The following is a 56,894-nucleotide window of genomic DNA, read 5'->3' as shown; positions in this document are numbered from 1 at the left end:
TGCCGCCGCCGACCAGCAGGACCGGCCGGCGGGCCGCGCGCAGCGCGTCGAGCGCGGCGGAACCGGCGGGCAGGGCGACCTCGTACGGCGTCTCCGCCGCCACCGGCGCGGCCGGGGCCCCGGCCGCGGTGGGCGTGACCTCGGCGAGCAGGTGCTCGGGGAGTTCGACGTAGACCGGTCCGCGCTCGTGGCGGGCGATCAGCAGGGCGCGGTGCAGGGTGGGCACCAGTCGGTCGGGGTGGTCGACGCGTGCCGCGTACTTGACCAGGGGGCCCACGACGGCGAGCTGGTCGAGCTCCTGGAAGGCGCCGCTGCCCCGGTGCTGGGCGCCGGTGCCGCCGCTGAGCAGCAGCAGCGGCACGGCGGAGGCGGAGGCCTCCAGCAGGCCGGTGACGGTGTTGGTGACCGCGGGTCCCTTGCCGACGACGGCGACGCCGACCTCGCCGGACTGCAGGGCCCAGCCGGTCGCCATGAACAGGGCGTTGCGCTGGTCGCGGCAGAGGACGAACCGCAGGCCCGCCTCGTGCGCGGCCTCCAGCGCGTACATGTCGTCGCCGGGCAGGCCGAAGACGGTACGCGTCCCGGAGGCGGCCAGCACCGCGGCGGCCGTCGTCCAGGCAGCGGCGGCGGTGGCCCCGGAGGAGGTGTCGGGTGTGTTGCTCATGACCTTCCCGGCAGGTAGTCGGCGACTGCCTTCGACAGCAGCAGCGGCTCGGTGTGCCGCTTGCGGTCGACGGCGATGTAGTTGGCGCGGATGCCCCGGCCACCGAAGGGCTTGTTGCCGTCCTCGATGTCGATGAGGGTCTCGTCGACGCTCACCATGTGGCGCTCGCGCAGGGCCTCCACGGTCTTCGGCAGGGAGCCGAACACGGAGGCGGCCATGGCGCGTTCCGCGTAGTAGGGGTGACGCAGCACCTCGCTCAGCCACTCCTCGGAGGAGAAGGGCACCACGTTGAAGACGGGCGCGAACATCTCCGGGGGCAGGAAGAGGGTGTCCGTCGGGTGGATCAGCACGGTCGGCCGCACATGGCGGTCCACGAAGTCGATCCGGCCGCCGGCGGCCACGAACTCCCGCTTGCCGCGCAGGTAGTCCAGGGTCGTCTCGAACGCCTCGTCGTAGAACATGGCGCTGTAGTCGGCGGCCGCGTCGTACGGGGCGCCCAGCCGCAGGGCCTCGACCCGGCGGGAGAGCAGGTTGCAGAACTGGGCGCTGACGGAGGTGTGCACGAACACCGCGTCCGGGCCGAAGCAGTCCTGCCCGGAGTTGAGCATGCGCACCCGGATCAGGCCGTCGACCGCGCGGTTCAGGTCGGCGTCGGCGCCCACCACGTACGGGTTGATGCCCTGCCCGAAGAAGCAGAACACCGTCGAGCGGGGCAGCTGTTCGCGGATCGTCTCGGCGTTCTCGTACGACCCGGTGAAGACCAGGACGTCGGACTTCTTGCCGACGTTGTCCAGGAACTCGCGCTGACCGCTGTCGTCGAGCACCAGCGGCAGGTCGTGGACGGTGCCGATCAGCTTGTGCAGGGCGCGGGTCTGGGAGTCGATCATCCGTGACGGCCGGAAGACGATCCGCCGGCTGTACAAGCTGGGGATGACGACGTACAGGATGTAGCCGTACAGCGGGATGTTCGACGGCATCAGCACGCCGATCTGGCCCGCGGCCGGCGGCCGGTAGCGGGAGACCTCGGCGACCGCGCCCTCCAGCGCCTCGATGGAGGCGTCGATCTCGTCGGCCGCGGTGCGGTGGTTGGAGACCTCGGTGAGGATGCGCAGCACCTCGGAGCGGCGCTCGGAGAGCAGCCGGGCGACGTCCTGGAGGACGGTGATCCGGTCGGTGAAGGGGATCGCCGGACCGGCGGGCTTCGCGGCCCGCTCGGCCTCCTTGGCCTCTTCCGCGCGGCCGCTGCGCAGCGCCGCCTGCGCCATGTAGCCCAGCGCGGTCAGGTTGGCCTTGCCGTTGGTGTGCTCCGGGAACTCGGACACCACGAGCACCTTGTTGGGCTGCTCGTACTCGGCGACCAGGTCGGCGAAGACGCGTCGCCAGTGGGCGGCCGGGCGCTCTTCGGGGTCGGCGACCACGAAGACCAGGTCGGTGCCGAAGCGGCCGTTCTCCACCGGGACGACCCGCACCGGGCGGCCGCACTCGCTGGCCTTGGCCGTGATGGCGTCGGGGTAGAGGGTGTTGCCGAACCGGTGGACGGCGGCCTTGCGGCCCAGGATCCGCAGGTTGCCGTGCTCGTCGAGGAAGCCGAGGTCCTGGGTGCGGTGCACGGTGCGCTGGTTCTCCCGGACGCGGCCGCCCGGCTCCAGCATGCCCACCATCAGGTCGGGCGTGTGCACGATGACCTCGCCGACCTGGCCGGCCGGCAGCGGGCGGTCCTCCTCGTCGACGACGGTCACCGCGATCCCGTCGAGGGGGCGCCCGCAGTGGTGGGGGTTGTCGGGCGCGGCCAGCGCGATGTTGCCGGCCTCGGAGCTGCCGTAGCCGTCCAGCAGGGGCTTGCCGAGGCGCTCGGTGAAGCGGCGCTGCAGGTCGTCCTGGAGCGGCTCGCCGCCGACGCACCACATGCGCACCGACTCCAGCAGCGCGGTGGACGCGCGGCCGCGGTCGAGCAGGCGCAGGATGCCCTCGTACACGGCCGGGACGGAGTCGACGACCGTGACGCCGAGGTCGACGACCGCCTCCAGGGCGAGGTCGGTGCGCCGGCTGGGCAGCAGCACCAGGCCGGCCTTCGCCTGCCACCACAGCAGCAGGATCGACAGGCCGTACTGGTGTGTGAACGGCAGCAGGGGCAGCAGCACGTCGGACTCGGTGTACTTCATCCGGTCCTGGGTGCGCGAGACGTTGGCCAGCACCGAACTGCCGGAGCGGACCACGCCCTTGGGGCGGCCGAGGCTGCCGGAGGTCCACACGATCAGGGCGTCGGGGCGGCGGGCCCAGCGGTCGAAGGACAGCTCGGCCTGCTCGCCGTCCTCGGCGGCCGCCGTGCCGAGTTCGTGCAGCGGGATCCACGGGGAATCCAACTTGGCGAAGGCGGGCGCCTGTTCCTCGTGGTCGGAGATGAAGAAGTCGGCGTTCGCCTCCTCCACCAGACGGGCGAACTGGTTCGGGGTCACCCCGCGGTCCACCAGGCCGACCGAGACGCCCATGTCCATCAGGGCGAGCGTGGTGAGCACCGAGGCCGTGGAGTTCGCGGCCGAGAGCAGGACGCGATGGTCGCCGTCGACCCCGCGGGACCGCAGCGCGCGTGTCACGCTCGCGCAGGAGGCCCTGACCTCGCGCCATGAGCGATTGCCTTCATTGCGGCTGATCAGCACCAGAACAACACATCCAATCTTCGAACCGGGTCGCCTCGACGCTAAAAGGGGCTGCTCAAGCGGGAATCAAGCGGAAATCCGCTCGGGTTCCGCGGGTTCCATGGGCTCCGTGACGTAGCAGCCGGTGGACTCCAGCGCGCGGATCGCCGCGAGGTCGCGGTCGAGTTCCGCCTCGGTGTCCGCGACGAGCGAGACGTAGCCGGGGGAGGTCGCCATGTCGACGGTCCGGCGCACGGGCCGGCCCTCGCGGACGCCGGTGACCAGCCGGTCGAAGGCGGGCAGGGCGGTGAAGCGGTCGTGCCAGGCCGTGGCGGTGCCGGCCCGGCCGTTGATCAGCCAGACGTTGCGGACGGTCCTGCTCCAGCGCACCTCGGTGTCCCGGAAGGCGTGGAAGCCTTCCGGGTCGGTGAGGGCGAGGGCGAGCAGCTCCACGTGCGAGGTGCCCGAGTGCCGCTCCAGGACGTCGGGCAGCATGGCCCCCATCAGCCGGGCCCCGGTCTCGATGAGCACGGGCCCGTCGGCGGTGAGCATCACCTCGCTGTGCGCGGCCCCGTCGGTGATACCGAGGGCGGTGACGGCCGCCACGACGTACTCGACCAGTTCGGCGACGTGCGGGGCGGTGAGCGGCAGCGGCTGCTGGTAGTCGTACAGCGGCGCGCCCTCGGGGCCCTGTGTCTTCGCCGACAGCCACACGTCCGACACCTTCTGCACGCCGTCCACGGCGACCGTGTTGACGATGTACTCGGTGCCGACCAGGTACTTCTGGACCACGGCCGAGGGGTTGGGGTTGCCGAAGTAGTCGGTGCCGGCCATGACGGCCGCGGCGGCCGAGCGGACCTCGTCCTCGGCGGTGCAGATGTGCACGTTGTCGGTGCCGGCGCTGGCGGCCGGCTTGACCACGACCGTGCCGCCCGCCGCCCGGAACCAGTCGACGGCGGCCTCGGGGTCGGTCGTGCTGAAGCCGACCGGTGCGGCCAGGCCCGCCGCGGCCAGGCGCCGGGCCATGGCGTACTTGTTCCGCCGGGCCTCCACGCCCTCGAACCGGTTGCCGGGCAGGCCCAGTTCGTGGGCGAGGGTGTCGGCGAGGACCACCCCGCACTCGGTGCCGGCGACCACCCGGTCGACGCCGGCCTCCTTCAGAGCGCGGACGGCGTCGGCCGGGTCGGGGAAGTGTCCGAGGTCGTGGCTGTAGAGGGCGGGCCGGAAGGAGGGCAGCAGCCGGGGCGGGGGGATCTCCTGGCTGCGCAGGTGGACCACCTCCATGCCCCGCTGTCCGAGCTTGTGGGCCAGCAGGCTGCCGGTCGAGTAGCCGTCGACGATCGCGATCTTCACTGGGACACCCCCGCGTTCTCCGGAGCCACGGCGGTGTGCACGGTGCTCTCCCGACGGGCACGCAGCCGCGCGTCGCAGACGTAGGCGAGGGCGGCGACGGCGGCGGCGCTCGCGCCGAACACGGCGAACGCGGTCGCGGGGCCGCCGTGGTCCAGGCCGGCGCCGGCCAGCGGGGAGCCGATCACGTTGCCGACCAGGATCGCGCTGGCGTAGGTGCCCATCGCCACGCCCTTGGTGCCCTCCGGTGCGATCCCGCTGACCGCGCCGGCGCTCGCGGACAGGGCCGGGGCGACGAACAGGTTGGCCGGGACGGCCAGCAGGCACAGCCAGTACCACTGGGTGGCCAGGCCGATCGGCATGCACAGCAGGCCGAGCACCGCGGTCAGCGCGAACACCGACGGCGGACGCTTCATGGCGCCGTAGAGGAAGCCGCCGGCCACCGAGGAGACGCCCGCGAGGACCAGCAGCAGCCAGCTCCAGGCGAGCTGGTCGTGGCGCTGGAGCGTGCCGATGGCCGCGACCTCGAAGCCGACGACCGCGATGGAGGTGGCCACGGTGACGCCGAGCGCGCACACCATGCGGGCCGTCAGCCAGCTGCGCAGGCCGGGCGTGGCGCCGCCGGTGGGGCGGGCCTGCTGCAGCGGCGGGTTGAGCACCAGGTAGGCCACGCCCACCAGGAACTGCAGCCCGCCCATCACGAGGAACGCCACCGTCGGGGAGGCGGTCGAGGCGAGCAGGATGCCGATGGTCGGGCCGGCCATGTAGGCGATGTCGGTCGTCATCGCGTCGACCGCGTAGGCGGTGTGCCGGTTCTCCTCGGTGACCATGCCGGCCAGGGCCAGCCGGATCACCGTGAAGGCGGGCAGCGTGGTCAGGCCGCCGAGGAACGCGGCGGCCAGCAGGGCCTGGTAGGGCAGGTAGTGGGCCAGGCTCCAGAACAGGGCCTGGGCGGTCACCAGCAGGCCGAAGACCCTGCGCAGTCCGTAGCGGTCCAGGCCGCGCCCCTGGAGCGGGGCGCCGAGGCCTGCGCCCGCGGTCCAGCAGGCGGCGACCAGGCTGCCGGCGGCGAAGCCCCGGTGCAGGTGGCCCACGATGTGCAGGATGAGCACCGAGGAGATGCCGAGGCCGGGCATCTTCGCCAGCAGTCCGATCACCATCAGGGACCGCAGGCCGGGTTCGGCGAACAGCCGTCGGTAGGTCGAGAACATGTCGTCTCCTAGGCCTTGGCGGCCGGTTCGTCCCAGGGCCAGTCCACCTGTCCCAGGAGGTCCATCTCCGAGAGCAGGCCGCGCAGCCCGCTGAAGTCGCGCACCAGGTTCCGGCGGCCCGCGTCCTGTCGCACCTCGGCGATCATCCGGTCGGCGCCGGTGACCCCGTGCAGAGTCAGGATGTGCCGCCAGGTCCGGTAGTCGTTGGCGACGAACGCCTCCAGGCCGGTGAGCATGGTGTCCACGAAGAACCGGCGCTGGTCCTTGGAGAGGAAGTCGTAGACGGTCTTGGCGAGTTCGCCGGTGATGGAGGAGTGGCAGATCTCGTCGCGGTTGTGCAGCTTCACCGTGGTGGAGTTGATCTCCTGGATGTCCGGGTCGTCGGACAGCAGGTGCAGATAGGCGCTGATCGACGTCTCGGAGACGGTGGCGAAGGCCAGCGTGGTGAGCTTGCGCTGCCACTCCTCGGTGCAGGCGGCCCGCAGTTCCTCGTGCCGGTGCACGATGTGCGGGGCGGGCAGCACCGTGTCCGGCAGCGTGATGCCCCGCTTCTGACGCGTGATCGTGCTGGCGTTGAGGTGCATCAGCGTGTGGTACTGCTCGTCGACCATGGCCTGGGCCAGCGAGGTCTCCAGCGCGGGCCCGCCCAGGGAGGGGAACTCGCCCTCGATGACGTAGGCGAACGCCGGGTTGGCGATGCGCTGTTCGGCCATGATGGTGTGCCGGTTGTAGGCGAGCCAGGACCAGCTCAGCATCGACCTGCGCACCTCGGCGGGCAGCCCCTCCCAGACGGGGTGGCCGACGAACGGGACGATCCGCTCCGGGTAGTCCGGGCGCGCCGCGTCGAACAGGTCCTCCAGCTCGGGTTCCTTGCGCTTGACCGCGGCGCGCCGGTGCCAGTTCCCGGCCAGGCGGGTGATGACGGCGTTCTCCACCGGGTCGGTGGGGTCGTACGGCGGGAAGCCGGGGATCTCGATCAGGCCGCCGGTGTGCGGGGCGTCGTTCAGGACGGTGGTGTTCATCGGGACTCCTCGCCCCGTTCGATGTCGTAGAACCCGGGGCCGTCCAGGTAGGAGAGGGCGTTGACGTCGCGTTCCACGACCTCGGCCGACGGGTGGACGAAGCCGATGGCGAGGGTCTTGGTGGAGTCGTCGACGGTGCGTACGACCCGGTCGCCGGGCCGGACGAACATCTCCACGTTGTTGAAGCTCTCCATGCCCCGGACGACGTCCAGCAGCGGGTAGGAGCGCAGGGTGCCCGCGACCGGCGCCGTCGGCCAGCACACCGACACATGGCGCTCGAGCCGGTAGGGACGCTCGTGGGTGGCCAGGAACCGCTCGGGGTGCAGGTAGGCCTCCACGGTCCAGCCGATCTGCGACTCCCCGGCACCGAGTTCGGCGTAGTAGGGGGTGTTCGCGCCGGCCATGCGGGCCCCGACCTCGACCAGGCACGGCCCGTCGGCGGTGACGATGACCTCCAGGTGGGCGGGGCCGTGCCGGATGCCGAGGGCGTCGAGGACCTGCTGCGCGTACTCGGTCAGCTGCCGGCGGACCGGGGCGTCGTGGGCGATCAGGTGGCCGCCGGCGATGCGGTCGCGGATCCCGGGCACCGACATCTTGCTGTACTTCCAGATGTCGGTGACCCGGTGGCGGCCGTCCCGGCTGACGGTGTCGACCACGTACTCGGCGCCGACCAGGTACTCCTGGGCCACGGCCGCGGTGTTGGGCTCGGAGAAGACGGTGGTGCCCGCCAGGATCGCCTTCAGCGCGACCGCCGAGTCCTCGGGGGTGTCGCAGACGGCCACGCCGTCGTTGGCGGCGCTGCGCAGCGGCTTGACCACGACCCGGCCGCCGACCTCGCGGTGGAAGTCCATCAGCTCCCGCGGGTCGCTGACCAGCTTCTGCCGGGCGCCGCGCACGCCCGCCGCCTTGATCGTCTCGATCATGACGAACTTGTCGCGGCGGGCGGCCGAGAGCCGGGTGCCGTTGGTGGGGACGCCCAGCGCCTCGCTGAGCGCGTCGGCCAGCTCGACGCCGTACTCGCCGGCCGCGACGACCGCGACGGGCGCGTGCCGGGCTACCGCCCGGACGGTGTCGGCCGGTACGCCCCGGTGGACGATGTCGGCGCTGAGGGCACTGGTGTCGAAGGCGCCCCGGTAGCACTGGGGCACCTCCTCGGTGCTCTGGACGCGCACGACGTCGCAGCCGCTGTCCAGGAACGCCTGGGCGAGCGCGTAACTGGACGGGTAAAGGTCGACCAGGACGACGCTGGGTTTGCTCATGTTCGTCTCTCTCTGTCTGCTCACGCTCTGGGTGCTCACGCCGCCGCCTCGACGGCCTTCGCGAGGCCCGCGACGGTCGGGTTGCGGAAGACCAGGACCGGGGAGACGCGGTGGCCGAGCCGCTCGCTCAGCCGGGCCGCGACCGCGGTGATGGCCAGCGAGTTGCCGCCGACGTCGAAGAAGTTGTCGTCCGGCCCGAAGTCCCCGTCGAAGCCCAGGCATTCCTGCCAGACCTCGGCCACCAGCGTCTGCTCCTCGGTGGCGTGCTCCCGGGCGGCCGCGGGCGGGCCGGCCGGCCGCGGGTCGGGCAGCGCGTCCCGGTCGACCTTGCCGTTCGGGGTGAGGGGGATCTCCTCGATGACCGTGAAGCTCTGCGGCAGCATGTACGGCGGCAGCCGGTCCGCCAGGTGCGCCCGCAGTCCGGCCGCGTCCGCCTCCCGCCCCGGCGGCTCGGGGATCACGTAGGCGGCGAGCTGCTCCACGCCCGTGCTGGTCCGGCGCACCGCGACCGCGCAGTCCGCGACCGCCGGGTGGTCGCGCAGCGCCGACTCGATCTCGCCGAGTTCGATGCGGTAGCCGCGCACCTTGACCTGGTGGTCGTTGCGGCCGAGGAAGACCAGGTTGCCGTCGGGCAGCAGCCGTACGACGTCACCGGTGGCGTACATCCGGGCGCCGGGCTCCTCGGCGAACGGGTCGGGCAGGTACGCCTGCGCGGTGCGCGCCGGCTGGCCCAGGTAGCCGCGGCCGACCGCGCTGCCGCCGACGTACAGCTCGCCCCGGCAGCCGGGGACCACCGGGCGCAGCCGGTCGTCCAGGACGTACAGGCGGGCGTTGTCGGTGGCCTGGCCGAACGGGACGCTCGGCCGGTGGGCGTGCCGGTCGACCAGGTCCTCGGTGATCGGGCAGAACGCGGAGGTGACGGTCGCCTCGGTGGGGCCGTACTCGTTGAAGACCCGGCAGTCGGGTCGGGTGACCTCCAGGATGCGCCGGGCCACGTCGTGCGGGACGGCCTCGGCGCCGGTGAACACCAGCCGTACGGAGGCCAGGTGGGCCGCGCAGTCCGCGCCGGACTCCAGCAGGATGCGCATCTGCGAGGGCGTCGCGTTCAGCGTGGTGATGCCGCGCTCGGCCACCTCCCGCAGGAACGCCTCCGGGTCGTAGGCGGCGGTGGGGCCCGCCAGGTGCAGCTGGGCGCCGGAGACCAGGCACTGGAAGATCTCCCACACCGAGTTGTCGAACGCCACCGAGTGGTTCAGCAGCGCCCGGTCGTCGCCGGTCAGGCGGCACAGCCGCTGGTTCCAGGCGAGGAAGCCGGTGATGTTGGCGTGGGTGATGGCCACACCCTTGGGCCGGCCGGTGGAACCGGAGGTGTAGATCACGTAGGCCAGGTGGTGGGGCTCTGCCTCGTCCGCCGGCCCGGGCCCGGGCAGGTCGCCGGGCTCCTGGGTCACGGGGACCACCCGGACCGAGCCGTCGAACAGGCCCGCCGAGGGGTGTCCGGGGTCGGCCACCACCAGGCGTACGCCGGAGTCCTCCAGCAGGTACTGCAGGCGGTCCGCCGGGTAGCCGGGGTCGAGCGGCACATAGGCGCCGCCGGCCTTCAGGACGCCCAGCAGGGCGACCACCAGCTCCACCGAGCGCTCCAGGCACACGCCGACCAGCTGCTCGGGCCCGACGCCCTGCGCGCGCAGCACACGGGCCAGCGCGGCGGCCCGGCGGTCGGTCTCGGCGAAGGTCAGCGAGGTGCCGTCGCCCGCCACGCACACCGCGTCCGGGGTGGCGCGCACCTGCCGCTCCCACATCCGCACCAGGGTGCTCGGCTCGGGCAGCGGCTCGGCGAGGTCACCGGCGGCCAGGGCGCGCAGTTCCGCGGCGGAGAGGATCTCCAGCTCCGACAGCCGGGCGCCGCGGTCCGCGACCATCTGCTCGATCACCCGCAGGAGGTGCCGGCCGAGACCTTCGACGAAGTCCTCGTCGAACAGGTCGGTCGCGTACTCGACGGAGACGCTGAGGTCGCCGTCGCCCACCGCGTGGTCGGTCACGTCGAACGCCAGGTCGAAGCGGGCGGTGCCGAGGTGGCCCTCCAGCTCCTTGCGGTCGTACACCTCCGGCAGGGCGCCCGCCGGGGGCTCCTCGTGCAGGGCGAAGAGCACCTGGAAGAGCGGGTTGCGGCTCAGGTCGCGCTCCGGACACAGCTGAGCCACCAGCTTCTCGAACGGCAGCTCCTGGTGCGCGTGGGCGTCCCGGGCCACCTCCCGCACCCGGCCGAGCAGTTCGGACCAGGTGGGGTCGCCGCTCAGGTCGGTGCGCAGCACGGCCGTGTTGACGAAGTAGCCGCACACCTCGGCGGTCTCCGGGCGCGGCCGGCCGCCCATCAGGGTGCCGACGGCCACGTCGGTCTCGTCGGCGTACCGGCCGAGCAGCACCTGCAGCGGGGCCAGCAGACCCATGAACAGCGTGACGCCCTCGGCGCGGCACACCGCCCGCAGCCGCCCGGCCAGCTCGGCCGGGACGCGCAGGAACGCACGCCGGCCGCGGTGGCTCGCGACGGCCGGGCGGGGCCGGCTGGTGGGCAGTTCCAGCGCGGGCACCCCGGACAGCCGCTCCCGCCAGTGGGCGAGCAGCCGCTCCAGTTCGGCGCCGCCGATCCGCTCGCGCTCCCACTGGGCGAAGTCGGCGTAGGTCACCGGCAGCGGCGCCGGGGACGGCCGGCGACCGGCGCGCAGGTCGGTGTAGAGGTCGCCGAGTTCGCGCACCAGCAGGTCCACCGAGGTGCCGTCGCAGGCGATGTGGTGGATCGTCAGCAGCAGCACGTCCCGCTCGGGGGTACGCAGCACGTCCGCGCGCAGCAGGGGCGCCCGGTCGAGGGCGAAGGGGGCGCGGATCCGCTCGGTCAGCAGCGCCTGAAGCGCCTCCTCGGTCACCTCCGTGCACGGCACCGGGACGGGCGCGGCCTCGCGGAGTCCGGGGCGGAGCCTGCCGTCGGAGGGGACCAGCGCGGTGCGCAGCGCCTGGTGGCGGTGGACCAGCGCGGTCAGCGCCTCCTCCAGCACGGGCAGCTCGGCCCGGCCGTCCGGGAAGGCCAGCGCGACGGGCAGGTGGTAGGCCGGGACGCCTTCGTTGACCTGCTCGAAGAACCAGATGCGCTCCTGCCCGAAGGACAGCTCGGCCCGCGTCGCCGGACGGATCGGCTCCTCGTCGGCCGCCTCCAGCTCCTCGAGCGCGGCCGCCAGGGCGGCGGGTGCCGGATGCGCGAAGACCGACTGGACGCCGACCGACACCCCGAGCACCTCGCGCAGCCGCGCCACCGCGCGCACCGCCGCGAGCGACTGGCCGCCCAGCCGGAAGAAGTCGTCGTACGGCCCCACCTCCGCGAGCCCCAGGATCTCCGCCCACACCGCGCGCACCGCGTCCGTGTGCTCCGGCAGCGGACCACCGGCGGCCGGTCGGCCCGGCTCGCGGACGCGGTCGTAGCCGAGGGCGAGCACGGCGGCCCGGTCGGCCTTGCCCGCGGGCGTGCGCGGGAGCGCGTCGAGGACGGCGTAGCCCTGGGCGACCATGTGGGCCGGCAGGTGCACGGCGAGGTGGTCGCGGACCCGGCCGGGCAGCTCGGCCGCCGCGTCGCGGGCGTCCGGCGCGGCGACCAGGAAGGCCACCAGCTGGTCGCCGCCGGCCGCCTCGCGGTCGACGACCACCACCGCGTCCGCCACCTCGGGGTGGCTGCGCACGCAGGCCTCGATCTCGCCGAGTTCGATGCGGTAGCCGCGCACCTTGACCTGGTGGTCGTTGCGGCCCAGCAGCTCCAGGTCGCCGTCGGCGCCCCAGCGGGCCAGGTCACCGGTGCGGTACAGGCGCCCGGAGCCGTCACCGAAGGGGTCCGGGACGAAGCGCTCGGCGGTCAGCGCGGGCCGGCCCAGGTAGCCGCGGGCCACACCCTCGCCGCCGATCCACAGCTCGCCGGTGACGCCCGGCCCGGCCTCGCGGCCGTGCTCGTCGACCACGTACAGGCGGGTGTTGGACAGGGCGGTGCCGACCGTGACCCGGTCGCCCGCCTCGTCGACGCGGGCCGCGGTGGCCCACACGGTGGCCTCGGTCGGCCCGTACAGGTTCCACAGGGTGCCGCCGGTGGCCAGCAGATCGCGGGCCAGCTGCGGGTCCAGGGGCTCGCCGCCGGACAGCAGGACCCTGCCGTGGCCGGCCCGCCAGCCGGAGGCCACCAGCATCCGCCAGGTCGTCGGCGTCGCCTGGACGACCGTCACCCGGCCGTCCTCGATGGCGGCGGCCAGCGCCTCCGGGTCGGTGTTGGCGGCCTGCGGGGCCATGACGACGGTCGCGCCGAGGGTCAGCGGCAGGAACAGCTCCAGCGTGGAGATGTCGAACGACAGCGGGGTCAGCGCCAGCACCCGGTCGTCGGGGGCGAGCCCGGGGCGCTCGGCGACGCTGCGCAGGAAGGAGGCGATCGCCGCGTGGCCGACGGCCACCCCCTTGGGCAGGCCGGTGGAGCCGGAGGTGTAGATGACGTACGCGAGGTGGTGAGGCCGCGCCGGAGAGGTGAACGGCGCGGCCGGTTCGGCGGGTACGTCCTCCACGAGCAGCAGGTCGACCGCCTCGGGCACCGCGCCGCGGATCCGCTCGCGGTGCGCGCGGTCGCACAGGACGAGACCGGCACCGGAGTCCTCGGTCATGTGCCGCAGCCGGTCTGCGGGGTAGCTCGGGTCCAGCGGCAGGTACGCGGCGCCCGACTTCAGGATGCCGAGCAGGGCCACGGCCATGTCGACCGAGCGGCCGAGGCAGACACCGACCAGGGACTCCGGGCCGATGCCGCGGGCCCGCAGTGCGGCGGCGAGCGCCGTGGCCCGGCGGTCCACTTCGGCGTAGGTGGCCTGTCGCGGGCCCGCGACGACGGCGACCGAGTCGGGAGCCGAGGCGACCCGCTGCTCCCACAGGGCGACCAGGGTGGTCGACATGAACTGATCCTTTCTCAGCCCCACGCGGGGACGGTGCGCGTGATCGTTTCCGCCAGTTGCTGTTCCGCGCCGCGTACGTAGAGGTGTCCGCCCGGAAAGCGGCGCAGCTCGAAGCCGGCCGTGGTGTGCTCGCGCCAGCCGGCCAGCTCCACCGCGTCGACGGTGTCGTCGTCGGCGCCGGCGAGGACCGTGAGCGGACAGGGCAGCGGTGCCTCGGCCCGGTGCGCGTACGTCTCGCACACGGTCAGGTCGGCGCGCATCAGCGGCAGCAGCAGTTCCTGCAACTCCGGGTCGAGACCGGCGAGTTCGACGGCCGCGAGGCGGGCGAGCAGGTCGGCGTCCGGCAGCTGGTGCAGCGGGTCCCGGTCCGGCAGGCCGGGGGCCCGCAGCGCGGACAGGAACAGCCGGGCGGGCAGGGCCGCGCCCAGGGCCCGCAGCCTGCGCGTCACCTCGAACGCCACCAGCGCGCCCATGCTGTGCCCGAAGAAGGCGTACGGCAGCCCGGTGTGGCCGGCGATCAGCGGCGCCAGCCGGGTCACGACCGCGTCCAGGGACGTCAGCGGCTCCTCACCGAACCGGTTCTCCCGCCCGGGCAGCTGTACGGTGCACACCTCGACGGTGTCCGGGACGTGCCGGGCCAGCTGGTAGGCGGAGGCGCCGGCACCGGCGTGCGGGAAGACGAACAGGCGCCGGCGCGCGGTGTCCTGCCGGCTGCCGAGGCCGCGCAGCCACAGCCGGTCGAGGGCGGGGGTGGTCTCGACGGTCATCGCCGCGCCGCCCGTTCCCGGCGCACGGACAGCGGAGTCAGGTCGGTCCACACCGCTTCGATGTGCTCCAGGCACTCCTGCCTGGTGCCCTGCTTGCCGGCCGGGGTCCAGCCGGCGGGCAGCTCACGGCCGGCGAACCAGATCGAGTACTGCTCCTCGTGGTTGAGGACGACGAGGTAGCGGTCCTGGGTGTCGCTCGCGGTCATGATCACACCCCCACACCGTCGAAGAAGCCGGCCTGCGGGTGCCCGCCGCCCGCGGCGACGACCCGGTCGTGCACCCACTTGCCGACGGCGAGGTCCAGCACGCCGAGGCCGAACGGGGAGAAGACCGCCGGGCGGCCGGGCTGCCGGCGCAGCCGCTGCCGGAGCAGGTCGCCGAGGGTGCCGTCGACGAAGTCCCGGTTGCCGGTGCGCTGTTCGGTCAGGTGCAGCGAGGTGCGCTCGCGTACGGCGTGGTCGACGTCGTCGGTGAAGTTCTGCGCGGCGAGGATCAGCTCGGGGGCGAGGTCGCGCAGCGACAGGTGCAGCACCACCGGGTTGTGGGCGAGCAGCCGCGCATCGTGCAGGTGGGGCTCGCCGGCCACGGTGGTGAGGACCACCAGGTCGCAGTCGGTGAACGCGTCCTCGACGCGGTCGGCGATCACGACCTCGGCGTCGGTGTGCTCCGCGACGACGGCGCCGTAGCGCTTCGCGGCGTCCTGGTCGAGGTCGAACAGCCGGAAGCCGCCGATCTCCCAGTCGAGGTCGCGCAGGAACTTCCAGACGTGCTGGGCGATCAGGCCGGTGCCGACGATGCCGACCCGGCGGGCGCGGCGCTCGCCGATGAGCGTCTCGGCGCCCAGGACGGCGGAGGCGGCGGTCCGGGTCGCCGAGATGACCGACGACTCCATGCACGCGAACGGGAAGCCGGTCGCGCAGTCGTTGAGGATCAGCGTCGCGGAGGCGCGCGGGATGCCGTGCCGGGTGTTCTCCGGGAAGCTCGCGATCCACTTGTTGCCGGCCACCTCGAACTCGCCGCCCAGGTAGGCGGGCAGGGAGATGATGCGGGCCCGGCTGTTGTGCGGGAAGCGCAGGAAGGAGCTGTGCGGGTTGGCGCTCTGCCCGGCGTCGTGGGCCAGGTAGGCGGCACGCACGACCTCGACGAGCTCCGGGCGGTTGTGCTCGACCTGGGCGGTGATGTCACCCGCGTCGATCACCGTCATGGGCGGTGGGGTCAGGGTGGGCACGGGAGAGTCCTCCTTCAGTTGGCGGCCAGCGCGGCGACGGGCGAGGTCAGGGCCTCTTCCGTGAGGAGCTGCTGGAACCAGCCGGGGTTGTAGATGGTCTTGGCGTAGGCATGGCCCCGGTCCGCGGCGATGAAGGCGACCTTGGGGCGGCGCGCGCCGGGAGGGTTGCGGGCGAAGTAGCTCTGGACGGCGGCGTAGCAGCTCCCGGTCGAACCACCCGCGTACAGGCCGTACTTGGCGGTCAGGGTGCGGCAGCCCTCGACCGCGCGCACCTCGGAGACGATCTCGACCTCGTCGATCAGCGCCTGCTCGCACAGCGGCGGCACGATGCTGGAGCCGATGCCGGGGATGCGCCGTTTCTTCGGCGGGCCGCCGAAGATCACCGAGCCCTCGGTGTCCACGGCCACCACCACGCAGCGCGGGAAGGCCTCCTTGACCCGGTGGGAGACGCCGGCGATGGTGCCGCCCGTCCCCACCCCGACGAACAGGTAGTCGATCGGGCCGGCTTCCGCGATCAGCTCGGCCGCCGTGAAGCGGTAGTGCGCGTCACGGGCGTCCGGGTTGGCGTACTGGTTGGGCCAATAGGCCTGGCCGAGTTGTACCAGGAGTTCCTGTACCCGGGCCAGACGGGTGCGCAGATATCCGCCCGCCGCGTCCCGGACGGAGACTTTCTCCACTCTCCGGCACAGCAGGCGCAGGTGTGCTTCGGTGGCCTCATTGCAATTGGGGTCGATCACCGGCACGAAGGCAATTCCCAGCATGCGGCAGTAAAAGGCCAGCGCCAGGGCGAAGTTGCCCGACGAGGACTCGACCACCGTGGTGTTCCGCGTGATCTCCCCACGGGCGATGGCCCGTTCCAGGATCCACAGTGCCGAGCGGTCCTTGGTGCTGCCGGTCGGATTGCAGAACTCCAGCTTGGCGACAATGTCGCATTCGTCGTCCGCCAACGGAATCAGCGGGGTCCCCGCGAGACCGGAACGGAGCCGTCCTATCCGGTCGATCAGGGTTTGGTCAGCACGCCTTTGAAGCATGCGGCGACTTTGGCACGCGGTTTCCAACCCCGGCTCAACCGCGACTCAAGCGAGGCGCGAGGGAGGGGGATCGGCGAAGTACGAGTCCGGAAAGGGGGCTCGGGAGGCGGCGTGCGGGCCCGTCCGACCGCACTCCGTGGACAGTTGGACGGGCCGGCGGGCGGCGCTCTCGTCAGTCGTCCGCGGCGGGCAGATAGCCGCGGCGCACCGCCTGCACGCCCGCCTGGAAGCGGCTGCGCGCGTCCAGCAGCGTCAGCAGCGCCGACATGGTGCGGCGCACCGTCCGGTCCGAGACACCGAGCTGGTGTGCAATCGCTTCGTCGGTGAGCCCTTGCGCCATAAGACGAAGCACTTCAGCCTGATGCGTGGTGAGTGTCTTGCGGCTGCGCTCGGGACGCGTTCCGATGGGTCGCGCGGACTGCCACACGGTCTCGAACAGCGCGTGCACCAGAGCGATCGTGCCCGGGTTGTCCACCAGGACCGCACCGGCTCCGGTGTTCTTGCTGTCGGTCGCGATGAGCGCCGTACGCCGGTCGATGAGAATGAGGCGATTGGGAAGTGTGGGGGTGGTGCGGACCTGGGCGCCCTGGGCGGCCAGCCATTCGGCATGGGCGACCGTGGGCGGATCGCGCCGGATGCTGTCCAGATAGACCGTGCGCATCCGGACTCCCCGATTGAGCAGCCGCAGATTGAGCGGGCGCGAGGCGTCCATGTTCTCCGGGGTCTGCGGACCTCCGGGAGCGAATGTCAGGAATTCCTGCTGAACCTCCTTGGTGAGGATTTCCAGACGCTCCCGGATGGCCTCGACACCCGACAGGAAATGGAATCCCGTGCCGGCGCCGGGGGTGTACCGGTCCGCGAACTGGGCGATGGTCTCCGCGACCACCGCGCGGCTCGCCTCCACTCGCTGCTGGTGCGCGGCCAACTCCGCCTGCTGCTGGGCCAACAGCGCCTCCAGGGCGAGCATCGGGTTCACCGGGCGCACCCGGGACTCGTTCTCCGCCGAGGTTCTGACCAGCGCCAGCTCGCTCAGCCGGTCCAGCGACTCCCGTACCTCGCGCTCGGTCAGACCGAGATCGTCGGCCCACTCGCGGACATCGCCGTCCGGGCGCGCGAGCATCGTCCGATACACGGCCTCCGAGGCCGTGTCTATCCCGAGTCCAGAAAGCAATGGGATCTCCTCCTCGGACACCCTGGTCCCCCCTGCTAGGGCTCTCTGTGCGGAGACAGAAATGCATGTGGAGATTACACGAATGGAGGGACCGCAGCCGTGACGGAGATCGCTTCCGCCTATGCCGCCCTGGAAAGCGTCGTCCCGGGTGGCAAAGCCACCGTCTTACCCTGGAGTTGTAATTGATGTACCTCGTCCACCTTCACCTGGGGCCGCATCCGGTCGGCCTGGAGCTGCCCGAGGACACCGCACGGGCCGTCGCCGACGCCGCCCCGCCTGCCTCGGCGCTCCGCCATGTCACCGTGCACGCCGCGGACGAGCCCGCCGTCGGTCTCTACCTCGCCGCCGACGGACCGGAACAGGCCGAGGTGACGGCCCGCCTGCTGTGGTGGAGCACGGTCGCCGCGCGGCCGCGGCTCGGCGGCTGGCCGCTGCTCGGCATCCGGGTCACCGTCTCCCTGCCCTCGGCCCGCTGACCCGCCCACCGGCCGGCGCACCAGCCGGCGCACCAGCCGCGACCCGAGCCGGTCCCCGGACTTGTCCGCCAGCGGACATGTCCGCTCTGCCCGCCCGGAAACCCCTTCTCCTGGCCTGCGACCCCGGGTGAAATGCAGTTGTCGGACCGATCACTGACCGGATCGGCCGCGACACGAACGATCACGCAACAGTTGAAGGGGAGACGACGATGCGTCGAATTGCTGTTCTCGGGGCTGCGATCGCGGCGGCTCTGGCGATCGTGACGGGGGCGACGCACCAGCAGGAGCACACGGCGCAGCAGGCGGGGGACGCCGGCTGGCAGCGGGCGGGCTCCTCCGCGTTTCTCGCCGACGCGCAGGCCGTCCCGGGCGACGCGGGCTGGCAGTAGGAAGCCCGGACGACGAGGGCGCCCGCGAAACCCGCTTGGAGGCTGTCATGGCCGTAACGGCCTGCCGGAACGACGCCGAGTACCTGCTCGCACTCCGCGGTGAGCTGCTCGACCTGCCGGTGCACGACGTCCCCGTCGACGCGCTGCGGGTGACGGACTCACCCCGCAGCAGGGTGGAGGACCCGGGTCACTCCCGGGTCCTGGCCCAGGCCGGGGACGCGCTGCCCCCGGTGGTCGTGCATCGCGCGACCATGACGGTCGTCGACGGCGTCCACCGGCTGCGGGCGGCACAGCTAAGGGGCCGCACCACCATCCCGGTCCGCTTCTTCGACGGCGGCGCGGAGGACGCCCGCCTGCTGGCGGTCGCCCTCAACGTCACCCACGGCCTGCCGTTGACCCTCGCGGAACGCACCGCGGCCGCGGAGCGCATCCTCACCGCCCGGCCGGACTGGTCCGACCGGGCGGTGGCCTCCCTCGCGGGACTGTCCGCCGGCAAGACGGCCGAGATACGCCGCCGGGTGCTCGACCCGGCGGCACCCGGCGCGAAGCGGATCGGCCGCGACGGGCGCGCCCGCCCACTGGACGCCTCCCACGGCCGCGCCCTGGCCGCCGCCCTGCTGACGGAGGACCCGACGGCCTCACTGCGCAAGGTCGCCCGGGAGGCCGGGATCTCACCGGCCACCGTCGCCGACGTCCGCGCCCGGCTCGCCCGCGGCGACGACCCGGTCGACCTCCGCGGCTCCGCCCGCCGGGCACCCACGCCCGCGGCACCGAGGCCCGCACCGGACGTGAGCGAGATGCACCGCCGGCTGCGCCGTGACCCGGCGTTGCGCTTCAACGAGGCCGGACGGTCCTTCCTGCGGCTGCTGGAGGCGGGCGCCGCACTCGCCCGGCACCGGGAAGGGATCGCCGCCGGCCTGCCCCCGCACTGCAGGGCCACCGCGGCCCACCTGGCCCAGGCCTACGCGCAGAGCTGGGAACTGTTCGCCAACGAGCTGCAGTGACCCACTGCGGCACCGCGCCGGCCGTACGCACTGCGGCCCACACCGGCAGATCCGGACACCGGGCCACCGCCCGGCCGAGGTCCGCCGGACAACGGGGAGAACCAATGCGAGTCAATCTTCTGGGACCACTGGAGATCTACGCCGGCGAACCCGGCGTCAACGCCGTCCCGGCCGCGCAGAAAGTACGCCAGACCCTGGCCGTACTGGCGCTGAACGCCAACCGGGTGGTGCGCTTCGAGCAGCTCATGGAGGAGCTGTGGGAGGACAACCCGCCCGCCAGCGCCCACACCGCCCTGCAGACCTACGTGTACGAGATCAGGAAACGCTTCGCCCTCGGCAACCCGAGAAGCGGCGGCCGCCACCGCGGCACCGACCGGCCCGTGCTCGGCACCGCGGGCGGCGGCTACCAGCTCAGCCTGCCCGAGGACCGGGTCGACGCCTTCCGGTTCGAGCCGCTCGTCGCCCGGGCCCGCAAGGAGTTCCGCGCCGGGGACCACCGGCGCGCCCGCGACTCGGTCGCCGCGGCCATGGCGCTGTGGCGGGACGCGGCCCTCGTGGACGTCCGCAAGGGACCCCTGCTGCAGGCCGAGGCGCTGCGCCTGAACGAACTCCACACCAGCGCCACCACCCTGCGCATCGAGGCCGACCTCCAGCTCGGCCGGCACCACGAGCTGATCGGCGAACTGACCTCCCTGGCCGCCCTCGAACCCACCAACGAGACCGTCCAGCGCAACCTCATGACGGCCCTGTACCGCACCGACCGCCGCGCCGACGCCCTCCGGGTCTACCAGCGCGCCCGCTCCCAGATCGCGGACGAGTTCGGGCTCGACCCCTCGCCCGAACTCCAGGCCCTGCACACCGCCATCCTCCAGTCCGACGCCAGCCTGCTGCGGCCGGCCGAACCGTCCCCCGCGCCGGTCACACCCGCCCCCGCCCCCCGCGTGCCCTGCCACCTGCCCGCGCCACAGGAACGGCTGACCGGCCGCGGCGGCCAGCTGGCCCGCGCCACCGGCGCGCTCACCGCCCGGGCGGCGCCCGGACCGGCGCTCGTCGTCGTGGGCGGCGCCCCCGGCACCGGCAAGAGCGAACTGTGCCTGCACGCGGCCCGCCGGGCCAGCGGCCACTACCCGGACGGCCAGCTCTACGGCCGCCTCCTCGACGACACCGGACAGCCCGTCGGGCACGCCGAGATCCTGCGCTCCTTCCTGCGCGGACTCGGCGCGACGGAGGACCTGCTGCACCTGGGCGCGACCGACCTGAGCCTGATGTACCGCACCTGGACCGCCGGCCGGCGCGTCCTGGTGGTCCTGGACGACGTGACCGGCCCGGACGACCTCGACCTGCTGCTGCCGTCCGGCTACGGCTGCGGCGCGGTGATCAGCAGCCGACGGCGGCTGTTCGTCTCCTCCAGCACCGAACACATCGAGCTGGACCGGCTGCCGCTGGACGACTGCCTGCACCTGCTGGTCTCCCTGGTGCCCGAACACCGCATCACCATGGACCCGGACGGCGCCCGCCGGCTGGCCGAGCTGTGCCACGGCCTGCCCACCGCCCTGTTCGCCGTCGCCGCCCGGCTCCGCCTGCGCCCGCACTGGACGGCCCGTCAGGCGATCACCTGGGCGACGACCGCCGCGCAGGCCGGTGAGGACCCGCTGGGACTGCGGGCCGCACTGGAACGCACCCTCGCCACGCTCCCCGCCCACCTCCGCCGCGCCGCACACACCCTGCTCTCCCCGACCAGCCCCGACCGGCCCGTCCCCACCTCGGCGGCCGCCCTCCTCGGCACCGGCGAGCAGCAGGCCGCGACCCTGCTCGAAGAGCTGGTGGACGCCTACCTGCTGAGCGCGACGACCCCGTCGTCCACGGACGGCTGCTACAGCTGGGAGCCGGTGGCCCAGGTGCTACGGGACTCCGCACGCCGCGTGCTCGACCCGGCGGCACCCGCCACGACCGCCGTCCGGCACCCCATGGCGGCCTGACGGCGTCACCGCTTGTTCAGGCGCAGCGCGCTGCGGATGACGAGGTCGGTGACGGCCGCGGGCGCGAGGCGGAACAGGGGCGCCGGTACGGCCCCGGGACCGACCCGGTAGCGGCGGCGCGGCTTCTGCGCGAGAAGGGCACGGCGCACGGTGCGGGCGACGGTCTCCGGACCGGGCGGCGACCACGAGGCGATGAGCCGGCGGGCGGCCATGTAGCCGGGCACGTACCGCGAGTCGGCCGGAAACCCCGCCAGGCCCCTGGAGAGCATGGGTGTGTCGATGAAGCCGGGCTCGATCAGGCAGGCGCGGACGCCGCTGCCGGCGATCTCCATGCGCAGGCTGTCGGTCAGGGCCTCCAGCGCGTGTGCGCTCGCGCAGTACCAGCCGTTGAACGGGACGGAGACCAGAGCGCCGAGCGAACTCATCTGGACGATCCGTCCCTCGCCCCGGCGCCGCATGCCCGGCAGCACCAGACGGGTCATCCGGGCCGCGCCCAGCAGGTTGACCTCCAGGACGTCCCGGGCGTCCGCCTCGGGCACGTCCTCGAAGGCGCCGACCGGTGCGATTCCGGCGTTGTTGACCAGGGCCCAGGGCCCCCCGTCCGACAGCTCGTCGATCTCCGCGACGGCGTCCTGACAGGAGAGCAGGTCCGTCACGTCGAGGAGGACGGTGTGCACGGTGAGGCCGAGTTCGGCCGCGGCGGCCGTGAGCTTCTCGGCCTTGTCGGAGGTACGGGCGGTACCGATGACGCGGAAGCGGCGGGCGGCCAGGTCGAGCGCGGTGGCCTTGCCGATACCGCTGGTGGCTCCGGTGACGACGACGGTCTTCAAGGGGCGGTCCTTGCGAGGAGGGTGGGGCGGGCCGGGCCGCCTCTCCGGGTTCTTGATCACCTTCCCGAACAACTATGTCGTATATAGCAGCCGATATCCGCTCAAAACGCGTATGCGGGGCGGACGGAACGAGCCGTGGGGCGGACGACCCGCACGTCGTCCGCCCCACGGCCCGGCCGGCACCCGGACGGTGCCGGCCCGCTTCAGTCCTTGTCGTCGCCGTCGACGGCGTCCTCCTCGGCCTGCTTCGCCCGGACCTCCGGGTCCAGCACCGAGGGGCCGGTGCCGTCCACCGAACTCAGCCGGCCGGACTCGGGCACCTCCGTCGCCGCGGGCGGCTCCACCAGCCAGTCGGGGTTGGCCTGCTTGTCCCACCACTTCCAGGCGCAGAACGCACCGCCCGCCACCAGTCCGAGCAGCGCCAGCACCTTCACGGCACGGCCCCTCCGGGAACGCCGCTCGTTCCTGCGGGCCAGCTTCTGGATCTTCTGCGCGGAGACCTGGCCGCGCAGCGCGACCAGTGCGGCGGCACCCCGCGCGGCGGCCTCGTCCGCCACCGGAGTGGCGGCGGCCATCGCGTGCTCGATCTTCGGACGGGAGTACTCGGCCGCCTGCCGAGCGGCCTTCCGGGTCAGGTCGGCGGCCTCATGCGCGGCCAGGTCCACCTTCGGCGGCACATGCGCGAGAGCCTGCTCCAGCCGCGGGGCGAGCCGGGCGTCGTACTGCACACGGGCCTGTTCGGCGGCCTGGGACACCACGGGCGCCAGCCGTACGCGTGCCTCCTGCGCGTAGTGCGCGGCACGCTCCTTGGCCGTGTCGGCGTAGGGCGCCACCACTTCCGCGGCGTGCAGCACGCTGTCCTTCGCCGAGCCGGTCGCGGCGCGCACGCTGTCGATGCGGGTCACGGGTTTCCTCCTCCTCGGTGGCGTACGGTAATTCGCCTTTCCACCCTTTTGAGGATCATGCCTGCCAACAGCTCGCGCGTCATGCGAGGGCGGGCATATGGGTGCAACAAGGGCTTCCTGTCGACCCTGCCACGAATCGCCGCCAGGCGCTCCCTTCGCGGCGGAACTCACGGGGCCGGGCATCGGCGGCCCCACGCCGTGCGAGGATCGGGGAGTCACACGAGGACAACGGAAGGCAGATCGTGGCCGAGCAGCTCTACGCGACCCTGAAGACCAACCACGGCGACATCGCGCTCCGGCTGTTCCCGAACCACGCACCCGCGACGGTCAGAAACTTCGTCGAGCTCGCTCAGGGCGAGCGGGAGTGGACGCACCCCGGCACCGGCGCGGTGAGCCACGACAAGCTCTACGACGGCACGGTCTTCCACCGGGTCATCGGCGGCTTCATGATCCAGGGCGGCGACCCGCTGGGCAGCGGCATCGGCGGCCCCGGCTACGAGTTCGCGGACGAGTTCCACCCGGACCTGCGCTTCGACCGGCCCTATCTGCTCGCCATGGCCAACGCGGGCCCGGGCACCAACGGCTCCCAGTTCTTCATCACGGTCAGCCCCACCACGCACCTGAACCGCAAGCACACGATCTTCGGCGAGGTCGCCGACGCGGCCAGCCAGAAGGTCGTGGACGCGATCGCCGCCGTGCCGACCACCCTCCCGAACAACCGGCCGGTCAACGACGTCGTCATCGAGACGGTCGTCGTGGACAAGCGCGAGGGCTGAGCCCGGGCGCACCCCGGCAACCGACCCAGGGAACCCCAGGGAACCAAACGTCCCGCTCGTCCGTAGGGAAGAGCGGGGCGGGGTATGGGCCGGGGGAAGGCCACGACCAGCAAGGGGATCTCATGGAACAGGCCGAAGGCAGTACGCAGGACGCCCGGAGCCTGCCCGGGTGCTACCGGCACCCGGACCGCGAGACCGGCGTGCGCTGCACCCGCTGCGAGCGCCCCATCTGCCCCGAATGCATGGTCAGCGCCTCGGTCGGCTTCCAGTGCCCCGAATGTGTCCGCGGCGGCTCCGGCACGGGGCACGCCCCGGCCGCGTCCCGGCCGCGCACGGTGGCGGGCGGGACGGTCACCGCCGACCCGCGGCTGGTCACCAAGATCCTCATCGGGATCAACATCGCCGTGTTCATCGCGGTGCAGGCCAAGAGCTCGCTGCTGAACGACCTGGTCCTGATCGGCGAGTGGCCCCCGAAGCCCTACCAGCCGACCATGGGCGTCGTCGAGGGCGAGTGGTACCGCTTCGTGACGTCGATGTTCACGCACGAGGCGCCCTGGCACATCGGCTTCAACATGCTCAGCCTGTGGTGGATCGGCGGCCCGCTGGAAGCGGCCCTCGGCCGGGCCCGCTATCTGGCGCTGTACTTCGTCTCCGGGCTGGCCGGCGGTGCGCTGACGTATCTGCTCGCAGGCCCGTCCGAGGCCTCGCTCGGCGCCTCCGGAGCGATCTTCGGCCTGTTCGGCGCGACCGCGGTCCTGATGCGTCGGCTGAACTACGACATGCGGCCGATCATCGCCCTGCTGGTGATCAACCTGATCTTCACCTTCGGCTTCCACAACATCGCCTGGCAGGCCCACATCGGCGGCCTCGTCGCCGGCGTCGTCACCGGCTACGCGATGGTCCACGCCCCGCGCGAGAAGCGGGCGCTGGTGCAGTACGGCACCTGTGCGCTCGTCCTGGCCGTGGTGGTGGGCATGGCGCTGCTCAGGACCGCTCAGCTCACCTGATACCGAACCGTTGTCCACAGCGTGTGCCGGATCTTGTGCACGCTGTGCGGGAACAGCTGTGCCCCCTGTCGCTCGGATGCGTTTCCGCAGGTCGGACAGGGGGCGAACGGGTGTATGGGGGCCAGTAGGGCAGTCACACCGGCGTCAACACCCGATGGGTTATCCACAGATCGTAGTGTTTTCCCCAGGAGGGTGTGGACGACGCACCCAAGCTGTGGATAACTCAGTGAACAGCCCTGGGCAGAGCTGGCGCGGACCCCGCTACTTCCACTGCGTGGAGACGCCGAACCCGGCGGCGATGAAGCCGAAGCCGACCACGATGTTCCAGTTGTCCAGGCTGTCGATCGGCAGCGAGCCGTCCGTCACATAGAAGACGACGATCCAGGCCAGGCCGATGAGGAACATGGCCAGCATGACCGGAGCGACCCAGGCGCGGTTGGTGAGCTTGATGGCCTGCGCCTGCTTCGCGGGCGGCGGCGTGTAGTCGGCCTTCTTGCGGATACGTGACTTCGGCACGAGGGTCTCTCCTGTCGATGCGCTGCGTGGCCGCGCAGGTAACTGGGTCGGTCCGGGGCAGCGTACAAGGGGACACTTAGCGCTCCCCCGGGCGTCCGTTAGCGTAGTGCTTCCGCGGCGCCGAAGGAGATAAGGGTACGTTGAGCAATTCTGCCGACTCCCCAGGGACGGGATCAACGGGTTCCGGCCCGTCTCGTGGACTCCGTGTCCGCCCGGTGCGGCTCCTCACGATCGCCGTCTTCGCGCTGGCCGGGCTCATCTTCTTCACCAGCTTCAACACGGCCAAGGGCACCGACATCCGCCAGGACGGCTCCCTGCTGAAGCTGTCCGACCTGATCCAGGAGCGCAGCCGCAAGAACAAGGGGCTGGACGAGTCCAACGCGATGCTGCGTGACAGCGTGGACGGGCTCGCCGAGAGCGACGACGGGCGCACCAAGGCCCAGGACGAGAAGCTCAAGGGGCTGGAGGGCAGCGCGGGCACCCAGAAGCTCACCGGCAAGGCGATCACCGTCACCCTCAACGACGCCCCGCCGAACGCGACCGCCAAGCTCCCCGGCTACCCCGAGCCGCAGCCCGACTACCTGGTCATCCACCAGCAGGACCTGCAAGCCGTGGTCAACGCCCTGTGGCAGGGCGGGGCCAAGGGCATCAAGGTCATGGACCAGCGGCTGATCTCCACCAGCGCGGTGCGCTGTGTCGGCAACACCCTGATCCTCCAGGGCCGCGTCTACTCGCCGCCGTACAAGATCACCGCGATCGGGGATCCCGGAAAGCTGCAGCAGGCGCTCGCCGCGAGCAAGGCGATCCAGACCTACATGGTGTACGTCAACGTCTACGGTCTCGGCTGGAAAGTCACCGAGGACGGGACGGTGACTCTGCCGGGCTACTCGGGCACAGTGGATCTGCACTACGCGAAGCCAGTGGAGTAGGTCCCCCGTCAGGAGCCGCCGGTGCGCGTGATCGTCCGGACCGTCAGCGAACTGTGCATCACCGTCGGCACCCTGATCGTGCTCTTCGTCGTCTACGTGCTGTTCTGGACCGGCGTCCAGGCCGACGGCGTCATGAACGACCAGATCGACCAGCTGCACCAGCAGTGGTCCAAGGGGAGCGTCCAGCCCGCCGGGGGGCGCGCCGGGGCCTTTGCGAGAGCGGCGAGGCCGGCGGCGTACCACTACGGCAAGCCCTTCGCGATCATGTACATCCCGCGGCTCGGTTCCACGTGGAACAAGCCGGTGCTGGAGGGCACGGGCACCGACGTGCTGAAGAAGGGTCTCGCCCACTACGCGGGGACCGCCCGGCTCGGTCAGGAGGGCAACTTCGCGGTGGCGGGTCACCGGCGCACCTACGGCGACCCCTTCAAGGACTTCCCCCGGCTACGGGCGGGTGACGCGGTGGTGCTCACGGACGGAATCACCTGGTTCACGTATCGGATCGACAAAGGGCCCTACAAAACCGTGCCGAGCGACGTTGAGGTGATCGACCCTGTGCCACGTAAGTCGGGGTACACCCGTCCGGGCCGGTATCTGACGCTGACCACGTGCGATCCGGAATGGGGGCACAGCCACCGGCTGATCGTCTGGGCGCACCTGGACTCCACCCGGCCCGTGGAGTCAGGCGAACCGAGGGCGCTGCGCCGTTAGTCTGGTGCAGTACGGCGTGAGTCAGGTGCCGTGGTGGAACGGAAGGGACGGCATGTACGGCTGGATCTGGCGGCATCTGCCGGGGAACGCGTGGGTGAGGGCGCTGATCTCACTCGTACTGGTCCTGGCCGTGATCTACGTCCTCTTCCAGTACGTCTTCCCTTGGGCCGAGCCACTGCTGCCCTTCAACGATGTGACGGTGGACAACCAGTGAGTGCGCGGATTCTCGTCGTCGACAACTACGACAGCTTCGTCTTCAACCTCGTCCAGTACCTGTACCAGCTGGGTGCCGAGTGCGAGGTGCTGCGCAACGACGAGGTGTCGACGGCACACGCCCAGGACGGCTTCGACGGCGTGCTGCTCTCGCCCGGGCCCGGGACGCCGGAGGAGGCCGGGGTGTGTGTGGACATGGTCCGCCACTGCGCGGCGACGGGTGTCCCCGTCTTCGGTGTCTGCCTCGGCATGCAGTCGATGCAGGTGGCGTACGGCGGTGTGGTGGACCGGGCGCCCGAGCTGCTGCACGGCAAGACCTCCCTGGTGGAGCACGAGGGCAAGGGCGTCTTCGCCGGGCTGCCCTCGCCCTTCACGGCGACCCGCTACCACTCGCTGGCCGCCGAGCCGGCGACGGTTCCGGCCGAGCTGGAGGTGACCGCGCGTACCCACGACGGGATCATCATGGGGCTGCGGCACCGTGAACTCCCGGTCGAGGGTGTGCAGTTCCACCCCGAGTCGGTGCTGACCGAGCACGGGCACCGGATGCTGGCCAACTGGCTGGTGGAGTGCGGCGACCAGGGTGCCGTGGCGAGGTCTGCGGGGCTCGCCCCGGTGGTGGGCAGGGCCACGGCGTGACCGCGCTGCGCCCGGAGCGCGAGGACTTGTACGGGGAGACACCGTACGAGTCCTACGGCTCTGCGCCGTACGCGGCCGCGGGCGACCCTCCTACGGCGCCGATGCCCCCGATGGCTTCGGCGCCTCAGGCACATCAGGCGCACCACGCACATCAGGCGCACCAGGCGCCTCCGATGCCTCCTACGGCCTCGGTGGACGAGCAGGCGACCACGCTGCTGCCGCCGGTCGACGACGAGACGGTGGCGCTGCGGATCCCCGGTCCGCCGCCGGGCCCGGAGAGCGAGTCTCTACGCGCCTCTGCAGCCTCCTCGGCCTCATCCGCCACCGGAACCACACCGGGCGGCCGTGCGGCCCGCAGAAAGGCCGCCAAGCGGCGCGGTGGCCGCCATGGCGGGGCCCGGGGGCCGGCGGGCGGGCCGGGTGCCTCCTCGGAGTCCGCGTCGCAGCGGCCGCTCTCCCGTGTCGAGGCCCGGCGCCAGGCGCGGCTGCGCAAGCCGAGCCCGGCCGTGGTCGCGAGCCGGGCGATCGGCGAGGTGTTCATCACCACCGGCATGCTGATGCTGCTGTTCGTCACCTACCAGCTGTGGTGGACGAACGTCCGCGCCCATGCGCAGGCGGGCAGCGAGACGCATCAGCTGCAGGACGACTGGGCCAGCGGCAAACGGGCCCCCGGGGTGTTCGAACCGGGGCAGGGCTTCGCCATACTTCACATCCCCGAACTGGACGTGGTGGCGCCGATCGCGGAGGGCGTCAGCAACAAGAAAGTGCTCGACAAGGGCATGGTCGGGCACTACGGCGAGGGCGCGCTGAAGACGGCGATGCCGGACGCGAAGACCGGCAACTTCGGACTGGCCGCGCACCGCAACACCCACGGTGAACCCTTCCGGTACATCAACAGGCTCAAGGCCGGCGACGCGGTCGTGGTCGAGACGCAGGACACGTACTTCGTGTACAAGGTGACCTCGATGCTGCCGGTGACCCCGCCGTCCAACACCAGCGTGCTGAACCCGATCCCTAGGGGCTCCGGATTCACCGAGCCGGGCCGGTACATCACCCTCACCACCTGTACGCCGGAGTTCACCAGCAAGTACCGGTTGATCGTCTGGGGCAAGATGGTCGAGGAACGCCCGCGCAGCAAGGGCAAGCCGGACGCGCTCATCGAGTAAGGCAGAGGGAACAAGTGGCAGCGACCGCCGACGAGACCGAAGAGCACACCGACGCGTCCGACGGGGCCCGGGCCCCGCGCCGCCGCCCCGGCCGGATCGCGCTGGCGGTCAGCGTCTTCGGTGAACTCCTCATCACGGCGGGCGTGTTGCTGGGCCTGTTCGTCGTCTACTCGCTCTGGTGGACGAACGTGATAGCGGACCGCAAGGCGGACCGGCAGGCCGACAGGGTCCGTGACCACTGGGCCCACGCCACCGACTCGGGCCCCGGCGCGCTGGACACCAAGGACGGCATCGGCTTCCTGCACGTGCCGGCGATGCGCAACGGCGAGGTCCTGGTCGAGAAGGGTACGGGCACTGACGTCCTCAACGACGGCGTGGCCGGCTACTACACGGATCCGGACAAGGCCACGCTCCCCATGACCGGCAAGAAGGGCAACTTCACCCTCGCCGCCCACCGGGACGGCCACGGCGCGAAGTTCCACAACATCGACAAGGTGAAGATGGGCGACGCGGTCGTCTTCGAGACGAAGGACGACTGGTACGTCTACAAGGTGTACTCGATCCTCCCCGAGACCTCGAAGTACAACGTCAAGGTCATCTCCCAGATCCCCAAGGAGTCCGGCAGGAAGAAGCCGGGCCACTACATCACCCTGACGACGTGCACCCCGGTGTACACGTCCGAGTACCGCTACGTGGTGTGGGGCGAGCTGGTCCGGGTGGAGAAGGTGGACAGCAAACGGACGCTGCCGAGGGAGCTGCGCGGTTGACAGAGGTTCTTTGAGTACCTCTGTCGTCTAGCTCATGGCGGTCATGACTCCGACGGCGGCCCGGTCGTCTCGCGTCCCTTCGAGCCTCCGCAGCCGTGCGTGGTGCTGGTGGAGCCGCCGCTCGATGCGCTGGACTCCCGAGCGAAGAGCGACCAGCTCCTTGCGGTGCTCGCCCGATGTTTCGATCAGGGCGTTGAACATCGGCACGACGGTCTTGCCGAGGACGTGGGTGATGCGGTCGTCGAGGGAGGTGGGGTCTGTGCGGACGGGGTTGTCCACAGGCTGCGTACGTGCCAGGTACTCCATGTCGAGAAGGTAGGTGCGTACCTGACGGGCGACGTCGCTGTCGCGGAGGAGCATGGCGATGTTGAGTACAGCGCGCCGGGCGTAGATGGTGAGACTCCGGCGGGCCTGTGGATATCTGCCCAGCGAGAGTGACACGTTGTCACTCTCGAAATTTCACAGGTCAGCGCCTCGCAGCGATCGACGGGCGCACTGCAGTCCAGGCCGCAGACATGAAGTGGGCCCCTGCCGGGAAGTCCCGGCAGGGGCCCATCCGCTGGTGCGGGGCGTCAGCCGCTGGTGCCGCCGAAGATGTTCGGCCCGCCGGTGTTGCCGTTGCCGCCCTGGTCCACCGTGCCCAGGGTGACCGTGTCGCCCTGGTTGACGGTGGAGCCCGGCTGCGGGTTGGAGGCGACGACGATGGCGTTGTCGTCCTGGGAGCCCTGGACGTTGACCTGAAGACCTGCCTGCTCGAGCATCTTCCGGGCGTCCTTGAGCCTCTGGTTCAGGACCTGCGGGACCTGCGTCTGCTGCGGGCCCTGCACCTTGCCGACGTTGAGCGCCACGTTGGTGTTCTTGACGACCTGCTCGCCCGCCTGCGGGTTGGTCGAGAGGACCTTGCCGTCGTCGTCGGGGTTGTTGGTGGGGGTGTCGTTGCAGGTGGGCACCAGGCCCAGGTTCTGCAGCTCGGCCTTGGCGTCGTCGCAGGACTTGCCGACGAGGTCGCTGGGGATGGTGATCTTCTCCTGGGCCTTGGCGACCGTGAGCGTGATCGTGGAGCCCTTCTCCTTCTTCGTGCCGCCCGGCGGGTTCTCGTCGGTGACGACGCCCGGGGTCTGCGTGGAGACCTCGACCTTCTTCTCGACCTCGAAGCCCTTGGCCTTCAGCTGGGACTCGGCCTCGTCGAACTGGATGCCACGGACGTCCGGCACGTCGACCTTGGGTGCGCCGGTCGACACCACCAAGGTGATCGTGTCGCCCTTCTTGACGTCCGTACCCGGCTTGGGGTCCTGGTCGCAGACGTTGCCCTTGGGCTGGTCCGCGCAGGGCTTGCGGGTGGGCGCCGCCAGTTTCAGGTCCCGGTTGACGGCCATCTTCTGGGCGGTGGCGTAGCTGTTGCCGACGAAGTTCGGGGCCCCGAACGTCTCGTTCGTGTTCTTCTGGCTGAAGACCCACTTCCCGATCAGGATCGCGCCGACCAGGACCAGGACGGCCGCGACCACGAGGAGGATCGTGGAGGTGTTGTTCTTCTTCTGCTGGCGGCGCCGGTCGGGGCGGTCGTCGTAGCCGAAGCCGCCCTCGTCCGGGTTCATCGGCGGGAGCATGGTCGTCGCTCCCGCGTCGGCGCCCGGACGCAGTGCCGTCGTCGGCTGGTCGTCGGGGTAGCCGCCGTAGCCGACCGCGCCCATCGCGGCCGTCGCCGCGACCGGCTGGCCGTCGAGGCAGGCCTCGATGTCGGCGCGCATCTCGTCGGCCGACTGGTAGCGATAGTTCGGGTCCTTGACCAGCGCCTTCAGGACGATGGCGTCCATCTCGGGGGTGATCTCGGGGTCGAAGACGCTCGGCGCCTGCGGTTCCTCGCGGACGTGCTGGTAGGCCACGGCCACGGGGGAGTCGCCGACGAAGGGCGGGCGTACCGTCAGCAGCTCGTAGAGGAGACAGCCGGTCGAGTAGAGGTCCGAGCGGGCGTCGACCTGCTCGCCCTTGGCCTGCTCCGGGGAGAGGTACTGGGCCGTGCCGATGACCGCCGCGGTCTGGGTCATGGTCATGCCGGAGTCGCCCATGGCCCGGGCGATGCCGAAGTCCATCACCTTGACCTGGCCGTTGCGCGTCAGCATGACGTTCGCCGGCTTGATGTCACGGTGGACGATGCCGTTGCGGTGGGCGTACTCCAGGCCCTGGAGGATGCCGATGGTCATCTCCATCGCGCGCTCGGGCAGGAGCTTGCGGCCGGAGTGAAGCAGCTCACGGAGCGTGGAGCCGTCGACGTACTCCATCACGATGTACGGGATCGAGACCCCGTCGATGTAGTCCTCGCCCGTGTCGTAGACCGCGACGATCGCGGGATGGTTGAGCGAGGCGGCCGACTGGGCCTCCCGGCGGAAGCGGGCCTGGAAGGAAGGGTCGCGTGCCAGGTCGGCGCGCAGGGTCTTCACTGCCACGGTGCGGCCGAGCCGGGTGTCATGCGCGAGGTAGACCTCAGCCATGCCACCACGGCCGAGCACCTGGCCCAGCTCGTACCGGCCGCCGAGGCGACGCGGCTCTTCCATAGCTACCTACCAGCCCTCTCCGTCGGTCTCGGCCGCGCACGTCCGTGTGCGGCCGAAGGCTGCCGTCCGGGCCTACCGTACCCGGCTCGCGTTGTGTGACCTGGCCAAGCCCGTAACCCGATACAGGACCGGTATCGCAACGTGCAGCGATGTGAAGGGGACGTGTGCAGGGTCACTTCTTGGTCTTGATGACCGCCTCCATGACGTTCTTCGCGATCGGGGCGGCCAGGCCGCCACCGGAGATGTCGTCGCGGTTGGCGTTCTCGTCCTCGACCACCACGGCCACGGCGACCGGCGAGCTGCCGTCGCTGAGCTTGGCGTACGAGATGAACCACGCGTACGGGTTCGCGCTGTTCGCCACACCGTGCTGGGCGGTACCCGTCTTGCCACCGACGGTGACGCCGCCGCCGATCTGCGCCCTCTGACCGGTGCCGCTCTTGACGACCGTCTCCATCATCGACTGCAGGATCTGCGCGTTCGTCGGCGACAGCGGCCTGCTCAGCTCCTGCGGCTCGGTCTTGGCGACCGGGTCGACGTTGGAGGACTGCAGCGTGTCGACCATGTACGGCTTCATCAGCTTGCCGTCGTTGGCGACGGCCGAGGCGACCATGGCCATCTGCAGCGGGGTGGCCGCGGTGTTGTACTGGCCGATGGAGGACAGGGCGGTCTGCGACGAGTTCATGTGCTCGGAGAACACCGAGGCGTTGGCGCGGACCGGGGTGAACTGCTCGGAGTCGAAGCCGAACTTCTTCGCCTCGGCCAGCATCTTGTCGTTGCCGAGGTCGGCGCCGATCTTGCCGAAGACGGTGTTGCAGGACACGCGCAGCGCCTCACGCATGTTCGCGTTCTTGCAGGGGATGTTCCCCTCGTTCTTCAGCTCGGTGGTGGTGCCCTTCATGATGTAGGGCAGCGGGGAGTCGGTGTTCTCGTCCGCCGACTTGTACAGCCCGTTCTCCAGCGCGGCCGCGGCCGTGACCACCTTGAAGGTGGAGCCCGGCGGGTAGGTCTCGCGCAGCGCCCGGTTCAGCATCGGGTCGGCCGGGTTGTTCTTCTTCTGGAGCTTGGTCCAGTTCTTGGCGTCCACGTCGGTGGAGTTGCCCGCGAAGGACGAGGGGTCGTACGACGGGTACGAGGCCAGCGCGAGGATCTTGCCGGTGGACGGTTCGAGGGCGACCACGGCGCCCTTGCCGCCCTGGTTCTTGAGGCCCTCGTACGCCTGCTTCTGCGCGGCCGCGTTGAGCGTGGTGACGACGTCGCCGCCCTGCTTCTGCTTGCCCGTGATCATGTCGAGGGTGTTGCGGAAGAAGAGCCGGTCGTCGTTGCCGGTGAGGATGCCGTCGTTGATCTTCTCCAGCTGGCTGCTGTCGAAGGCCTGCGAGGAGTAGCCGGTGACCGGGGCCCACATGGGCCCGTTCTTGTACGTGCGCTTGTACTTGAAGTCGCCGCTCTTGGACTCGACGGATCCGGTTATCGGCTCGCCGTCGACGATGATGTCGCCCCGCGGGTTCGCGTACCGCTCGATGGCGACCCGGCGGTTGTCCTTGTCGGTGCGAAGCGCGTCGGACCTCACGTACTGGAGCCAGTTGTCGCGGATCAGCAGGGCCAGGACGAGGAGTCCGCAGAAGATCGCGATCCGGCGCAGGGGCTTGTTCATGACGGGCGGACCACCTGGGTCATCTCGGCGTCGGGGTTGGCTGCGGGCGTGGGCGCCGGCCGGCGGGCGGTGTCGCTGATGCGGATCAGGATGCCGATCAGCGCCCAGTTGGCGATCACGGAGGAACCGCCGTAGGCGAGGAACGGCATCGTCATACCGGTCAGCGGGATGAGACCCATCACACCGCCGGCGACGACGAAGACCTGGAGGGCGAAGGCGCCGGACAGGCCGATGGCGAGCAGCTTGCCGAACGGGTCGCGGGCGGCGAGGGCGGTGCGCACGCCGCGTTCCGCGATCAGGCCGTAGATCAGCAGGATCGCCATGATGCCGGCCAGGCCCAGCTCCTCGCCGAAGGTGGCGAGGATGAAGTCGGAGTTGGCGGCGAACCGGATCAGCTCGGAGTGGCCCTGGCCCCAGCCGGTGCCGAGGGTGCCGCCGGAGCCGAACGCCCACAGGGCCTGCTGCAGCTGGTCGGAGTGGACTCCCTGGACGCCCGGGGTACGGCTGAGCACGTACTCGTGCATCGGGTTGAGCCACGCCTGGACACGCACCTGGATGTGCGGCTCGAAGCTCGCCACGCCGACGGCGCCGACCGCGGACATCAGCAGACCGAAGACGATCCAGCTGGTCCGCTCGGTGGCGACGTACAGCATGATGACGAACATTCCGAAGAACAGCAGCGACGTACCGAGGTCGGTCTCGAAGACCAGGATGAGGATCGACATCGCCCAGACGACGACGATCGGGCCGAGGTCGCGGCCACGCGGCAGGTACAGGCCCATGAAGCGGCGGCTGGCCAGGGCCAGCGCGTCACGCTTCACCATCAGGTAGCCGGCGAAGAAGACCGCGAGCACGATCTTGGCGAACTCACCGGGCTGGATGGTGAAGCTGCCGACCTGGATCCAGATCTTGGCGCCGTAGGTGAGGTCGGCGCCGAGGCCCGGGACCAGCGGGAGCAGCAGCAGGACCAGCGCGCCGACCATGGAGATGTAGGTGTAGCGCTGCAGGACCCGGTGGTCCTTGAGGAAGAACAGCACGGCGACGAAGAGCGCGATGCCCATCGCGGTGTAGATCAGCTGGTTGGTCGCCTTGCCGCCGGCCACGCCGATGCCCTGGAGCAGCTTGGACTGGTCGAGCCGCCAGATGGCGACCAGGCCCAGTCCGTTGAGCAGGGTGGCGAGCGGCAGCAGCAGCGGGTCGGCGTACGGGGCGAACTTCCGCACGACGAGGTGGGCGATGCCGGCCAGCAGGCCGAGGCCCAGGCCGTAGGCCAGCAGGCCCGCGGGCACCTGGTCGTCGAGGGCCAGGCCCACGTTGGCGTAGGCGAACACCGGGATGGCCACGGCGAAGATCAGCAGGGCCAGCTCGGTGTTGCGGCGGCTCGGTGCGCCGATCGCGCCGATCGTGGACGTGTGGTGGGTCGGCGAATTCGAAGTACTGCTCATCGTGTGACAGGGCCTCTCACGGCTTTACTGCTTGCCGCACTGATCGACGACCTTCTGCTCATCCTCGGAGAGGCTCGGGCCGGGATTGGGCGTGGCGGTCGCGGACGGGGTCGGGGACTTGGACTTCGGAGACGTCGTGGAGGCCGACGGGTTCGGCGTCGGTGATGCCTTGGACGTGAGGGAGGTACGGGTGGTTCCCGTGGTGCCTCCGGCCTCGCCCTGGCCCGTCTTGGCGTTCTTCTCGGTCTCCGCTGCCGTGCGTTCCGCCTGCTTCTTGCACGCGGAGGCCTGCACGGACAGTGCCTCGATCTTCGTCTGGGCCTGCTGCAGACCACCTGCCGCGATCGTGTTCTTGACCTGCTTCTGCTGGTAGGGCGGCAGGTACTTGAGTTCGATCTCGGGGTGGTCCTTCTCCACCTCCGAGAGCGACACCCACGCCAGGTCCTGGCTGATGCCGCGGTACAGCGCCACGTGCTCGCCGCTGGTGCCGACGTAGTACTGCGTCTGTGTCCAGCGATAACCGCTGTACAGGCCGCCGCCGATGACCGCGAGGGCCAGGCCGCCGTAGAGGGACCGCTTCAGCCACTTGCGGCCCTTGCGCGGCTTGACGAAGTCCTCGTCGGTGTAGTCGCCGAAGCTTCCGGCCGGGATGTAGCCGGTGTCGCCGGAGCCGGGCGGGCCGAACTCGCCGCCGCCCTGTCCGTGGCCCTGGCGGCCGAGGTGGGAGGCGCGGCCGGCCGGGGTCTGCATGATGCCGTTGTCGTGCAGGTGGTGCTGGTTCTCGGCGACGGCGCCGACCACCACCGGGGTGTCGGACAGCTGCCCGGCGAGGGTGTCCCCGGTGTCCAGGTCGAGGACGTCGGCGACGATGACGGTGATGTTGTCGGGGCCGCCGCCGCGCAGCGCGAGCTGGATCAGCTCCTGCACGGTCTCCTGCGGGCCCTGGTAGCTGGCGAGGGTCTCCTCCATCGTCTGGTGGGAGACGACGCCGGAGAGTCCGTCGGAGCAGATCAGGTAGCGGTCGCCGGCCCGGACCTCGCGGATCGACAGGTCGGGTTCGACGTGGTCGCCGCTGCCGAGGGCGCGCATCAGCAGGGAGCGCTGCGGGTGGGTGGTGGCCTCTTCCTCGGTGATCCGGCCCTCGTCGACGAGCCGCTGCACCCAGGTGTGGTCCTGGGTGATCTGGGTCAGCACCCCGTCGCGCAGCAGGTACGCCCGCGAGTCGCCCACGTGCACGAGACCGAGCCGCTGCCCGGTCCACAGCAGGGCGGTGAGGGTGGTGCCCATGCCCTCGAGCTGGGGGTCCTCCTCGACCATGGCGCGCAGCTGGTCGTTGGCGCGCTGCACGGCGGTGCCGAGGGAGGTGAGGATGTCGGAGCCGGGCACGTCGTCGTCGAGCGTGACCAGGGTGGAGATGACCTCGGAGGAGGCGACCTCGCCGGCCGCCTGGCCGCCCATGCCGTCGGCGATGGCGAGCAGGCGCGGACCGGCGTAACCGGAGTCCTCGTTGCCCTCCCGGATCATGCCCTTGTGCGATCCGGCGGCGAAGCGCAGTGACAGACTCATGCGCACCTCGCCAGTCGGCTCCGGGTACAGCCGGTCGTGTCGAGCCACACTGCCCACCCTCCGGTCGGGAGCGCGCCGGAGACCGGGGTGCGGCCTGCCGCTGCGTGCTCGCTCCGCTCGCTCATTGTCGTACTACTTCCGCAGCTCGATGACGGTTTTGCCGATGCGGATCGGCGCGCCCAGCGGGATCGGTGTGGGGGTCGTCAGCCGGGACCGGTCCAGATAGGTGCCGTTGGTGGAGCCGAGATCCTCGACGATCCACTGGCCGTCGCGGTCCGGGTAGATCCTGGCATGGCGGCTGGAGGCGTAGTCGTCGTCCAGCACGATCGTGGAGTCGTGTGCCCGGCCCAGGGTGACGGTCTGGCCCTGCAGTGCGACGGTGGTGCCGGTCAGTGTGCCTTCGGTCACAACCAGCTTGGTGGGGGCGTTGCGGCCCCGCCTGCCGCCGCCACCCTGCTGGCCGCGCTGCTGCGGGGGCGCGGACTGCTGCCGGGCCGCCTGCTGCGGACGCGTGGCCTCCCTACGCGACCCGCGCTGGGTGACACGCGTACCGAACAGGTCGCTCCGGATGACCTGCACGGCCACGATCACGAACAGCCACAGTACGGCCAGGAAACCCAGCCGCATGACCGTGAGGGTCAGCTCTGACATTGCCCCCGCTTCACCCTTCGGCTTGCCGGTAAATGATGGTGGTGCTGCCCACGACGATCCGCGAGCCGTCGCGGAGCGTAGCGCGGGTGGTGTGCTGCCCGTCCACCACGATGCCGTTGGTGGAGCCGAGATCCTGGATCGTCGAGGGCGTTCCGGTCCGGATCTCGCAGTGCCGGCGGGAGACGCCGGGGTCGTCGATCCGCACGTCGGCGTCGGTGCTGCGGCCCAGCACCAGCGTCGGGCGGGAGATCTGGTGGCGGTTGCCGTTGATCTCGATCCAGTGGCGGGTGCGCCCGCCGCTCGCCGGGGCGGCCGAGGGCCGCTGCGGGGCGGGCTGAGGGTAGCCGTAGCCGCCGGGCCGGGCACCGGGCGGCGGCGCGGACGGCATCGGAGGCGGTCCGGCGGGAGCGGCGGGCGGGTAGCCGTAGCCTCCCTGGCCGGGGCGGCCGGCCGGAGCCGCGGGGGCCGCGCCCTGCTGGCTGGCGGAGGAGGCGAGGGTGCGCGAGCGCACCCGGTACAGGCCGGTGTCGAGGTCGTCCGCCTTCTCCAGGTTGACCTTGATCGGGCCCATGAAGGTGTAGCGCTGCTGCTTGGCGTAGTCGCGCACCATGCCGGCCAGCTCGTCGCCGAGCTGCCCGGAGTAGGGGCTCAGGCGCTCGAAGTCCGGCGCGCTCAGCTCCACGATGAAGTCGTTGGGGACCACGGTGCGGTCCCGGTTCCAGATGGTGGCGTTGTTGTCGCACTCCCGCTGGAGCGCACCGGCGATCTCGACCGGCTGGACCTCGGACTTGAAGACCTTGGCGAAGGTGCCGTTGACCAGACCTTCGAGACGCTGCTCGAACTTCTTCAGGACTCCCATGGGGCACCTCCTCCGTCGCTGACGCTGCTTCCTTGCCCTGCTCTGTGCCGCTGTCTTGCCCGGTACTGCTTACTGATCGTATCTACGCGCCCGGCAATCAGCCGGTTCCCCGAGCAGCTCCCCTTCGAACTCCTCCAGACAAGGATCGTAGAGGCGGGCACTGACCAGTGTCCCGCACCGTGCTGTGGTCCCGGTCCGTCTCCTGGGGAGATGCCCGTGACCGGTACGAGGTTGATACGTGAACTGGGACTCTCTGAAACGTGGCCGGGTACGGGGCGGTGCCGGGCGGCCGGGAACGGATGTGAACCCACCCCGTACGGCGTGCTAATGTTCTGCGTGTCGGAAGGGGCCGCCCCGAGAGGGACGGAGCCGGAGGACACACCCAATGCGCGGGTGGCGGAATAGGCAGACGCGCTGGATTCAGGTTCCAGTGCCCGCAAGGGCGTGGGGGTTCAACTCCCCCCTCGCGCACACAGAGAAACCGAAGAAACGGGTCTCTGCCGGTGACGGAAGTCACGGCGGGGGCCCGTTTCTCGTTGTGTCCGGGTTTGTGAGGGATCGCACAGTCTGGGGACGGACGTAGGAGACCCCATCGGTGAGCCATCTCACCGATGGGGTCTACGGCTTTTCTTCAAGTGATGTCGTGCTGTTACCTGGGGGCTTGCCCGGCTAGGCGGCGGCGGGTGTGAGGTGCCCGGTCGGGGTCCAGGTCTTGGGTTCTTTCGTCTGACGGCGATGGTGGGTGCGCCGGCGTGGTCGCTCGCCGCCGAGCGACAGAGTGTCCAGCCACTTCTTGATCTTGCGGCGGTTGGCGTGGGCCAGCTGGAAGGCGAGCAGGATCGTTTGCGCTGCGATGCCGCGGATGCGGCGGGAGCCGGCCGACTCGATGCCCTCGGCGAGCGGGTTCTTGGCGTAGCCGTTGTAGCCCTCGACGCTGTTGCGAAGACGGAAGTAGACCTTCTGCCATTCCGGGCCGCCGTACTCCAGCGCCTGCCAGTGCTTGGCGCCGGTCTCGGGGCTGATGGTGATGGTGCGCTGGCGGCAGACCTTCAGCGGGCCGACCGGGCTGGGTTCCGGGTCGACCAGGGGGAGATGGATGCCGCGGCCCATGGTGCGGGGTTTGATGGGGCACTGGGCCTTGCCTGCCTCCGCGGGGCACATCATCCGCTGGTAGCCGTCGGCGTCGGTGTTCTCCTTGGGCATCAGGCGATAGCCGCGGCGTGCCGCGATCAGCCGGACCCAGGTCTCGCGGTCGATGCGGTCCGCGTGCAGGTCGATGGTGGCGGTGATGAGGGGCTGGGGCATGGATGGGCAGTACCAGCGGCCCTCGACGAGGATCGCGCCGTCTGTTCCGCCTTGCTTGCCGAGCTGGTCGGCCCGGTAGTCGTAGACGGGTTTGTAGCCCATGGCTCGGACGGGGAGCTGCCATTCGTCGGGCTCGGAGTTGTTGGTCGCCGGCGAGGAATCCGGGTTTGTATCCACGCTCCCGGAGTCGGTTGAGGATTTTCAGGCCGTTGTACGCCGGGCGATAACCGGGCTTGTCGAGGGCGGCGCCGAGGACGAGGGCGGGGAGGACCTCGGGGTTCGGCGTGCCGTCGTCGAGGAGTACGGCGTCGTGTTCGGCGTCCCGGGTCACGATGAGGTGGGCTTCGTAGCCGAAGAGGTACTTCTTCTTGAGCGAGGGCTTCTTCTCGCGCATTGGGGGCCTGGCCTTGCCCTTCTTGGTGGGTGCTGGGGCGGGGCGCATGGAGTCGGCGACGGGCGCGTCGGGGTCCCGGTGGTCGCCTTCGCGTACGTACCAGCCGGCGTCCGGGTCGGTGGCGAGCTCCGGCCCGTTCGTGCGGCGGCCGCGAGAGAACGTGCGGACGGGTGTGGCGTCCACGCCCAAGGAGACCTCTGCCAGCTCGCTCAGCAGGCTGTGGAGAGGCCGTACGGAGGCGTCGAGCAGGAACTCGGTGAACAGGGCCAGTCGCCGCTCCCGTTCGGCGAGATCATCGACGTCCGCTGCCGCCGTCTGGTCGTGGGCTTCCTCTCGTGAGAGATGCCCATTCGGCGGCAGTGGGGATGGGTTCATCGCGTCCTTCATCGCGTGGAAGAGCCGGCGGACGACGGCGTAGGCCGCTTCGAACCCCTTGTCGTGGTCCTCGTACTCGGGGATTTCCAGCAGCGTGCGCAGCTGCGGGGTGATGCGGAAGTACAGGATGTCGGTGACCCGTTCCAGGACGATCTTGCCGCCGGTGTCCTGGGTGCACAGGTGAAGGCCGATCAGGAGGCTTCTGAGGTGCAGGGTGCGGTGTCGGCCGCGTGGGAGGTGGACGAACTCCTCGAGGAGCGGGACGAGTCCACTGGTGTCCACCTCCTCGATCGCCGCTTCGACGTCGGCGTCTGTGATGAGCCTGCGCTTCTCGCGCATGGCTAGCAGGCGCTCGTGGCGCTGCTGCACGACTGCAGTCGGTGGCCCGAAGCCATGGCTCAGGACGGGCATTCCTCACCGACCGGGCGGGAACCGCTCCGGACACCCTCGCCCCGCCCGGAGCACCCGCGCAACTCCGTGAGGAGGCCGTGCCGCCCGGCTGGGGACCCACGGCCGGACGAGGATGCGGGGCACGTCGGCGGCACCGATGCCGCAGAGTCGCCCTGCGGTGACATCACACCACTTGGAAGTTGGCCATCATCGCCATGTCCTCGTGCTCCAGGTTGTGGCAGTGCAGCATGTACCGGCCGCGGTGGCCGCGGAAGCGGACCAGTACGTCGACGACCTCGTACGGGCGGACGTCGACCGTGTCCTTCCAGCCGGCGTCGGTGGGTTCGGGCGCGCGTCCGCCGCGGGACAGGACCTGGAAGTGGGCCAGGTGCAGATGCACGGGGTGGTGGAAGTCGCTGGTGAAACGCCAGCGTTCGACGGTGTCCAGGCGCGGCCGGGCCAGGATCTCCGAGGTGCTGAAGGGGCGGCCGTTGATGGTCCACGCGTCGTCGGAGCGGCGGAAGTCGAAGTGCCGGATGGCGACGGCGGACGCCGGGTGCAGGGCCGCGTACCTGGAGAGGCGGGCGGGTACGTGGCTGTGGTCCTTCTCCTTACGGGCGATACGGAAGCGCATGACCTGGCGCATACGGCCGTCCGCCAGGGTGTTGACCAGGGTGACGTGGCTGCCCACGGGGCAGTCGGTGAGGTCCACGACCACGTCGAAGCGTTCTGCCGGAGCCATAGGGATGCCGCCCAGACGCTGGGGCGTGGCCAGCAGACCGCCGTCACCCCCGATCTGCACGAACGGGAGAGTTCCGCCGTGCTCCCGTTCCAGCACCAGGTGGTAGCGGCGGGCGTTGGAGGCGTTCAGCAGCCGCAGTCGGTGTCGGGACGCGGAGACCTCGGCCTCGGGCCAGGGGGCGCCGTTCACCAGTTGTACGTCGCCGAGGACGCCGTCCATGTAGGCGTCCTCGACGCCGGGGGTGCCGGTGCACGTGAGCGAGTGGCCCGGGTAGCGGAAGGAGCCGTCCTCCTCGAAGGAGCGGTCGCAGATCATCAGGGGGATGTCCCGCTCGCCGCCGGGCAGCGGCAGAGCGTCCTCCTCGCGGTCGTGGACGAGGAACATCCCGGCGAGACCGCGCCAGACCTGCGGGGCGCTGAAGTCCATGCGGTGGTCGTGGTACCAGAGCGTCGCGGCGCGCTGGTTCATCGGGTACTCGTAGGTCTTGTAGCCCTCCGAGACCGTCCAGTCGGAGGCGGGGGCGTGCATGCCGCCCATGCCGTGGGTCATGCCCCGCGTCCTGAACTCGGCGCCGCACCGCGCGGGCACCAGCACGTCGGTCGGGTAGCCGTCGGAGTGCGGCGGGGTCACGCCCCCGTGCAGGTGCAGGGAGGTGGGCACGGACAGCTTGTTGAGGACCCGTACCTCCACCCTGCGCCCCGAGCGGGCGGTGAAGGTGGGGCCGGGGAAGATGCCGTCGTAGCCCCAGACGGTCGTCTTCAGGCCAGGGATGATCTCGACGGCCCCCTGGCGCTGGGTGATGTCGTAGTAGTCGGTGCCGCCCGTGGTGCGGGTCGGGCGGGCGCGTGGCGGTACGGGCAGGGGCACGGCGAACTGCCGGGGCGGCCGGATCCTGCTGAACAGGACCGTTCCGGTGCGCTCGCCCGACCACTTCTCGTACGCCACCGCTGCGGCGGGTATGGCGAGCCCGGCCGTGGCGCCGGCGCTCAGGCCCAGGAATCGTCGACGAGACGTCACCTGCCCTCCCGGCCCTTGTACGTGTACGCCCAGCAGGACAGCGCCACGCCGACCCCGAACACGCCGAGTGCCAGCGGGACATGACCGCCCAGCATCCGGGCCGCGCCCAGCCCCATCTGTGCGCCGACCAGCACGACCAGTCCGACCGCGAGCGCGAAGGGCCAGGCCGGACCCCGCATCGAACGCCACACCAGCAGCGCCGCCACAGCCTCGACGAGAGCCAGGGTGGCGAGCAGCTGTGCATTGGCCGCGTGCAGGTCGAGGAAGCGCACGTCACCAGTGATGAACAGGCCGGCCAGCGCCGCCTGGAGCAGGGTGTCGAAGAGAAACAGCAGCGATGTGGTGCGGAGCAGGGTGAGGGGCCAGGTACGGGGCCGCTCTGCACGCGTGCGGGAAAGCGGCGCCCCTTCCGCCGGGCGCGGGAGGGGAACCGCAGTGTCTGTGGATGTGTCAGCCATGAGTCACCTCGTCGGCGGGGTGCGGGATGGCCGTGCCGAGCCGTCGTGCCGCGAGAAGCGTCAGGACTCCGGCGACCGCGAGGACGGCGAATGCCAGCCGGTACGAGCCAGCGGTGCCGGAGAGATCCTCCTCGGCGCCGTGCTGGATGCTCGCGATCAGGTTCACGCCGATCGCGGCACCGATGTTGCGGCAGAGGGTCACGGCACCGGTGTACGCGCCGAGCTGCTCCTGGGGCGCGGCGTTCTGCGCCTGTACGAGGGCGGTGGCGACGGTGAAGCCCGTGCCGAGGCCGGCGAGGAGCTGCGCCACGACGGCCGTGATGAGCGAGGGATGCGGCGTCAGGCACAGGACGGCGGGGCCGGCGACGAGCAGCACCGCGCCGCCCGAAGCCACCTTGCGGGCACCGTGCTTACCGAGCAACCCGGCGCAGACCGCGGAACCGGCCACCCACCCGAGCGAGGCGACCAGGACGACCATGCCGCCGGCCGCGTCACCGGCCGCGCCCGTCCGGGTCAGGGCCAGCGGAAGCTGGGTGACGGAGGCGTAGAGGACGACTGAGGCCCCGATGGAGACCAGCGCGGCGGCCCGTGCCGCCCGGTCCGTCACCATGGCGACCGGGATCAGGGAGACCGACGGATCGCGTCGGACCTGGGTGAGGTGCAGGGCGATGACGGCTACCGCGACCACAGCGGCTACCGCGAGGACGGGAAGCGCCGGTGACACCAGCACCACCAGCAGGGCGGTGAGCCCCACCGAGAACGTCGTCAGCGCGGGGACGTCGACCCGTCCGCGCTGCCCCGCCTCCGTACTCCGGCCAGGTGCCTGGCGCGCCACCACGAGCGCCGCGACCAGCGCGAGCGGGAGGTTCGCGGCGAACACCCAGCGCCAGCCGACCGTCGCCTGCGCCGCCGACCCCAGTGCCGGACCGGCGACCGCGGCCAGACCCCACACCGCCGAGAGGAGTCCCTGCATCTTGGCGCGGCCGGCCGCGTCGAAGACCTGCCCCACCAGAACGTACGACAGCGTCACCACCGCCCCGGCTCCGAGGCCCTGTACCGCACGGGCGGCGATCAGCGCGACCATGCCCGGGGCGACCGCCGCGCCGGCCGACCCGGCTGCGAACAGGCCCAGCGCGACGCACATGGACACCCGCGCCCCGAACCTGTCCGCCGCGGCTCCCGAGACCGCGGTCGCCAGGATGCTGCAGAGCAGGAAGCCGGAGACGAGCCAGGGGTACAGCTCCTCGTGGCCCAGGGTGCGTGCCATGGTCGGCAGGATCGAGCCCACGACCGTGGAGTCGGCGGCCGCCAGGAAGAGAGCCAGCAGGGCGCTTGCGATCAGTGCGCGGCGCCCGGCCGGAGCGCCGCCCTTCGCCCGCGCGTCGCGTGCCTCGTCGACGACGGTCACTTGCCCTGCCCGTCCCCGCCAGCCTGCGCCGCCTCGAACGCCTGGAAGCCGTCCTCGATGCCCATGAAGATGTCGTTCACGACCAGGTAGCCCTGAGCGATGAGCGGCGAGTCACGCAGTTCCTCGATGAGGAAGTAGTACGCCTTCAGGTCCTCGGTCTCCAGCAGGGCGAAGTCGGAGAACGCGGTGTGGAACGCCTCGGCGTCGAAGAAGCGGGCGGAGACGCGGTCGGCGTACTTGGCGAACACCGGGAAGATGTGCGCGGCCTCCATCGCGTTCCGCTCCTCGCGGGGGAGCGCCAGCCACGCCGGGGTGAAGGTGTAGGTCAGGATGATCGTGGTCTTCACGACAGCTCCAGGGGGTGGTGAGGGTGGACGGGCACGGTGCCGGGGCCGCCCGGGGGGTGAACCGACCCCGGCACCGTGGGTTTGTGGACCGTCAGACGTGGACCGACGTCGTGCCGCTGAACCTCTCCAGCAGGGCACGGGTCTCGTCGTCGAGGGCGTCGTCGAGCTTGGTGATCGGGCCCGAGAGGGCGAGCCGACCGAAAGCCATGGTCAGCTCCACCTGCATCTGGTGGATCCGGTTGCCTTCGGTGTAGTCGACTCCGAACGTCTCCTTGGCGTGCTTCTCGAAGAGCATGGCCAGTTGGACGTTGAGTTCCTCGGTGCCCGCGACGATGCGCCGCATCGCCGCCTGCTCCTCCTCGTCGAAGGAGGGGATCAGCTCGTCGATGACCCAGTGGTCGGTCCGGACGTGCCGCTCCTCGTCGAGGTTGTGCAGGTGCAGCAGCTTCGGCAGGAAGTACGACATCTCCGGGTCGTAGGCCCGGGTGCGCCGCTCGATCACCGTGATGATCGACTCCCCGATGTACGCGGTGCAGCACAGGGCAGCCAGCTTCACGTACGGGGACTCGGCGCCGAGGTAGAGGGCGAGCCGCTCGTTGAACAGGTTGTCCGGCAGGACGAAGTCCACACCGCCCAGCTCACGCACGTACCGGTAGAAGGCGTTGGCGTGGTTGAGCTCTTCGGAGGCGAAGCAGGACAGCGCGTCGTGCAGGCCGCGGCCCTCGGTGAACGGGTCGTCCTGACCCTGCACTTCGGACAGGACGATGGACATCACCGCGGAGACGTGCCGCTCGATCTCGGCGAGCTGGGCGAGTTCCTTGACCGCGTAGGCGACCGCCGCCTGTTCGTGGCCCTCCTCGTCGAAGCAGACCCGGGAGAGGTAGGCGAGTTCCGCGTCGTTGCGGGCTCTCTCCCAGGGCAGGGCGTTCGGGTGGAAGGTGTTGACGTGGGCGAGTTCGTTGACCCGCTCCAGAGCCTGGGCCGTCACGCTGCCGCCTCCATGTCGATGTAGCTGAGTGCGTTGTAGATGGTCCGCTCGGTGTCGAGGATGGCTCGACGGCCGTGCATCACACGGGTGTTGTCGATGACGGCGATGTCGCCGTCCTGCCAGTCGAGGTTCTCGGTGAGCTGGTCGGTGACGTCCGAGATCTCCAGGATGAGATGGGTCGGGAAGTCGGTGCCGTCGGCGAAGGTGATGCGCGGCTTCTCGTAGTTGGTCGAGGGGCCGAGGATGGAGTTCGCGAAGGCGATCCGCTCACCGAAGAGAGTCGGTGCGGCGGCCGGGGTGCGGAAGGCGTAGGTGATGCCGCCGTCCTCGTGCAGCTCGACGGTGGTGCCCGGCACGGAGTCGGCCAGGGCGCGCAGCTGCTCGAAGGTGATCTCCTCCAGCGGCACCCGCTGCTCCATCATGTGGAACGCCATCGCACGCCACTGCTGCTCGCCGACGTAGCGGGAGTAGACGATGTCCTGGGCCGAGAAGGCGGCCCTTGCCTCGTCGGAGAGGGCGTCCCAGACCCGGTAGCCGTCGCAGACGGTGGTCTGCGAGCCCTCCTTGGCGGCCTTCTCGGAGAAGAACCAGGCGAGGTGGGAACGGAAGGGGTTGTTGCCGTTCTCGGTGTGCAGGCCGATGGGGCCGGTGCCGGCGTCGACCTTCTGGGCGACCTCGGAGTAGAAGTCACGGGCCGGGTCGATGGTGGTACGGACGCTGACGTTGTTGACCAGCGCGGTGAAGGCGTCCATGCCGGCGCCGAAGCCGCGCAGCAGCAGGAAGCCGGACTCCGCGAGCAGCTTCAGCAGGTGGGCCGGGTCCACGTCGGCGGCCGAGCCGGGGCCGGCCGGGGTCAGGACGAGGCCCTGCCCGGTGCCGTAGGGCGCGGTGTGCACTGCGGTACTCATACGTGCTCCTCGATGGGGTCCTGGGCGAGCAGAAGGTCGCGGACGGCCTGCCGCTTGGGGCGGCCGGTCACGGTGAAGCAGGTGAGGTAGCGGGGGTCGTCCTCCCGCATGAGGCGGATGTCGGTGACCCGTTCGACGTCGGACAGGTTCCGCAGCCCGAAGTCGGTGATCTCCTTGCGGATCACGTCCTCGTCGCGGGCCGCGTCCACGACGAACAGGCCGCGTACGGTGTCGAGTCCGTCCGCGAGGACGACGGCTTCCCGGACGAAGGGGAGCTGCCGGTACTGGGCCTCGACGAACTCCGGGGAGACGTTGCGGCCGCCCGCGGTGATGATGATGTTTTTCTTGCGGCCGACGATCCGGATGTAGCCGTCGTCGTCGATGGTGGCGATGTCACCGGTGTGCAGCCAGCCGTCCTCGTCGACGGCGCAGCTGGAGGGGTCCTCGACGGTGTATCCGGCGAAGAGGGAGCTGCTGCGGACGTGCAGCTCTCCGTCGTCGGCGACCCGCACCTCGACGTGGTCGAGCGGCTTGCCGACCGTGCCGATGCGGACGTTGCCCGGGAAGTTCCAGGCGACGACCGAGCTGTTCTCGCTCAGCCCGTAGCCCTCGTACAGCGGCAGGCCGTACTCCTGGAGACGGGTGAGCACCTCGGGCGGCACCGGCGCTCCGCCGCAGGCGATGAACACCGGGCCGTCGTGCCCGAACAGCCGCTGGTGCCTTTGCACCAGGTCCTCTTCGGGATGCTGGTCGCACAGCGACAGAAGCAACGCGGCCATGGTCGGCGGCACCACCATCGCGGTGGGGCGGGCCGAGCGCAGCAGGGACAGCATGCGCGGCCCGGCGTCGCCCGAGGTACCCACGAGTGCCGTGCCGGGCGGCAGGAAGGCCACCGAGCCGCCCGCCAGGAACGGCATGTACAGACCGGTGACCTGCTCCACCAGCAGGCTGAGCGGCACGATGGACAGGTAGCGCCGGAAGATCTCCGGGTCGCTGCGCCGGCGCAGCGAGTCCAGGAGGGCCTCGATGCCGTGCCTACGGATCATCACGCCCTTGGGGGCGGAAGTCGTCCCCGAGGTGTGGATCACCTTGAAGACGGCGTCCTCGTCCCAGGAGACGATGGGGTGGGCGACTCGCTCGTCCCGGTACGCCCCCGCGGCGATCAGGGCGGGCAGGTCGACCGCGTCGACACGGCAGCCGGCTGTCAGGACTCGCTCGGTCCCCCACTCCTCCAGCCTGGCGGCACCACGACTGTCCACGAGGCACGCGTCGGCCCCAGCCAGCAGGGATGTCGCCTGTTCGGCGCTGAAGGCCGTGGGAACCGGGATCTCGACGGCGCCCGAGAAGAGCAGCGCGAGGTCGGCGACGACCCATTCGGCCGAGTTCTCGGCCAGCAGGCCGACCCTCGGCGTGCGGCCCAGTCGGGCCGCGAGGACGGCGATTTCGTCGGCGAGCACCTTGGCGGCGCCGATCACCTGGCGGTAGGTCCACCTCAGCGAGGGGCCACCGGTCGGGGAGAGGACCTCGACCATGGTGTCGTCGCTGTCGGCGCGGGCCAGCAGGCCGTCGATCAGCGAGACGCGAGTGTCAGACACCGGCCAGCTCCTTGGGGCGACGCGGGATCAACTGCATGTCGATGGAGGCGAACTGGTACCGGCCGACGCCGTTGACGAAGGACTGGGTCTGCTCCGCGATCACTGCGTAGACCACGAGCGGCCGCTGGTCGTAGAAGGTGCCCCAGTCCTCCAGCTCCGCCGGGTCCAGCCGGGCCGGGTCGGCTTCACCGATGGGATTGAAGACGATGCCCAGCCGCTTCTGCAGCGCGAGCGACCTCTGCGTGGAGGTCATGACGGCGTAGCGGCAGCCGAGGCCCCACAGGACCACGGTCAACGCCTTGAACAGCTCCGCGCCGGCGGTGGCACGCACCGAGGCCACCGAACCGAGCTGCACGATCTCGTGACGGCCCGTCACCGGCTGGCCGTCGGCGACGATCAGCTCCTCCACCGGGACGTCCAGGTACTTCTCCAGGAAGAGCGGCCCGCCCTCGGCGGGGGTGAGGCCGGTGCACGCGAGGACCTCCTCGCGACCGGTCTCCTCGTTCCGCTCCAGGTAAGAAAGGAACTGCTCCGGGTTTACTTCGACGCGCGCTCCGAAGGTGTTCGCATAAACCTTCTTGACCAGCTCGGCGGATTCATCCCACCATGCCGAACCGCGCTCGGACAGCACAATACGCATTACTCGTACCCCCCTGTACGACGCTCTTTCTCCGTGGCTGGTTTCACTTGGTCGGCCACCACTGTCGAAGACCCACCGACACGGCCCTGAACTGCGGACATGCAGACAGCATGACGATCTCGCCACACATGAGAAAAGCCCCCGTGAAATGAAAGAGAGAGATACGGGGAGCCCCGTCGACCGGAAACCGGCCACACCCCCCGTGCACTCCTATTCTGCCCGACCGAAAACGCACCGACCACGTTTTACGGCTGCGCATGCACGCCATGGCAGGAATTCGCCAGACACCGGCCGGCGGAGCCGGTGCCCCGCACGGTGGCCGCTGCCGCGCCGGTCAAACGGTAACGTGTAGATGTTCGAGTGACGCACGGGGGAACGGGGATACGAGTGGGACGACTTGGTGACCCACAGGGCAAGGTGGAGCAGAGCGCCGTCGCACCGGCCCTCTACCAATGGGTGCGGACGGGGGGTGCGACCGACGACCACACGCTCGGTGCCGAGCTGGGCGTCGGTGTCGAGGAACTGGACTCCGCCTGGACCGAGTTGAGAGAGCTGGGCCTGGTGCACACCGGCGTCGGCGGCTCCTCCGTCTCTCTGGTCGACCCCGAGGCGGCGCTGCTGCGCCTGCTGGAGGAGCAGCGGCGCTACATGAACCTCCACATGGACTGGCTGGACCGGGGCATGTGGGCCGTGGAGAGCCTCGTCGGCCGGTACCGCCACAGCGTGGACCAGGAACGGGCCGGCATCGAGGTCGAGGTGATCACGGATACCGCCCGCATCCACCGGCTGCTCGACGACCTGGTCGACCTGGTCCAGACGGACGTCGCCTCGTTGCACCCCGGCCCGCTGCCACCGGCCGAGGTGCTGCGCTGCGGCCTGGAGCGCGACCGCGTGCACATCGAACGCGGGTCCCGGGTCCGCACGGTCTACCCGTCGCACTTCGCCAACGCCCCTTACGTCCAAGAGCACTTGCAGGAGCTGCTCGCGCTGGGCAGCGAGGTGCGGCTGAGCCCGACGGTCCCGTTGCACATCATCGTCGCGGACGGCCGTATCGCCGTCCTGCCGATCGACCCGGACGAGCCGCAGAAGGGCGTCATCCTGGCGCGCGGCGCGGCGCTGGTGCGGTCGTACGCGGCCCTGTACGAGTACTGCTGGCACGCGGCTTCGCCGGTGACGCCCGACCACGGGGTGGAGCCGCCGACCCATGCCGCCACGGAGCAGCAGCAGACCGTGGTCCGGCTGATGGCCACCGGCATCAAGGACGAGCAGATAGCTCGGCACCTGGGTATCTCCTTGCGGACGTTGAGCCGTGTCACGTCGGAAGTCATGCAGCAGTTGGGGGCGGAGAGCCGTTTTCAGGCGGGTGTGCGGGCTTTGGAGCTGGGCTGGCTGAGCTGAGCCGTGGGCTCAGGTTCGGCTGCCTCTCGCACCCCGTGCCGGTCCCACCAACGCACTAGCGGCGCCGGAGCCCACCACGCCGCCCGGCCCAGGAAGCGGAGGACGGCGGGCATGAGCAGCAGCCGGACCACCGTGACGTCGAGGACGATGGCCACCGCCATACCGACGCCGATCATCTTCACGAAGCTGATCCCGGAGGTCGAGAAGGCCGCCACGACCACGACCAGCAGCAGCGCGGCGCTCGTGATGATGCGGGCGCTGCGCTGCACGCCGACCGCCACGGACTCCATCGCGTCACCGCTACGGTCCCAGTGCTCCCGCATGCGGGCCAGAAGGAACACCTCGTAATCCATGGACAGACCGAACAGCACCGCCAGCATCAGGATGGGCTGACTGGCGTCGAGTGTCCCCGTCGCGGTGAAACCGAGCAGTCCGTCCCCGTGGCCTTCCTGGAAGACCCACACGACGACACCGAAGGCAGCGAAGAGCGAGAGGGCGTTCATCGCCACAGCCTTAAGGGGCAGGACGAGCGAGCCGAAGGCCAGGAACAGCAGCACCATCGTGGCGAGTACGGCGATCAGCGCCATCCAGGGCAGGTGCGCGGCCAGGCTGTCCAGCTGGTCCACGAGTGCGGCGGTGGCGCCGCCGACCAGCACCTCGGCGTGGGCCGGCGGCTGCACCCCGCGGACCTGAGTGACCAGGTCCCGCGCCTGCTTGCTCATGGGGTACGCCGAGTAGCCGACCTGGACGAGCGCCGAGGAGTCGTGCACGGCCGTCACCTGGGCACCTTCGGCACCGTGCAGCCGCGACAACCGGCCGGTGAAGGCGGCGAGTTCGGCCTGGGCGCTCGCTCCGTCCGCCCGCCGCCCGCCGTCGAAGGTGACCACCACGGACATCGGCGAGGCGAGGTTGCGGGTGAAGTCGCCATCCAGGCGCTCGCTGGTGACGCGGCTGCCGGTGTGTTCGGGCAGCACCTTCTCTGTGACGCCACCCCAGTTCGCCTGCAGGAAGGGCAGCCCCAGGGCGACCAGCAGGGCGACGACGGGGACGGCCACCAGCACCGGCCGACGCATGACGGCACGCGCACTGCGGTACCAACGCCCGGTCTCCACAGGTTCGTTGGGCCGCCGGCCAGCGGGCAGGGGGATACGCAGGGCGTTGACCCGGGGACCGAGGACCGCCAGCAGCGCCGGAAGCACGGTGAGCGACGCGACCATGGCGATCACCACGGCCGCCACACCGCCGTACCCCATGGAACGCAGGAAACCCTGCGGGAAGATCACCAGGCTGCCGATGGACACCGCGACCGTGACCCCGGAGAACGCGACGGTACGCCCCGCCGTGGCCATGGTCTCGCGGACCGCCTCGGCGGTCGGCCGGCCGCCGGCCATCTCCTCCCGGAAGCGGCCCACCACGAACAGCGCGTAGTCGATGGCCAGGCCGAGGCCCAGCATCGTCACGATGTTCAACGAGAACACGGACACATCCGTGAGCCAGGTGAGCATCCGGAGCACGGTGAAGGACCCCAGGACCACCAGCGCACCGATGGCGAGCGGCAGCGAGGCCGCGGCCAGACCGCCGAAGATCAGCACGAGCAGCAGGAGAAGCAGCGGGGCGGACAGCGTCTCAGCGCGTGAGGTGTCCTGCTTGGTGAGCGTGCTGACATCGTCCATGACCACGGCGTGACCGGTGAGCCCGAGCCGTACGCCGGTGGCGGAGAACTTGCCCTTGATGCGGCCGAAGACTTCCTTGGCCTGGTCGGCGTCGGGCGCGTCGAGCCGCAGAGCCGCGAAGGTGCTGTGGCGGTCATGGGAGACGAAGGCCGGGGAGTGGGTGCTCCAGTACGTTCGCACGCCGGCCACCTCCCCGCTCGGCAGCCCGTGCAGCGACTCCTCGACCGCTCGGCGGAACGCCGGGTCCGCGACCGTGCGGTGCGGATCGCTGAAGACCGCGATGACATCTGTGCGTTCGTCGGGGAACTGCTTCTCGATGCGCTGTGCCGCCCGCTGGGAGGCACTTCCCGGCGTGTCCCAACCACCGCCGCTCAGGTCGTCACCGACGCGGCCTCCCCACAGCGCGCCCACGACCACGACGGCCAGGCCCAGAACGAGCATCAGCCATCGGCGCCGTGCGACCAGATCCCCCCAGCGAGCCAGCATGTTCCCCTCGACTCAGTGAACGGCGTCAGCTCACGCCGTTTGCTTACACCGTATGCTTACGGCGTTTGCTTACACCGTTTACTAGACGCGATGGGCGTTAACATTGTCAAGCGCGGCCCGGTCGGCGGAGCCGCACGACAGCGGGAGACACAGCCGTGAGCAGCCAGATCGCCCCACCGTCGGCCCGACGGGCGCGGCAGCGCGAGGAGTCGCGAGAGCGCCAGCGCGCCGAGATGAAGTCGGAGATCCTGCGCTGTGCCCGGCAGTTGCTGGTGGACGAAGGCCCCGGCGCCGTGTCCCTGCGCGCCATCGCCCGCGAGATGGGCATGACCGCCCCTGGGCTGTACCGCTACTACGCCGACCACCGCGAACTGGTGCAGGCGCTGACGGCGTTCCTCTACGACGAACTCACCGCCGATCTGTCGCGGGCCCGCGACAGGGCACCCGACCAGTCGCCGCAGGGTCGTTTCACCGCGGTCGCCCGCGCGCTGCGCACCTGGGCGCTGCACCACAAGCCCGAGTTCACCCTCATCTTCAGCAAGCCCATGTCCGACGCGGACTGTGCGCCGGGCGACCCCTGCCACGCGGCCAGCTGGCGCTTCGGCGGGGTGTTCGTGGGCCTGATGATGGAGTTCTGGCGGACCGGCACTCTGCCCCTGCCGGAACCCGGCACGCTCGACCCCGACTGGCTCGCCCAGCTGGAGGAGGTCCGCGAACACGTCGGCTCCGAACCGCCCCTGGAAGCGCTGTACGTCTTCGTCCTCGCCTGGTCCCGCCTGTACGGCATGGTGTCCATGGAGGTGTTCGGGCACCTGGCCTTCGCGCTGACCGATCCCGGGCCGGTGTTCGAGCAGACCCTGGGCGAGATCCTGGCGCTGCTCGGCGCAGACCCGCGTACCGGCCAGTAGCCAGGCCATGGCACACTCCCGGGCGGGGAAGGGAGTGACCACAGCATGGACCGCAGAGCCCTGCTCGGCATCGGGGACCCCGGTGGACGCCGCCCCAACGGCATGCTGGAGGCGGAGGTCCTGTCCGTACTCCAGGCAGCGCACGACGACCTCACGGCAGGCGAGGTCCGGGACCGTCTCACCGGCGACTTCGCCTACAGCACGGTGGTGACCACCCTGTCCCGCCTGCACGACAAGGGACTTCTGCGGCGCTCCCGCCGTGGCCGCGCCTACGCCTACGCGCCCGTCGACGACGAGCCCGGCCTGGCCGCCCGCCGCCTGCACCAGCTGCTCGCCGACGAACCCGACCGCGAGGCCGTCCTGAGCCGCTTCGTCACCACGATGTCCCCGGACGACGAGCGGCTGCTGCGCCGCCTGCTGGGCACGGAGCTGCCTTCCGGCGGCTGAGCTCCCTGGCCTCGCGGGCCTCCGAACTCACCCGTCCCCCAGGTTGAAGGGAACCGAACCGTCCGTGTTCTGCACGGTCTACCTCCTGCTGCTCCTAGCACTGCCGGCCACTTGGGTCGCACGCCCTCTCGCCGAGAGCCTGGACCCCCGGTCGGCGACGTGGCTGCTCACCGCTACCGCCGCCGCGCTCGCCGTGGCCAGTAGCGCAGCACTGATCCTGTTCGCTCTGACCGGACTGCTTCGCACCTCGGCGGTGGCCTCCTTCGGCCACTGGTCCCTGCGCGTACTGAGGGACGGAACCCCGGGCACCAAGCTCATCCCTCTCCTGGCAGGCGGGGCGCTGGTGTCGGCAGCCATCGCGACGGCGCGGGTCCTGCGGCGCCGGGTCCGCGCCCAGCGCACGGCCGCGCGAGAAGCGGCCTGCCTGCCGACACAAAACGGGCTGTCGGTCGTGGAGGACCCCTCGGCCGACGCGTTCGCCGTACCGGGAAGCGCGACCTCGGCCACTCCCGAAGGACGCATCGTCGTCTCGACAGGAATGCTGGCCGCACTCACACCCGAAGAAGTCTCCGTCCTCGTGGCCCACGAACGGGCCCACCTGCGCGCCCGCCACCACTGGTTCGTCACGGTTGCCCAGCTGGCCGCGACCGCCAACCCGCTGCTCCGCCCGCTGGCCCGGCATATCTCCTACACGGTCGAGCGCTGGGCCGACGAGGAAGCCGCTCTCGCCACAGGAGACCGCCGACGCGTGGCCCGCACCATCGGCAAGGCCGCCCTGGCCAGACGACGCACCGCGCCCCGGACCCGCGCACCCCGAACCGCGCTGCACCTCACCGGCCCCTCGACCGCGGCAGGCCCCATTCCCCGCAGAGTCGCCGCCCTGCTCGAACCGCCTCACCGTGGCGCCCGCGCCCAGCCCCTCATCCCCGCACTCACCGCGCTCCTCGTGGCCACGGCCCTCCTGTGCTGCGCGGACGCGGCACATGACGTCCACCGCCTATTGCAACTCGCCCACCAGACCAGCCATCGCTGACCTGTTGGCTGCGCGGCTTGGCCGTTGCGAGGCAAGGAGGGCCGGTGCGGTGATCATCTCCGTGGCCAGGGGAGTGGGAAAACCGACGGCACAGCGCGGGAAACGATCTCTGACCTCGCGGCATTGTCGCTTACCAGCGCATTCCGTCGGTTCCCCACACAGGGGCACCGACGAAAGTGCCCTGGCAGCACCGACGGAACGGGCTGATCGTGAAAGCGATCAGCCCGTTTCTGTATGTCCGGGTGGGTGGGGTGTGACAGTGTTCACGCGCAGATCTGCCCGGCGGCTGGTGGGCCGCCGGGCAGTCGCGATCTGGAGTTGTTGATCTTCAGTTCAGTGGATTCGTGGGCCTGTGGCTTGTCTCACTCTTCTCTGGCTTCTCTGGCTCGGTGAGGTATCCCTCGGGGGTCCAGGTGCCCAGGGTTTGGTCTTGCGGCGTCGGTTGGGACGGCGGCGGGGTGATCGCCGTTCAGGGTGATGGCGTCGGCCCATGCGGCGAGCTTGCGCTTGTTGGCGTGGGCGAGTTGGAAGGCCACGAGGATCGCCTGGGCGGCGATGCCGCGGATGCGGCGGGTGCCGCCCGATTCGAGTCGTTCGTGCAAGGGGTCCTTGGCGTAGCCGTTGATCCCTTCGATGCTGTTGCGCAGCCGGAAGCAGACGCGCTGCCGTTCCGCGCTGCCGTACTGGAGGGGCTGCCAGAGTTTGGGGCACTGCGACCCGTTTGGTCCAGGTGGCCTTGTCGATCTTCTTGTCGACGAGGTCCTTGGTGGCGGTCTTGAGGGGCTCGGGCATGGAAGGGCAGTACCAGTTGCCCTCGATGAGTTGGGCGCCGGCGAAGCTGGTCTGTACGCCGAGCTGGTCCTTGGCGTAGTCGTAGACGGGCTGGTAGCCCATGGCGCGGATGGGGAGCTGGAAGTTCTCGGGCTTTTGGTCGTTGTAGGCGCGGTCGGCGGCCAGGTAGCCGCGGGGGTAGCGGTCGTCGACGCGCAGCAGGGCTTCGACGGCGACCTGGCCGGGGCGGTGGCTGGGTTTCTCGATGGAGAAGGCCACGGTGAGGGCGGGGACGACGTCAGGGTTGAGGGTGCCGTCGGGCAGGGGTGCGCCGGTGTGGTCGGGGTCGCGGGCGACGACGAGGGTGAGCTCGTAGCCGAAGAGGCGCTTCTTGACGGGGTCCTTCTCCTCGGCTGGTCACGGGAGTGGGATGGTCCTCAAGCGCCGGGGCGGGCGAACAGGCCGGGTTCGGGCTCGACGAGGATGCCCCGGTTGACCAGTCGTTTCAGTTTGGAGCGGATGCCTTCCGTGTTCTTCGGGAGGATCGGCAGGTCGAGGGCCTGGCACAGATCGCGGGCAGGCATCGGCCGGCCCTCGTCGGCCAGGGTGGTGAGGATCTGCTGGTAGGCGGGGTGGGCCGGGATGTCGGGGCGGTCCGGCTCGGCGGCGGGAGCGTGAGGAGGGTCTTGTGGGTGATGCGCAGGTTCTCGCTCCGCGTCGATCTCGCCGAGCTGCCGGGTGAGTTCCTCGATCCGCTCCCGCAACTGCCCAGCTTGGTAGGCCAGTTCACGCTCTCTGGTTTCGATGTGTTCCAGGATAGGTGTGACCTGCGGGTTCTCGCTCATGCGGTCCTCCAGGAGGCGAGGGTGGCTCCGGTGAGGCGACGGCTCATGATCGAGGTCATCGCCCACAGGAGGCGGGAACGAGAGGAGGCGAGACGGTGTTCGTAGTCGCGTACGAGACGGCGGTAGAACATCAAGATCCCGTTCGTCTGCTCCACGATCCACCGCTTCGCCTGGGGAACGGACCCCCCGGGGTTCATAACGTGCTCTGCGCCCGGGATCGCGATGGGACCTGACCGTGTTCGGCTGAAGTCCGGTCGTCCTCGGTCGCTGCAGAGCGGAGCAGACGGCTGAGGGCCAGGGACGTGAGGGCTGTGGTGAGCAAGGCCATGAGAACGAGGATGGTGAACAGGTCCTGTCCGATCACGCCGAGTTCGAGACCGACGTTGAGCACCACCAGCTCGGTGAGACCACGGCAGTTCATCAGTGCTC

General features: G+C 70.6%; 54 protein-coding genes and 1 tRNA gene (2 of these 55 only partly in view). 19 read left to right on the top strand and 36 right to left on the bottom strand.

Annotated elements, in window-relative coordinates; all coding sequences use genetic code 11:
- From ACWC5O_RS28225 to ACWC5O_RS28170, 12 genes are all read right to left on the bottom strand, one after another.
- A protein-coding gene (locus tag ACWC5O_RS28225) for a thiamine pyrophosphate-binding protein (protein WP_450589908.1) crosses the window boundary here: on the bottom strand, positions 1-664 show its 5' end (the start). Its footprint begins 1,076 nt before the window's first position; only the first 664 of its 1,740 coding nucleotides appear in the window; its start codon is at positions 662-664; its stop codon lies beyond the left edge, outside the window.
- Positions 661-3,321: an aldehyde dehydrogenase family protein gene (locus tag ACWC5O_RS28220; protein ID WP_450589909.1), complete on the bottom strand. Its 2,661-nt coding sequence runs from the start codon at positions 3,319-3,321 to the stop codon at positions 661-663. The genes ACWC5O_RS28225 and ACWC5O_RS28220 overlap by 4 nt, the downstream gene beginning before the upstream one ends.
- A 66-nt stretch (positions 3,322-3,387) precedes the next feature.
- On the bottom strand, positions 3,388-4,653 hold the full coding sequence (locus tag ACWC5O_RS28215) for an ATP-grasp domain-containing protein (protein ID WP_450589910.1): 1,266 nt from the start codon (positions 4,651-4,653) through the stop codon (positions 3,388-3,390).
- A complete protein-coding gene (locus ACWC5O_RS28210) occupies positions 4,650-5,861 on the bottom strand; it encodes an MFS transporter (RefSeq protein WP_450589911.1) in 1,212 nt (403 codons plus the stop codon). Before ACWC5O_RS28210 ends, ACWC5O_RS28215 begins: the two co-directional genes overlap by 4 nt.
- Before the next feature lie 8 nt (positions 5,862-5,869).
- Positions 5,870-6,883 (bottom strand): AurF N-oxygenase family protein, encoded by a 1,014-nt coding sequence (locus tag ACWC5O_RS28205; protein ID WP_450589912.1) that lies wholly within the window; start codon positions 6,881-6,883, stop codon positions 5,870-5,872.
- Positions 6,880-8,142, bottom strand: coding sequence for an ATP-grasp domain-containing protein (locus ACWC5O_RS28200; protein WP_450589913.1), 1,263 nt, complete (start codon positions 8,140-8,142; stop codon positions 6,880-6,882). Before ACWC5O_RS28200 ends, ACWC5O_RS28205 begins: the two co-directional genes overlap by 4 nt.
- Before the next feature lie 35 nt (positions 8,143-8,177).
- Positions 8,178-13,109 carry an amino acid adenylation domain-containing protein gene (locus ACWC5O_RS28195; RefSeq protein ID WP_450589914.1) on the bottom strand — a complete coding sequence of 1,644 codons (4,932 nt, stop codon included), beginning with the start codon at positions 13,107-13,109 and terminating at the stop codon, positions 8,178-8,180.
- A 14-nt stretch (positions 13,110-13,123) separates the two neighbouring features.
- Positions 13,124-13,876: a thioesterase II family protein gene (locus ACWC5O_RS28190; protein ID WP_450589915.1), complete on the bottom strand. Its 753-nt coding sequence runs from the start codon at positions 13,874-13,876 to the stop codon at positions 13,124-13,126.
- Positions 13,873-14,082 carry an MbtH family protein gene (locus ACWC5O_RS28185; protein ID WP_450589916.1) on the bottom strand — a complete coding sequence of 70 codons (210 nt, stop codon included), beginning with the start codon at positions 14,080-14,082 and terminating at the stop codon, positions 13,873-13,875. Before ACWC5O_RS28185 ends, ACWC5O_RS28190 begins: the two co-directional genes overlap by 4 nt.
- Before the next feature lie 2 nt (positions 14,083-14,084).
- Positions 14,085-15,080 (bottom strand): 2,3-diaminopropionate biosynthesis protein SbnB, encoded by a 996-nt coding sequence (gene sbnB, locus ACWC5O_RS28180; RefSeq protein WP_450589996.1) that lies wholly within the window; start codon positions 15,078-15,080, stop codon positions 14,085-14,087.
- A 38-nt stretch (positions 15,081-15,118) separates the two neighbouring features.
- Positions 15,119-16,135, bottom strand: a complete 1,017-nt coding sequence (gene sbnA / locus ACWC5O_RS28175; protein WP_450589917.1) for a 2,3-diaminopropionate biosynthesis protein SbnA — start codon at positions 16,133-16,135, stop codon at positions 15,119-15,121.
- A gap of 172 nt (positions 16,136-16,307) precedes the next feature.
- Complete coding sequence (locus tag ACWC5O_RS28170; RefSeq protein ID WP_450589918.1) at positions 16,308-17,327, bottom strand: helix-turn-helix transcriptional regulator; 1,020 nt, start codon at positions 17,325-17,327, stop codon at positions 16,308-16,310.
- Between the two features lie 164 nt (positions 17,328-17,491).
- On the opposite strand from ACWC5O_RS28170, the gene ACWC5O_RS28165 reads away from it, so the two are divergent.
- The 4 genes from ACWC5O_RS28165 (at position 17,492) to ACWC5O_RS28150 (ending at position 21,154) form a co-directional block, all read left to right on the top strand.
- A complete protein-coding gene (locus ACWC5O_RS28165; protein WP_450589919.1) occupies positions 17,492-17,782 on the top strand; it encodes a hypothetical protein in 291 nt (96 codons plus the stop codon).
- A 209-nt stretch (positions 17,783-17,991) separates the two neighbouring features.
- A complete protein-coding gene (locus ACWC5O_RS28160) occupies positions 17,992-18,171 on the top strand; it encodes a hypothetical protein (RefSeq protein ID WP_450589920.1) in 180 nt (59 codons plus the stop codon).
- Between the two features lie 47 nt (positions 18,172-18,218).
- Positions 18,219-19,175: a hypothetical protein gene (locus ACWC5O_RS28155; RefSeq protein ID WP_450589921.1), complete on the top strand. Its 957-nt coding sequence runs from the start codon at positions 18,219-18,221 to the stop codon at positions 19,173-19,175.
- A gap of 104 nt (positions 19,176-19,279) precedes the next feature.
- Positions 19,280-21,154 (top strand): BTAD domain-containing putative transcriptional regulator, encoded by a 1,875-nt coding sequence (locus ACWC5O_RS28150; protein ID WP_450589922.1) that lies wholly within the window; start codon positions 19,280-19,282, stop codon positions 21,152-21,154.
- Positions 21,155-21,159: 5 nt separating this feature from the next.
- Here the strand turns inward: ACWC5O_RS28150 and ACWC5O_RS28145 are convergent, their stop codons facing one another.
- Positions 21,160-21,984 (bottom strand): SDR family oxidoreductase, encoded by an 825-nt coding sequence (locus ACWC5O_RS28145; RefSeq protein ID WP_450589923.1) that lies wholly within the window; start codon positions 21,982-21,984, stop codon positions 21,160-21,162.
- A 203-nt stretch (positions 21,985-22,187) separates the two neighbouring features.
- Positions 22,188-22,889 carry a DUF5324 family protein gene (locus ACWC5O_RS28140; RefSeq protein ID WP_450589924.1) on the bottom strand — a complete coding sequence of 234 codons (702 nt, stop codon included), beginning with the start codon at positions 22,887-22,889 and terminating at the stop codon, positions 22,188-22,190.
- Between the two features lie 242 nt (positions 22,890-23,131).
- Here ACWC5O_RS28140 and ACWC5O_RS28135 point away from each other — a divergent pair, with 242 nt between their 5' ends.
- Both ACWC5O_RS28135 and ACWC5O_RS28130 read left to right on the top strand, forming a co-directional pair.
- A complete protein-coding gene (locus tag ACWC5O_RS28135) occupies positions 23,132-23,665 on the top strand; it encodes a peptidylprolyl isomerase (RefSeq protein ID WP_450589925.1) in 534 nt (177 codons plus the stop codon).
- 122 nt (positions 23,666-23,787) lie between these two features.
- Complete coding sequence (locus ACWC5O_RS28130; protein ID WP_450589926.1) at positions 23,788-24,672, top strand: rhomboid family intramembrane serine protease; 885 nt, start codon at positions 23,788-23,790, stop codon at positions 24,670-24,672.
- Between the two features lie 261 nt (positions 24,673-24,933).
- Here ACWC5O_RS28130 and crgA read toward each other — a convergent pair whose 3' ends face one another.
- Positions 24,934-25,188 (bottom strand): cell division protein CrgA, encoded by a 255-nt coding sequence (crgA, locus tag ACWC5O_RS28125; RefSeq protein WP_053711550.1) that lies wholly within the window; start codon positions 25,186-25,188, stop codon positions 24,934-24,936.
- Positions 25,189-25,328: 140 nt separating this feature from the next.
- Between crgA and ACWC5O_RS28120 the strand changes: the two genes are divergently transcribed.
- From ACWC5O_RS28120 to ACWC5O_RS28095, 6 genes are read left to right on the top strand one after another with little or no spacing between them, the layout of a single operon-like run.
- Positions 25,329-26,117 (top strand): DUF881 domain-containing protein, encoded by a 789-nt coding sequence (locus tag ACWC5O_RS28120; RefSeq protein ID WP_450589927.1) that lies wholly within the window; start codon positions 25,329-25,331, stop codon positions 26,115-26,117.
- Positions 26,118-26,138: 21 nt separating this feature from the next.
- Complete coding sequence (locus ACWC5O_RS28115; RefSeq protein WP_450589928.1) at positions 26,139-26,828, top strand: class E sortase; 690 nt, start codon at positions 26,139-26,141, stop codon at positions 26,826-26,828.
- Positions 26,829-26,844: 16 nt separating this feature from the next.
- Positions 26,845-27,042: a hypothetical protein gene (locus tag ACWC5O_RS28110; protein WP_186581498.1), complete on the top strand. Its 198-nt coding sequence runs from the start codon at positions 26,845-26,847 to the stop codon at positions 27,040-27,042.
- Positions 27,039-27,677, top strand: coding sequence for an aminodeoxychorismate/anthranilate synthase component II (locus ACWC5O_RS28105; RefSeq protein ID WP_023548428.1), 639 nt, complete (start codon positions 27,039-27,041; stop codon positions 27,675-27,677). Before ACWC5O_RS28110 ends, ACWC5O_RS28105 begins: the two co-directional genes overlap by 4 nt.
- A complete protein-coding gene (locus ACWC5O_RS28100) occupies positions 27,674-28,843 on the top strand; it encodes a class E sortase (RefSeq protein WP_450589929.1) in 1,170 nt (389 codons plus the stop codon). The genes ACWC5O_RS28105 and ACWC5O_RS28100 overlap by 4 nt, the downstream gene beginning before the upstream one ends.
- A gap of 14 nt (positions 28,844-28,857) precedes the next feature.
- Positions 28,858-29,610 (top strand): class E sortase, encoded by a 753-nt coding sequence (locus ACWC5O_RS28095; protein WP_450589930.1) that lies wholly within the window; start codon positions 28,858-28,860, stop codon positions 29,608-29,610.
- Between the two features lie 27 nt (positions 29,611-29,637).
- On the opposite strand, the gene ACWC5O_RS28090 is transcribed toward ACWC5O_RS28095, so the two are convergent.
- From ACWC5O_RS28090 to ACWC5O_RS28060, 7 genes are all read right to left on the bottom strand, one after another.
- A complete protein-coding gene (locus tag ACWC5O_RS28090) occupies positions 29,638-30,051 on the bottom strand; it encodes a hypothetical protein (protein WP_450589931.1) in 414 nt (137 codons plus the stop codon).
- A 131-nt stretch (positions 30,052-30,182) separates the two neighbouring features.
- Entirely contained in the window at positions 30,183-32,162 is a 1,980-nt protein-coding gene (gene pknB, locus ACWC5O_RS28085) for a Stk1 family PASTA domain-containing Ser/Thr kinase (protein ID WP_450589932.1), read from the bottom strand.
- Positions 32,163-32,334: 172 nt separating this feature from the next.
- On the bottom strand, positions 32,335-33,816 hold the full coding sequence (locus tag ACWC5O_RS28080; RefSeq protein WP_450589933.1) for a penicillin-binding transpeptidase domain-containing protein: 1,482 nt from the start codon (positions 33,814-33,816) through the stop codon (positions 32,335-32,337).
- Positions 33,813-35,261, bottom strand: a complete 1,449-nt coding sequence (locus ACWC5O_RS28075; protein ID WP_450589934.1) for an FtsW/RodA/SpoVE family cell cycle protein — start codon at positions 35,259-35,261, stop codon at positions 33,813-33,815. Before ACWC5O_RS28075 ends, ACWC5O_RS28080 begins: the two co-directional genes overlap by 4 nt.
- A gap of 24 nt (positions 35,262-35,285) precedes the next feature.
- A complete protein-coding gene (locus ACWC5O_RS28070) occupies positions 35,286-36,827 on the bottom strand; it encodes a Stp1/IreP family PP2C-type Ser/Thr phosphatase (protein WP_390771189.1) in 1,542 nt (513 codons plus the stop codon).
- Positions 36,828-36,959: 132 nt separating this feature from the next.
- A complete protein-coding gene (locus tag ACWC5O_RS28065) occupies positions 36,960-37,478 on the bottom strand; it encodes an FHA domain-containing protein FhaB/FipA (RefSeq protein WP_450589935.1) in 519 nt (172 codons plus the stop codon).
- Between the two features lie 10 nt (positions 37,479-37,488).
- Positions 37,489-38,337, bottom strand: a complete 849-nt coding sequence (locus ACWC5O_RS28060) for an FhaA domain-containing protein (RefSeq protein WP_450589936.1) — start codon at positions 38,335-38,337, stop codon at positions 37,489-37,491.
- Positions 38,338-38,724: 387 nt separating this feature from the next.
- Here ACWC5O_RS28060 and ACWC5O_RS28055 point away from each other — a divergent pair.
- Positions 38,725-38,808 (top strand) — tRNA-Leu (locus ACWC5O_RS28055).
- A 198-nt stretch (positions 38,809-39,006) separates the two neighbouring features.
- Here ACWC5O_RS28055 and ACWC5O_RS28050 read toward each other — a convergent pair.
- Positions 39,007-39,744, bottom strand: a complete 738-nt coding sequence (locus ACWC5O_RS28050; protein WP_450589937.1) for a hypothetical protein — start codon at positions 39,742-39,744, stop codon at positions 39,007-39,009.
- A gap of 40 nt (positions 39,745-39,784) precedes the next feature.
- On the opposite strand from ACWC5O_RS28050, the gene ACWC5O_RS28045 reads away from it, so the two are divergent.
- Together ACWC5O_RS28045 and ACWC5O_RS28040 are read left to right on the top strand one after the other, a co-directional pair.
- A complete protein-coding gene (locus ACWC5O_RS28045; protein ID WP_450589938.1) occupies positions 39,785-40,375 on the top strand; it encodes a hypothetical protein in 591 nt (196 codons plus the stop codon).
- 51 nt (positions 40,376-40,426) lie between these two features.
- Positions 40,427-40,756 carry a hypothetical protein gene (locus tag ACWC5O_RS28040; RefSeq protein WP_450589939.1) on the top strand — a complete coding sequence of 110 codons (330 nt, stop codon included), beginning with the start codon at positions 40,427-40,429 and terminating at the stop codon, positions 40,754-40,756.
- Between the two features lie 229 nt (positions 40,757-40,985).
- Here the strand turns inward: ACWC5O_RS28040 and ACWC5O_RS28035 are convergent, their stop codons facing one another.
- The 8 genes from ACWC5O_RS28035 to ACWC5O_RS28000 all read right to left on the bottom strand — a co-directional run bounded on the left by ACWC5O_RS28035 (position 40,986) and on the right by ACWC5O_RS28000 (position 48,904).
- On the bottom strand, positions 40,986-42,560 hold the full coding sequence (locus tag ACWC5O_RS28035) for a multicopper oxidase family protein (RefSeq protein ID WP_450589940.1): 1,575 nt from the start codon (positions 42,558-42,560) through the stop codon (positions 40,986-40,988).
- Entirely contained in the window at positions 42,557-43,018 is a 462-nt protein-coding gene (locus ACWC5O_RS28030; protein WP_450589941.1) for a hypothetical protein, read from the bottom strand. The genes ACWC5O_RS28035 and ACWC5O_RS28030 overlap by 4 nt, the downstream gene beginning before the upstream one ends.
- Entirely contained in the window at positions 43,011-44,426 is a 1,416-nt protein-coding gene (locus ACWC5O_RS28025) for an MFS transporter (protein ID WP_450589942.1), read from the bottom strand. The genes ACWC5O_RS28030 and ACWC5O_RS28025 overlap by 8 nt, the downstream gene beginning before the upstream one ends.
- Entirely contained in the window at positions 44,423-44,773 is a 351-nt protein-coding gene (locus tag ACWC5O_RS28020) for a darcynin family protein (protein WP_450589943.1), read from the bottom strand. Before ACWC5O_RS28020 ends, ACWC5O_RS28025 begins: the two co-directional genes overlap by 4 nt.
- Before the next feature lie 91 nt (positions 44,774-44,864).
- Complete coding sequence (locus ACWC5O_RS28015) at positions 44,865-45,761, bottom strand: diiron oxygenase (protein WP_450589944.1); 897 nt, start codon at positions 45,759-45,761, stop codon at positions 44,865-44,867.
- A complete protein-coding gene (locus ACWC5O_RS28010) occupies positions 45,758-46,669 on the bottom strand; it encodes a TauD/TfdA family dioxygenase (protein ID WP_450589945.1) in 912 nt (303 codons plus the stop codon). The genes ACWC5O_RS28015 and ACWC5O_RS28010 overlap by 4 nt, the downstream gene beginning before the upstream one ends.
- The gene (locus ACWC5O_RS28005; protein ID WP_450589946.1) at positions 46,666-48,264 is read right to left on the bottom strand and encodes an AMP-binding protein; all 1,599 of its coding nucleotides are present in this window, start codon (positions 48,262-48,264) and stop codon (positions 46,666-46,668) included. Before ACWC5O_RS28005 ends, ACWC5O_RS28010 begins: the two co-directional genes overlap by 4 nt.
- On the bottom strand, positions 48,257-48,904 hold the full coding sequence (locus ACWC5O_RS28000) for a thermostable hemolysin (RefSeq protein WP_450589947.1): 648 nt from the start codon (positions 48,902-48,904) through the stop codon (positions 48,257-48,259). Before ACWC5O_RS28000 ends, ACWC5O_RS28005 begins: the two co-directional genes overlap by 8 nt.
- Before the next feature lie 387 nt (positions 48,905-49,291).
- Between ACWC5O_RS28000 and ACWC5O_RS27995 the strand changes: the two genes are divergently transcribed.
- On the top strand, positions 49,292-50,302 hold the full coding sequence (locus tag ACWC5O_RS27995) for a LuxR C-terminal-related transcriptional regulator (protein WP_450589948.1): 1,011 nt from the start codon (positions 49,292-49,294) through the stop codon (positions 50,300-50,302).
- On the opposite strand, the gene ACWC5O_RS27990 is transcribed toward ACWC5O_RS27995, so the two are convergent.
- On the bottom strand, positions 50,260-52,461 hold the full coding sequence (locus tag ACWC5O_RS27990) for an MMPL family transporter (protein WP_450589949.1): 2,202 nt from the start codon (positions 52,459-52,461) through the stop codon (positions 50,260-50,262). The genes ACWC5O_RS27995 and ACWC5O_RS27990 overlap by 43 nt on opposite strands.
- Positions 52,462-52,616: 155 nt before the next feature.
- Here ACWC5O_RS27990 and ACWC5O_RS27985 point away from each other — a divergent pair, with 155 nt between their 5' ends.
- The 3 genes from ACWC5O_RS27985 (at position 52,617) to ACWC5O_RS27975 (ending at position 54,849) form a co-directional block, all read left to right on the top strand.
- Positions 52,617-53,369, top strand: a complete 753-nt coding sequence (locus ACWC5O_RS27985) for a TetR/AcrR family transcriptional regulator (RefSeq protein ID WP_450589950.1) — start codon at positions 52,617-52,619, stop codon at positions 53,367-53,369.
- A gap of 45 nt (positions 53,370-53,414) precedes the next feature.
- Positions 53,415-53,816: a BlaI/MecI/CopY family transcriptional regulator gene (locus ACWC5O_RS27980; RefSeq protein ID WP_450589951.1), complete on the top strand. Its 402-nt coding sequence runs from the start codon at positions 53,415-53,417 to the stop codon at positions 53,814-53,816.
- Between the two features lie 64 nt (positions 53,817-53,880).
- A complete protein-coding gene (locus ACWC5O_RS27975; RefSeq protein WP_450589952.1) occupies positions 53,881-54,849 on the top strand; it encodes a M56 family metallopeptidase in 969 nt (322 codons plus the stop codon).
- Between the two features lie 362 nt (positions 54,850-55,211).
- Here the strand turns inward: ACWC5O_RS27975 and ACWC5O_RS27970 are convergent, their stop codons facing one another.
- From ACWC5O_RS27970 to ACWC5O_RS27955, 4 genes are all read right to left on the bottom strand, one after another.
- Positions 55,212-55,451: a hypothetical protein gene (locus ACWC5O_RS27970; protein WP_450589953.1), complete on the bottom strand. Its 240-nt coding sequence runs from the start codon at positions 55,449-55,451 to the stop codon at positions 55,212-55,214.
- Positions 55,452-56,057: 606 nt separating this feature from the next.
- Positions 56,058-56,465: a hypothetical protein gene (locus ACWC5O_RS27965; RefSeq protein WP_450589954.1), complete on the bottom strand. Its 408-nt coding sequence runs from the start codon at positions 56,463-56,465 to the stop codon at positions 56,058-56,060.
- The gene (locus ACWC5O_RS27960; protein ID WP_450589955.1) at positions 56,462-56,620 is read right to left on the bottom strand and encodes a hypothetical protein; all 159 of its coding nucleotides are present in this window, start codon (positions 56,618-56,620) and stop codon (positions 56,462-56,464) included. The genes ACWC5O_RS27965 and ACWC5O_RS27960 overlap by 4 nt, the downstream gene beginning before the upstream one ends.
- A 38-nt stretch (positions 56,621-56,658) precedes the next feature.
- Positions 56,659-56,894 carry the final stretch of a cation:proton antiporter gene (locus ACWC5O_RS27955; protein ID WP_450589956.1) on the bottom strand. 1,060 nt of this gene lie beyond the right edge of the window, so 236 of the gene's 1,296 nt are visible here — the last part of the coding sequence; its start codon lies beyond the right edge, outside the window; it ends in the stop codon at positions 56,659-56,661.

The organism is Streptomyces sp. NPDC001450 (genome assembly GCF_053597295.1).
The sequence above is the reverse complement of the archived record's forward strand: the minus strand, read 5'-3'. Positions and strand labels throughout refer to the sequence as shown.

Bases quoted from the DNA above. Each gene is read 5' to 3' on its own strand.
- ACWC5O_RS28060 (WP_450589936.1), bottom strand. From the start codon at position 38,337: ATGGGAGTCCTGAAGAAGTTCGAGCAGCGTCTCGAAGGTCTGGTCAAC.
- sbnA (WP_450589917.1), bottom strand. From the start codon at position 16,135: ATGCTTCAAAGGCGTGCTGACCAAACCCTGATCGACCGGATAGGACGG.
- pknB (WP_450589932.1), bottom strand. From the start codon at position 32,162: ATGGAAGAGCCGCGTCGCCTCGGCGGCCGGTACGAGCTGGGCCAGGTG.
- ACWC5O_RS28200 (WP_450589913.1), bottom strand. From the start codon at position 8,142: ATGAGCAAACCCAGCGTCGTCCTGGTCGACCTTTACCCGTCCAGTTAC.
- sbnB (WP_450589996.1), bottom strand. From the start codon at position 15,080: ATGACGGTGATCGACGCGGGTGACATCACCGCCCAGGTCGAGCACAAC.
- ACWC5O_RS27965 (WP_450589954.1), bottom strand. From the start codon at position 56,465: ATGAGCGAGAACCCGCAGGTCACACCTATCCTGGAACACATCGAAACC.
- ACWC5O_RS28050 (WP_450589937.1), bottom strand. From the start codon at position 39,744: ATGGGCTACAAACCCGTCTACGACTACCGGGCCGACCAGCTCGGCAAG.
- ACWC5O_RS28190 (WP_450589915.1), bottom strand. From the start codon at position 13,876: ATGACCGTCGAGACCACCCCCGCCCTCGACCGGCTGTGGCTGCGCGGC.
- ACWC5O_RS28165 (WP_450589919.1), top strand. From the start codon at position 17,492: ATGTACCTCGTCCACCTTCACCTGGGGCCGCATCCGGTCGGCCTGGAG.
- ACWC5O_RS28130 (WP_450589926.1), top strand. From the start codon at position 23,788: ATGGAACAGGCCGAAGGCAGTACGCAGGACGCCCGGAGCCTGCCCGGG.
- ACWC5O_RS28030 (WP_450589941.1), bottom strand. From the start codon at position 43,018: ATGGCTGACACATCCACAGACACTGCGGTTCCCCTCCCGCGCCCGGCG.
- ACWC5O_RS28205 (WP_450589912.1), bottom strand. From the start codon at position 6,883: ATGAACACCACCGTCCTGAACGACGCCCCGCACACCGGCGGCCTGATC.
- ACWC5O_RS28075 (WP_450589934.1), bottom strand. From the start codon at position 35,261: ATGAGCAGTACTTCGAATTCGCCGACCCACCACACGTCCACGATCGGC.
- ACWC5O_RS28195 (WP_450589914.1), bottom strand. From the start codon at position 13,109: ATGTCGACCACCCTGGTCGCCCTGTGGGAGCAGCGGGTCGCCTCGGCT.
- ACWC5O_RS28160 (WP_450589920.1), top strand. From the start codon at position 17,992: ATGCGTCGAATTGCTGTTCTCGGGGCTGCGATCGCGGCGGCTCTGGCG.
- ACWC5O_RS28080 (WP_450589933.1), bottom strand. From the start codon at position 33,816: ATGAACAAGCCCCTGCGCCGGATCGCGATCTTCTGCGGACTCCTCGTC.
- ACWC5O_RS28155 (WP_450589921.1), top strand. From the start codon at position 18,219: ATGGCCGTAACGGCCTGCCGGAACGACGCCGAGTACCTGCTCGCACTC.
- ACWC5O_RS28010 (WP_450589945.1), bottom strand. From the start codon at position 46,669: ATGAGTACCGCAGTGCACACCGCGCCCTACGGCACCGGGCAGGGCCTC.
- ACWC5O_RS27990 (WP_450589949.1), bottom strand. From the start codon at position 52,461: ATGCTGGCTCGCTGGGGGGATCTGGTCGCACGGCGCCGATGGCTGATG.
- ACWC5O_RS28000 (WP_450589947.1), bottom strand. From the start codon at position 48,904: ATGCGTATTGTGCTGTCCGAGCGCGGTTCGGCATGGTGGGATGAATCC.
- ACWC5O_RS28065 (WP_450589935.1), bottom strand. From the start codon at position 37,478: ATGTCAGAGCTGACCCTCACGGTCATGCGGCTGGGTTTCCTGGCCGTA.
- ACWC5O_RS28185 (WP_450589916.1), bottom strand. From the start codon at position 14,082: ATGACCGCGAGCGACACCCAGGACCGCTACCTCGTCGTCCTCAACCAC.
- ACWC5O_RS28210 (WP_450589911.1), bottom strand. From the start codon at position 5,861: ATGTTCTCGACCTACCGACGGCTGTTCGCCGAACCCGGCCTGCGGTCC.
- ACWC5O_RS27980 (WP_450589951.1), top strand. From the start codon at position 53,415: ATGGACCGCAGAGCCCTGCTCGGCATCGGGGACCCCGGTGGACGCCGC.
- ACWC5O_RS28070 (WP_390771189.1), bottom strand. From the start codon at position 36,827: ATGAGTCTGTCACTGCGCTTCGCCGCCGGATCGCACAAGGGCATGATC.
- ACWC5O_RS28150 (WP_450589922.1), top strand. From the start codon at position 19,280: ATGCGAGTCAATCTTCTGGGACCACTGGAGATCTACGCCGGCGAACCC.